Below are 54554 nucleotides of genomic sequence, written 5' to 3'. Positions count from 1 at the left end.
AAAACAGCGAATATAGCTCTTCGACAGAGACGCGGCTGTCGTCGTAGAGAATCCGCACTGCCTCATAATGGCCGGTGCCGCCCGCGCTGACCTGCTTGTAACTGGGGTTGGCGGTGCGCCCGCCGGTGTAGCCGGAGATCGCCTCGCGCACGCCCCTGACCTTCTCGAAATCGGCCTCCACGCACCAGAAGCAGCCGCCGGCGACGATGATCTCGCCCGCCTTTGCATCCCGCGCCTGCAGCCCGAGCACCGGAAGCGCCAGCGCAAGGCTCAGCAGGTATGTCATCAGCAGCCGTGTCATGATCTTTCCTCCGCTTTGCCTCAGGCTGCGGTGACGTGCGGGTCCGAGCAATGAAAATCGGCGATGTTCACCGCTTGGTGAAACGCGCGGCGCGCGGTGTGGCCCCGCATAAGGGCTTTCGCTTCGCGCGCGGCGGCCCTAGCGTGCCGCCATGGATAAGATCACCACGCATCAGGCGGAGGAGGACCTCCGCAACGAGACGATCCAGATCTGGGTCAATGGCACGCTCAAACCCAAGGCAGAGGCGCTGGTCTCGGTCTACGATTCGGGGTTCATGCTGGGCGATGGCATCTGGGAGGGGCTGCGGCTCTACAACGGGCGCTGGTGCTTCTTGGATGAGCATCTCGACCGGCTTTTCGAGGCGGCGCTGGCCATCGACCTCGACATCGGCATGAGCCGCGAGGACCTGATCGCCGCGCTGCACGAGACGCAGGCGGCGAACGGCATGACCACGGATGCGCATTGCCGTCTGATGATCACCCGCGGCCTCAAGACCCGCCCGTTCCAGCACCCGGCGCTGTCGCGGCAGGGGCCGACCGTGGTGATCCTGATGGAGCATTCCAAGCCCTCGATCCCGCGCCCGATCCGGCTCGCCACCGTGCCGCACCAGCGCGGCCTGCCGATGACGCAGGACCCCAAGCTCAACTCGCATTCCAAGCTCAACTGCATCCTCGCTTGTATTGCCGCCGAGAAGGCCGGGGCGGATGAGGCGCTGATGCTCGACGTGCATGGCTTCGTGAATACCACCAACGCCTGCAACTTCTTCATCGTCCGCAAGGGCGAAGTTTGGACCTCGACGGGCGATTACTGCATGAACGGCATCACCCGGCAGAAGGTGATCGACCTGTGCCGCACCAATGGCATTCCCGTGCATGAGCGCAACTACTCGCTGGTCGACACCTATGGTGCCGATGAGGCCTTTCTGACCGGCACCTTCGGCGCCCAGACCCCGGTGTCGGAGATCGACGGGCGGCGGATCGGCAGCGGCGAGATGGGCCCTCTCACCCAGCGCATCCGCGCGCTCTACATGGATCTGGTGAAAGCATGAGGCCGTCCCAATGAGACTTGCGATGTGGTCCGGCCCGCGAAACCTCTCGACGGCGCTGATGTATTCCTTCGGCAATCGCGCTGATTTCCACGTGGTGGACGAGCCGTTCTATGGCCCTTACCTGCGGCTCACCGGCCTCGCGCACCCGATGGGCGAAGAGATCAAGGCCAGCCGCTCTGAAAGCGCCGAGACGGTGGCGCAGAGCCTGCTGGGACCGATCCCCGGGGGCAGGCCGCACGCCTATCACAAGCACATGGTGCAGCATATGATCGCGGGCATCCCCCGCGATTTCATGGCGGAGTGCGTGAACGTCTTCCTGATCCGGCACCCGGCGCGGGTCGTTGCCAGTTTCACCAAGGGCTGGGAGGCGGCGACCGCCGAGGACATGGGCTTTCGGCAGCAGGCCGAGCTTTACGACGAGATGCGCGCCGCGGGGCAAAGCCCGGTGGTGATCGACAGCGCCGACATCCGGCGCGATCCCGAAACCATGCTGCGCCGCCTCTGCGCCGCCATCGGGCTTGAGTTCGATCCGGCGATGCTGTCTTGGCCCAAGGGCGGCCATGCGCAGGATGGGGTCTGGGCGCCGCATTGGTATGCATCGGTGCATCGCTCGACGGGGTTTGCCGGCGCCGAAGGCCCGCTTCCGGAATTGAATGGTGCCCCGGCGCAGGTCGCCGAAGAGGCGCTGCCGCTTTACGAACGTTTCCGCGCGGCGGCGCTCTGAGACAATGCAGCAGGGGCTGTTTTTTTGCGTGCCCCTGCTGACTTTCAGGGACCGGAAAAACTGGTCCGCCAAAAATCTCAAAAAAATCGAAAAAAATCGTCGGTCATCCGAAACTCGGTCGCGCGCGCCTGCGTGTATAGGGAAGCGTCGCTCGAAGCAGCCTGCTTTGCTCCTGTGGGTTGCCGTGCGGCGTAAGGGTAACGGTACGAGTTGAGCCGCCCGAGGCCTGCCGCATCATGGGTTTTGTTAAGAAGCGTGGTGCAAGTTTACGCGGTGGGCCGCGGAACAAGACGGTAAAGATAGACGGTTAAAAATTCGGGATCGGACACGGACGTTTGTCGTCTCATTGCGGCGCGTCCAATGTCCCCTTGCAAGGGCGTGCTTGCGTATCCCCACCTTTGCACGTCCTTGGCCGCTTCCGGTGTCGTGACCGGGAGCGGCCATTTTTGTTCGGCCCGCCGGAAGATGCACGTGCCTCGTCAGCTTGCCTGTGCGGCGCGGGTGACCGGGCAGCGGCTGCCATCATAAAGCGTGTCCAGCACCTCCGCGAACACGCCGGGCGCATCGGGCAGCGCCTCGAAGAGTGTCATGCAGGAGCGCACTTTCAGTGCATCGACAGGACCAAGGATTGCCTCGGGGGGCTCGTCAGGGTGCAGCAGTAGAAGCCCGGCAGTTTCCACGAGCCGCGGACCGAGAAGCGGATGCGCAAGATAGCTCTGCGCCTCGGCTGCGTCGCGCAGACCGAAGTGACGCGCGCGGGAGGAGCGGCCCAGCTCGGCCAACTGCGGAAACACCCACCATATCCAATGCGTGACTTTCCGCCCTTGTCGCAGCTCGCGCGTCACCTGCGGCCAGACCTGCGCCTGCGCGTCGACGAATTCCTGAAGTTCAGCCATTAGAGTCCTCCGCATCGCCGTTGATCTTAGCGCAAGGCGGGGTGGAGAGGGAGCCGGGGCGCTGCCCCGTCCGCGCTTTCCGCGGACTCCCCGGGATATTTGGGTCTAAGCGAAGCCAGGATCGGGGGCGCTGCTTCGCTTAGATAAAAATATCCCCGCCGGAGGCAGGTCCGGCGGGGATCACAAAAGTCGGCGCTGGGTAAAGGCTCAGCCTTTCAGGCGGCGGTTGCGCGCGGCCAGCAGCTTCAGGCGCAGAGCGTTGAGCTGGATGAAGCCCGCCGCGTCCTGCTGGTCGTAAGCGCCAGCGTCATCCTCGAAGGTGACATGTGCCTCGGAGTAGAGCGAGTGCTCGGACCAACGTGCGACGGTGCGCGCCGAGCCCTTGTAGAGCTTCAGACGGACGGTGCCGTTCACGTGCTCTTGGCTGCGGTCGATCAGCGCCTGCAGCATCTCGCGCTCGGGCGAGAACCAGAAGCCGTTGTAGATCAGCTCGGCGTAGCGCGGCATGATCGAGTCCTTGAGGTGACCGGCGCCGCTGTCCAGCGTGATCTGCTCGATGCCGCGGTGCGCTTCCAGCAGCACGGTGCCGCCCGGGGTCTCGTAGATGCCGCGCGACTTCATGCCGACGAAGCGGTTTTCCACGAGGTCGAGAACGCCGATGCCGTGCTTGCCGCCCAGTTCGTTGAGCTTGGTGAGGATCGTTGCGGGCGACATCGCCTCGCCGTTGATCGCCACGGCATCACCCTTCTCGAAGGTGACCTCGATGTATTCGGGCTCGTTCGGCGCCTGCTCGACCGGCACGGTGCGCTGCAGCACGTAGTCGGGGGCCTGCTCGGCGGGGTTTTCCAGAACCTTGCCCTCGGAGGAGGTGTGCAGCAGGTTCGCATCGACCGAGAAGGGCGCTTCGCCGCGTTTGTCCTTGGCGATCGGAATCTGGTTCTTCTCGGCGAAGTCAATGAGCTTCGTGCGCGAGGTGAGATCCCAAAGGCGCCAGGGTGCGATCACCTTGATGTCGGGGTTCAGCGCGTAGGCGGCAAGCTCGAAGCGCACCTGATCGTTGCCCTTGCCGGTGGCGCCATGGGCCACGGCGTCGGCGCCGGTGGCGGCGGCGATCTCGACAAGCCGTTTGGAGATCAGCGGGCGGGCGATCGAGGTGCCCAGAAGATAAAGACCTTCGTAAAGCGCATTGGCGCGGAACATCGGGAAGACGAAGTCGCGGACGAATTCCTCGCGCAGGTCTTCGATGTAAATTTCACTCACGCCCAGCATCTCTGCCTTGGCGCGGGCGGGTTCCAGCTCTTCCCCTTGGCCGAGATCGGCGGTGAAGGTGACAACCTCGCAGCCGTATTCGGCTTGCAGCCACTTCAGGATGATCGAGGTGTCGAGGCCCCCGGAATAGGCCAGGACGACTTTCTTGGGCGCGGACATGGACTTTCCCTCACGTATGAACTGGCTTCGCGCATTACTGCCTTTTATCATCGGGGGCAAGGATCGCCCGTTGACCTGCGGGGTGCATATGCTAGCGATCGCCGGGTGGATTTCAAAAAGGTGGGGTATTTGATGAAGGGCTGGCGGATTTTCCTGCATTCCCTGCGCATGGTGATCGACAATCTGGGCACTGCGCTGCGGGTGTCCTTGGTGCTGTATCTCGTGCAGGTGGCCAGCCAGATCGCCACCTATCTGCATCCGGCACAGACTGCGGCCCAAGGCGCCGGGCAGACCGGCGAGGACATCGGCCCGGTTGGCCCGGTCAGCATGATCGGGGCCCCGGCGCTGCTGCTGGTTGTTCTGGCGGTTCTGGCCAGCCTGTGGATCGCCGTGGCGTGGCACCGCTTTGTCCTGACCGGAGAGACGCCGCGCGGCTGGCTGCCGCGCTGGCATGGGGGTGAAATCCTCGGCTACTTTGGACGCTCGATCATGATCGGTCTGGTGATCTTCCTCGGCCTGATGGTGTCGGCGATCCCTGTGGCGCTGGTCGGCGCGGCCGTGCCGGGGCTGGCGCCGATCCTTGTCTTCGGTCTCGTGGGGCTGGGCGGCTACCTGTTCTTCCGGCTTGGTCTGATCCTGCCCGCCGCCGCGGTCGGCGAGCGGCTGACGCTCAAACAGGCATGGGCGGCCACCAAGGACGACGACGGCGCGGTGATCACGCTGGCGCTGGTGGTCATCGGCGGCTCGCTGCTGGTCGAGCTTCCGGCGCTGATCGACGATACGGCGGGGTCGATCATCAACCTCGTCTACGGTCTGGTAATCAACTGGTTCGCCACGATGATCGGCATTTCGATCCTGACCTCGCTCTATGGCCATTTCATCGAAGGTCGGCCGATCGACTGAGCCGCGGCGTGGCCGAGCTCCGCGAGGAGGCTTGCCTAACGCCCCCCGATGCGCCAAGTCGGTGGGCATGGATGAGTTTCTCGATCACGCCCGCGTCGCCACGGAAGAAATGCGCTCGGTCTTTCCCGAGACGCCGCTTCTGCGCAACGATCACCTGTCGCAGCTTTACGGCGCCGACATCTGGCTGAAGCGAGAGGACCTGAGCCCTGTGCGCAGCTACAAGCTGCGCGGGGCGTTCAATGCCATGCGCAAGCGTCCGGAGGTGCAGACCTTCGTTGCCGCCAGCGCGGGCAACCACGCGCAGGGCGTGGCGTATATGTGCCGCCAGTTCGACAAGACCGGCGTGATCTTCATGCCGGTGACCACGCCGCAGCAGAAAATCCAAAAGACCCTGATGTTCGGCGGCGACAATGTCGAGATCCGCATGATCGGCGACTATTTCGACGAGTGCCTGAAGGCCGCGCAGGCCTATTGCGCCGAGATCGGCGGGCATTTCCTGTCGCCCTTCGACGATCAGGATGTGATCGAAGGGCAGGCGACCGTGGCTGTGGAGATCGAGCGCCAGCTCGGCCGCGTGCCCGATCATCTGGTTATCCCGGTCGGCGGCGGCGGGCTCGGCTCGGGGCTGTTGAGTTATTTCGGCACCGGCACGCAGTACACGTTTGTCGAACCGCAGGGCGGCGCCTGTCTGCGTGCCGCGCTGGAGGCGGGCAAGCCGGTGCCGCTGCCAGCGGTCGACAATTTCGCCGATGGCGCGGCGGTGGCGCAGATCGGCACGCAAACCTTCGATGTGCTGAAGGGCGTTGGGCTGGCGAACACGCTGACCATCAACGAAGACCGGCTGTGCACCTCCATGCTCGAGATGCTCAACGTCGAAGGTGTGGTGCTGGAGCCTGCGGGGGCGCTCTCCGTCGATGCGCTGAAGGATTTGGGGCAGGCGATCCGTGGTAAGACCGTGGTCTGCATCACCTCGGGCGGGAACTTCGATTTCGAGCGCCTTCCTGAAGTGAAGGAGCGGGCGCAACGGTACTCTGGCGTGAAGAAATACTTCATTCTGCGACTGCCGCAACGGCCGGGCGCGCTGAAAGATTTCCTGAACTTCCTGGGTCCCGAAGACGATATCGCGCGGTTTGAGTACCTCAAGAAATCGGCGCGCAACTTCGGATCCGTGCTGATCGGCATCGAGACCGCGAACCCGAAGAACTTCGATGCGCTGTTCGGGGCGCTCGACGCGCATGGCTACGCCTTTCGCGACATCACCGACGACGAGGTTCTTGCGCAATTCGTTATCTGACGCGGTGCGCTGGTCTCTTCAGGCTGGTCTTTTCAGGCTGAGCGTCTCAGGCTGCGCGTCTCAGGCGGCCAGCCGCTCGGCACGCTGCTCGAGAAACTCGGCGCGGGAACGGGCAAAGCAGGCGTGCAGCGGCTGCAGATCGAGACCGGCACAATGACCGGTGCTTGCCGCCCGCTCTCCGGCGTCGCACAGCGCTGACAGTTGCGTGAAGCCGAGGTTCAAGGCGCTGCCCTTGAGGAAATGCAGTGTTTCTGCAAGATCGGCGACATCGCCGGCCTGCGCGGGCAACGCATCCAGCGTGCGCTGCACCTCGGCAAGAAAGAGTGCGACGATCTCGTCGAAACTCTCTGCCCCGACCTCAGACCGAAGCTCGGCGGCGCGGGCCCAGTCAATCAGTCGCCCGCCCCCCGCCGACCCACAAGGCGGCGCGGCACCCTCTGAACGTTCCGTCATCATGGCACCTCCTTGGGGCGACCTTCGCAGCTATGTCTGAACGAAGCGTTTCGTCCGAGGCGCGTCACGTGAAACAGCGCGTTAACGCCGGTGCCTTAGGGTCTGTCCGACGGGCGGAGTAGCAAAGGAAGCGCGGTGTCTCCCTATCTGGCGGAAAACCTCGAGGGGCGAAGCGGTGAGGCTCCGATTCGGCGGGTGCTCGTGGTCGACGACAGCCTGCTGCAGCTGAAGATCCTCTCGGCGATGCTGGAACGCTGGGGGCTTGAGGTCTGGCAGGCGCAGAGCGGGGCCGAGGCGCTGCGCGTCTGCGCCGAGATACGGCCCGATGCGGTGCTTTCGGACTGGATGATGCCGGGGATGGACGGGCTCGACCTGTGCCGCCGGTTCCGCGCACATTGCGGGGACCGATATGGCTATTTCATCCTTCTGACCTCGAAGAGCGACAAGGCCGAGATCGCGAAGGGTCTGGATGCTGGGGCAGATGATTTTCTGACCAAGCCGGTGAATGCCGCCGAACTGCGGGCGCGGATCAACGCCGGAGCGCGCATCCTGCAGATGCAGCGCCAGTTGTCGGCCACGCTGGGGCGGCTGCAGGCGGCCTATGATGCGGTGGACCGGGATTTGCAGCAGGCGCGGCTGATCCAAGAGGCGCTGGTGCCGCGCCGCAGTTGCCGGATCGGCGCCTCGCAGATCAGCCTGCTGCTCAAGCCCTGCGGCCATGTCGGCGGCGATCTGGTCGGCAGTTTTTCCCATTGTGAGCGTGGCGTCGGGCTCTACAGCCTCGACGTGTCAGGCCATGGCATCACCTCGGCGCTGATGACCGCGCGGATCGCGGGGCTGCTGGGCGGCGACTTCCCCGAACAGAATATCGCGCTCGAACGGATCGTGCATGGCACGTTGTTTCGTCCGCCCGAAGAGGTGGCGCAGCGGTTGAACGAACGGCTGGCCGCCGATCCGGGGGGCGCGGAATATCTTACGATGGCCTACGCGGTTGCCGATCTCGACTCGGGGCGGGTCGACTTGGTGCAGGCGGGGCATCCGCCGCCGCTGCTGCTGCGGGCGGATGGCAGCGCCGGGTTCATCGGTCATGGAGGGCTGCCGGTCGGGCTGATCCCCGGCGCGGGCTATGAGCGTCTGCAGGTGCAATTGACACCCGGCGACCGCCTGCTGCTCTACTCCGACGGTTTCACCGAGGCGCTGCTGCCGGGCGGCGGGATGGTCGATCAAGACGGGCTGCTGGCACTGGCGCGCGCGGGCCATGGGTGCGGCACAGAGTTTCTCGATGACCTCTTCTGGCGTCTGACCCAGCGGCTGGCCACCGGCGCGCGGCTCGACGATGATGTCTCTGCCGCGCTGCTGGAGTTCGATATGCCCGGGCGCAGTCTCTAAAGCGCGTGTTCAGACCGGAACCCGCCTCAGGAAGTCGCGGTCGCCGGGATTGCCAAGGATCTCGGCCGCCAGTTCGGGGTTCATCCAGACCGCTTCGTGGCCCGGCTCGCTGGGCGCGCCAAGCGGGCGCACCGGAAAGGCGGCGTAGATGATGCACAGCTTTTCGGCCCAGAGGTCGTATTCCGGCATAAAGGTGAAGCGCCGAAAGGCCCCGAGACGGCGCGGGCGGGCGATGCGCCAGCCGGTTTCCTCGAACACCTCGCGGTGCAGCGCGGCGATGGGCGACTCGCCCGCATCAATGCCGCCGCCGGGAAGCTGATACTCGGGCCACGGCTCTGCCTGATGGGTGACCAGCACCGCGCCATTGCGCGGCAGGATCGCATAGGCACCGGGGCGCAGCGTGTACCGGCGTCCGGATTCGGGCGGCTCGCCATATCTTGCAGTCATCGGTCCCCCTTGGTTCCCGTGTTTTTGCTGCTTATATGGGGCCGATATGCCAAGATCCGGCACATAAGGAAACCCCATGACCATCGGCAGCAAACTCGCCTGGGACGATACCGTCCTGCCTTTCCAATTGGATCACGCCGACATCCGGGGCCGCGTGGCGCGGCTCGACGGGGTGCTGAGCGGGATTCTGAGCCAACATGACTACCCCGAAGCCATCGAGGGGCTCATCGCCGAGATGACGCTTTTGACCGCGCTGCTCGGGCAAACGATGAAATTGCGCTGGAAGCTGTCGCTTCAGGTGCAGACCCGTGGCGCGGTGCGGATGATCGCGACCGACTATTTCGCCCCCGAGAAAGAGGGCGAACCGGCGCGTCTGCGCGCTTATGCCAGTTTCGACCGCGAGCAGGTCACCAATGCGCCGGCTTTCGATCAACTCGAAGAGGGCTATTTCGCCGTGCTCATCGACCAGGGCAAGGGCACCACGCCCTATCAGGGTATCACCCCACTGGCGGGCGGTGCGCTGGCGCGCTGCGCCGAGAGCTACTTTGCCCAATCCGAGCAAATCCCGACGCGCTTTGAGTTGAACTTCGGCAATGTGCCGCAGGCCGACGGAACGTCGAACTGGCGCGCGGGTGGCGTGATGCTGCAGCACATGCCGAAAGCGTCGCCCTTCGCCAAGCCCAGCAGCGTCGACGGCGAGGGTGGCACCGGCGAAAACGGTGTGCTGCGCCCCGAAGACCTGCTTGGCGATGATGACGACGGTGAGAACTGGCGCCGTGTGAACTTCCACCTCGACACGGTCGATGAACTGGAACTGATCGGCCCCGATCTGCCGCCGACCGACCTGCTGGTGCGGCTCTATCACGAGGAAAGCCCGCGGGTGTTCGACGCGCAGACCGTGCGTTTCGGCTGCACCTGTTCCGAGGATCGCGTGCGCCAGTCGCTGTCGATCTATTCGGCGCGCGACATCGAGAAGATGACCACCGAGGATGGCAAGGTCACCGCTGACTGCCAGTTCTGCGGCGCGCACTACGAGCTCGATCCGGAGTCGGTCGGCTTCGAGGCCAAGAAGTGAGCCGCGTCCGGGAGCAGATCGAGGCTCTGCGGCGGGCACTGGAGGCAAGCTCCGGCGCCTCGTCCGACTTCGATCTGAACCCGGGCTCGGTCTTGCCGGAGGGGCGCAAACTGCGTCCCGCCGGCGTTCTCGCAGGCTTTGTCGCCTGCGAGCAGGGGCTGGAACTGGTGCTGACGAAGCGCAGTTCGCGGCTCAAGCATCATCCCGGCCAGATCGCCTTTCCCGGAGGCAAGGTCGATCCCGGCGACGAGGATGCGGTGGCCGCCGCCCTGCGCGAAGCGCGTGAGGAGGTCGGCCTCGCCGAAGGCCGGGTCGATGTGCTGGGCACGCTGCCCGCGCATGAAACCGTGACGGGCTTTGAGGTGACGCCAGTCTTGGGTCTGATCATGCGCGATTTCGACCCTGTGCCGGAGCCCGGAGAGGTGGCCGAAGTGTTCCGCGTGCCGTTCGAGCATATCGCCGACCTGAGCAATTACGCGGTGCAGGGACGCCGCTGGCGCGGCGCCACGCGGCACTATTGGACGGTGCCTTTCGGGCCCTATTACATCTGGGGGGCCACCGCGCGGATGCTGCGCGGGCTGGCGGAGCGCATGGCATGAGCGGGGTGACCGGCGACTGGCTGACACGGCCCGAGACGCAGCAGGTTCTGACCATGCTCGAAGACGGCGGCCATCAGGGTTATGTGGTCGGCGGCTGCGTGCGCAACGCGCTGATGGGCGTGCCGGTGAGCGATGTCGATATCGCCAGCGACGCGCGGCCGGAGCGCGTGGTCGAACTGGCAAACGCGGCGGGGCTGAAACCCGTGCCCACGGGCATCGAGCATGGCACCGTGACCGTGGTCGCGGGCGGCATCGGGCACGAGATCACCACCTTCCGCGCCGATACAGAGACGGATGGCCGCCGCGCGGTGGTGCGGTTCTCGGACGATATTGCCGAGGATGCGGCGCGGCGCGATTTCACCATGAACGCGCTCTATGCCGATGCGCGGGGTCTGCTGATCGACCCTCTGCAGGGGCTTCCCGATCTGCGGGCCCGCAAGGTCCGGTTCATCGGAGATGCCGCGGACCGCATCCGCGAGGATTACCTGCGCACGCTGCGCTATTTCCGTTTCACGGCGTGGTATGGCGACCCCGAACAAGGCTTTGATCCCGAGGCGCTGGCGGGCATCGCAGGCAATCTCGACGGGCTGGATAGTCTTTCGCGCGAGCGTGTGGGGCAGGAAATGCTGCGTCTTCTGGCGGCGCCAGACCCCGTGCCTGCGGTCTCGGTGATGGCGCAGGTGGGCGTGCTGGCGCATGTGCTGCCGGGCGCAAGCGTCACGGCCCTTGGCCCGCTGGTGGCCGAGGAAGAGCGCCTGCTTGTCGCTCCCGACGCGCTTCGCCGGTTGGCCTGTCTTGGCGCGCAAGAGCCTGAGCTGCGTCTGTCGAAAGCGCAGCAAAAGCAGCTTCACACGCTGCAGAGCCTGATTGGCGAGATGCAAAGCCCCGCCGAACTGGCCTATCGGCACGGCACAGAGACGGCGCAAGATATCTTGTTACTGCGCGCGGCAAGTTTCGAACAGCCTGTATCAGACACGGATCTGGCCGCGCTGGCCACTGGTGCGCAGGCGAAATTTCCGCTCACCGCCCGCGACCTGATGCCGGCGCTGAAAGGCCCGGCGCTGGGCGAGGCGCTGCGTGCCGCCGAGAAACGCTGGATCGCTTCGGGTTTCACGCTTACCAAGGCGGAACTTCTGTCTGACGAGTAAGCGCCCCGCATGATCCTCGACCCGCTTTACGCCTTTGTCTTTTTCGGGCTGTTCTCGCCCGGGCCGAATGTCATCCTGCTCACCGCCTCGGGCGCGCGGTTCGGCGTGAAACGCACCTTGCCGCATCTCTTCGGCGTGGTTCTGGGCGTCGGCATCACCGCCGGGCTCACCGGGCTGGGCATCGCCGCGCTGCTGCAGCAAATGCCTAGGCTGGAGTTTGCCCTGCGCATCGCGGCGAGCGCATGGATGCTCTACATGGCGTGGGGCCTGTGGACCGCCGAACGCCGCAAGAAGGCCGAGGCGGCGCGTCCGATGACGCTGATCGAGGGCGCGCTGTTCCAATGGGTGAACCCCAAGGTCTGGGCGGTGGCACTCGCGGCGGCTTCGGCCTATCCCTCGGCACTGGGTCCATGGGGTGAGGCGCTGCGACTGGGCAGTGCGTTTTCCGGCCTGAACCTCTTTTGCTGCCTGTTCTGGACCTTTGCGGGCGCGCTGCTGACCTATCTGCTGGCCACCCCGGCGGCGTGGCGCTGGTTCACGCGGGGCATGGCGGTCGCACTGGCAAGTTTTTCCGTCATGGTGTTCCTGTAAGGCGTGACTTAGACCTAGCGTCACACAATCAGGACCAGAGCCATGTTTCGCCGTTTCGAGAACATGGTCGATCCCTATGTGGACCATCCGCAGACGGACCGGCCGCCGACCAAACTGCTGCCCTTCATGCTGGACTATGCGCGGCCATTCCGCCGTGTCTTTGTCTGGACGGCGCTGCTGTCGGTGGTGGTGGCAGCGGTCGAGATCGGGCTGATCTGGGCGATGGGCTGGGTCGTCGATATCCTTGGCGGAGAGCCTGATCAGGTCTGGGAGGCGCATGGCGGGCAATTGATCGCGCTGGCGCTGTTCATCCTGTTCCTGCGTCCGCTGGTTCAGGCGCTCGATGTGCTGCTTCTGAACAACGCGATCATGCCCAATTTCGGCACGCTGGTGCGCTGGCGTGCGCACAAGCAGGTGCTGCGCCAGTCGATCGGATGGTTCGAGAATGATTTCGCCGGGCGCATCGCCAACCGCATCATGCAGACCCCGCCCGCCGCCGGCGAGGCGGTGTTTCAGGTCTTCGATGCGATCACTTTTTCTGTGTCTTACGTCGTCGGGGCGGTGATCCTGCTGGGCGATGCCGACTGGCGGCTGGTGATCCCGATGCTGATCTGGCTGGGACTTTACGCGCTGCTGATGCGCTGGACGATCACCCGCGTCGGCCCCGCGTCGAAGGCGGCGTCGGACGCGCGCAGCTTCGTCACCGGGCGGGTGGTGGATGCCTATACCAACATCCACGCGGTGAAGATGTTCGCCCACGACCGGCAGGAACTGGACTACGCCAAAGAGGCGATCGAAGAGGCGCGGCAGACCTTCCAGACCGAAATGCGGCTCTATACCGTGATGGATCTGGGTCTGATGATCCTCAACGGGCTGCTGATCGTCGGCGTCGTCGGCTGGGCCGTGGCGCTGTGGATGCAGGGGCAGGCGAGTACCGGCGCGGTGGCCGCGGCAACGGCGCTGACGCTGCGGCTCAACGCGATGACCGGCTGGATCATGTGGGCCCTGACCACCTTCTTCCGCCAGCTTGGCGTGGTGGCAGAGGGCATGGAGACCATTGCCCAGCCCATCACGCTGGTCGATGATGCGGATGCCAAGCCGCTGGTGCTGGATCAAGGCGAGATCGCCGTGCGCGAACTGTCGCATCACTACGGCCGCGGGCAGGGCGGGCTCGACCGCATCAGCCTGACCATCCGCCCGGGCGAGAAAATCGGTCTGGTGGGGCGTTCGGGCACCGGCAAGTCGACGCTCGTGAAGCTGCTGCTGCGGTTCTACGACCCTGAATCGGGGAAAATCGAGATCGACGGGCAAAATGTTACACGTGTGACACAAGACAGCCTGCGGCGGCAGATCGGCATGGTGCAGCAGGACAGCGCGCTGATGCACCGTTCGGTGCGCGAGAATCTGCTCTATGGTCGCCCCGAGGCCAGCGAGGCCGAGATGATCGCCGCGGCGAAACAGGCGCAAGCGCATGAGTTCATCCTCGATCTGGAAGACGGACAGGGCCGGCGCGGCTATGACGCGCATGTGGGTGAGCGCGGCGTGAAACTTTCCGGTGGCCAGCGGCAGCGTATCGCGCTGGCGCGGGTGATCTTGAAGGACGCGCCGATCCTGATCCTCGACGAGGCGACCTCGGCGCTGGACTCAGAGGTCGAGGCGGCGATTCAGGATACGCTCTACGGCATGATGGAGGGCAAGACGGTGATCGCCATCGCGCACCGGCTGTCGACCATCGCCGCGATGGATCGCATTCTGGTGATGGACGGCGGGAAGATCGTCGAAGACGGTGCACATGACGCGCTTTTGGCCCAAGGTGGCCTATATGCAGGATTCTGGGCACGCCAATCCGGCGGATTTCTCGATCCCGACAAGCAAGGTGCCGCCTGATCCGTCCAAGACCGAAGCAAGCGAGAGGGCCCGCATGAGCCTTTCCGACATCATAGACCCGTTTTCCCGCGCCCATACGCCACCGCCGCAGACGCTGGGGCGCTTCGTTCTGTGGGCGCTGAGGGGCGCGTGGAAGGTGCTGATCCCGGCGGCGTTGCTGTCGGCGCTTGGCGGCGCCTTCGAGGTGATCACCGCCAAGCTTCTGGGCGACGTGATCGACCGCGCGCTTGCGGGCAGCGCAGAGACGGTGTTTGCCGAACACTGGCCGTTCCTGCTGTTCTGTGCGGTGTTCTTCATCGCGGTGCGGCCCGGCATCGCGGGGCTGTCGGCCTATGTGCAGTCGGTGCTGATGCAGCCCAATGTGTTCAACCTGATCCTCAGTCGCGTGCACCGCTACACGCTGGGCCATTCCGTTACCTTCTTCGATAATGATTTCGCCGGACGTATCTCGCAAAAAGAGATGCAGACCGCGCGGGCGCTGAACGACGTGATTTCCGAGGTGGTGCAGGCGGTGCTGTTTGCGCTGGCCTCGGTGGTCGGCTCGATCTGGCTGGTTGGGTCGATCGACTGGCGCATCGCCATCGGGCTGGTGGCCTGGGTGATCGCCTATGGTTTCCTGCTGCGCTTCTTCATGCCGCGCATCCGGGTGCGATCCAAGGCGCGGGCGGCGGCGCGGGCGATGGTCACCGGGCAGCTTGTCGATACGGTGACCAACATCAAGACGGTCAAACTCTTTGCCCATGATGATTTCGAGGATCAGGCGGCGCTTGATGCCATGTCGACCTATCGCGAGCGGTTCATCTCCTTCGGCACCGTCGCCTCGGCCTTTCGCTTCTGTCTGATGGCGCTGGCGGGCGTGCTGCCGGTGGTGCTGATCGGCGGCGCGCTGGTGTTCTGGTCTCGCGGGTTTGTCAGCGCGGGCGACATCGCGGCCACGGGCGCGGTGGCGATCCGGCTCAGCCAGATGACCGGTTGGGTCAGTTTCACGCTGATGGGCATCTACGCCAACATCGGCGAGATCGAGGACGGTATCCGCACCATCACCCCCGATCACACGCTGCTGGATGCGCCGGATGCGCAGCCGCTGGAGGTGCCGCAGGGGCGGATCGAATTCCGCGACGCGGGGTTTGCCTATGGCCGCGAGGAGGGCGGCGTTGAGCATATCGCGCTGAACATCGCGCCGGGCGAGAAGATCGGCATCGTCGGTGCCTCGGGGGCCGGGAAATCGACCCTCGTGGCGCTGCTTCTGCGGCTCTACGACACGGAAAAGGGCGGTATCTTCATCGACGGGCAGAACATCTCGCACGTCACGCAAGAGAGCCTGCGGCGGCAGATCGGCATGGTCACGCAGGAGACCGCCATGTTCAACCGCTCGGCGCTGGACAACATCCGCTATGGCCGGCCGGGTGCCACGATGGACGAGGTGATCGCCGCTGCCGAGAAGGCCGAGGCGCATGGCTTCATCCAGAACCTGCGAGATCACATGGGGCGCACCGGCTATGACGCGCATTTGGGTGAGCGCGGCGTGAAACTCTCGGGCGGGCAGCGGCAGCGCATCGCGCTGGCCCGCGCGATCCTCAAGGACGCGCCGATCCTGGTGATGGACGAGGCCACCTCGGCGCTCGACAGCGAGGTCGAAGCCTCGATCCAGCGCGCGCTGGAACGGGTGATGGAGGGCAAGACAGTGCTGGCCATTGCGCACCGCCTGTCGACCATCGCCAGCATGGACCGCATCGTGGTGCTGGACGAGGGCCGCATCGCCGAGCAGGGCACGCATGACGCGTTGTTGGCGATGGAGGGTCTCTATGCGCGCTATTGGAACCGCCAGAGCGGCGGGCTGATCGACCCGCAGGAGGCCGCCGAATAGCGTGCTTGCGCGGCGGGGCCGTTTGAGGGCATGACGCGCGGTATGGAACAGGTCACCATCGAACGGCTCGGGCATCAGGGGGACGGCATCGCGACCGGCCCCGTTTTCGTGCCCGGCACTCTGCCCGGCGAAACCGTCGAGGGCGAGATCACCGGCGGCGTCATGGACGCGCCGCGCATCGTCACGCCGTCGGAGATGCGGGTCAGCCCGCCGTGCCGCCACGCCAAAAGCTGTGGCGGTTGCCAGCTGCAGCACGCGCGGCCCGATTTCGTCGCCGAGTGGAAACAGGGCGTGGTGCGCCATGCGCTGGCGGCGCACGGCATCGAGACCGAGTTTCTGGAGATCGCCACCTCGCCCGAGGCGAGCCGCCGCCGCGCCGGGTTTTCGGCCCGCCGCACCAAGAAGGGCGCGCAGGTGGGCTTTCACCGCAAACGCTCGGATGTCATCGTCGAAGTGCCCGATTGCCGTGTAATAGACCCGAAATTGGCCAAGGCGCTGCCGATGGTCGAGGCGCTGGCGATCCTCGGCGCCAGTCGAAAGAGCGAGCTGAGCGTTCTGGTGACCCACAGCCTCGGCGGGCTCGACGTGGTGGTGAAGGGCGGCAAGGATGCCGACGCGCAGATGCAGCAGGCGCTCTCGGAGCTGGCCCGCGCCTATGATTGCGCGCGCATCGCGTGGGGCGAGGACGTGGTGCTGACCCGCCGTCCGCCAAACCAGAAGATGGGCCGGGCCGAGGTGGCGCCGCCGCCCGGGGCCTTTCTGCAGGCGACACCGCAGGGCGAGGCGGCGCTGCTGGACGATGTTCGGCACTATGTCGACGGGGCGAGCCACGTCGTCGATCTGTTTGCCGGGTGCGGCACCTTTGCGCTGCCGCTGGCCGAGGCTGCACGGGTGCATGCGGTGGAAGGTGACAAGGCGATGACCCAGTCGCTGGATCACGGCTGGCGCCATGCGCAGGGCCTGCGTCACGTGACCACCGAGGCGCGCGATCTTTTCCGCAATCCGCTGTTGCCGCAGGAACTGGCGCGATTCGACGCCGCCGTCATCGATCCGCCACGTGCCGGTGCCGAGGCGCAGGTGGCGCAGCTTTGCGAGGCGGCGATTCCGCGCATCGCCTTCGTCTCGTGCAATCCGGTGACCTTTGCCCGCGATGCCGCTGCGCTGTTGCGCGCGGGCTATACGCTGGATGGCTTGCGGGTGGTCGATCAGTTCCGCTGGTCGACCCATGTGGAACTCGTGGCCGGGTTCAGCCGGAGATAGGCATTTGGGCTATGCTGCCGAAAGCCCGATCAATTTTCGCTATCTCTCTCTATCGCGATGCCGCCGCGTGAGCTATAACTGTGGCATAAAAAGATTAAGCTGACAGGCAAAGCTGACTGGCGAAAGCTGAGAGGCAAAACGAGCGGACAGGCAAAATGGGTATTGGCAGGCACTTGATCGTGCTGGCGGCGGTGTTGCTGCTTGCTGCATGTGGCGGCGGGCAGCCGGAGTCCCGGTTCAAGACATACCGGGGCCCGGCAGTGACGCATGTGGTCGTGCACAAGAGCGCACGGAAGATGTATCTTCTGCACCACGATCAGATCATGAAGACGTATCGTATCGGCCTCGGATTCAATCCACTTGGCGACAAGAAGATCGAAGGCGACGGCAAGACGCCCGAAGGTCTCTACATGATCGACAGGCGGAACCCGAATTCACGTTTCCACCTCAGCCTCGGGATCGACTATCCCAATGCCGCAGACCGCGCCGAGGCGCGCTTCATGGGCAAAAGCCCGGGCGGGGACATCTTCATCCACGGCCGACCAAAACCTTACCAGAACGGTGTCTGGGACTGGACGTGGGGCTGCATCGCGGTGACCGACCGCGAAATGGAAGACATCTATGCGATGATCCGCACCGACAACCCTACACCGATCCTCATCATGCCCTGATCGGGGACACCCTGCAGAGAATCGCGAGAGCCGCCCAGTGGGGCGGCTTTTTTCATTGCCGGTTTGGTGTCGGGCCGCGGTTTGATGTCCGCGCATGAAAAAGGCCGCCCACCGGGCGGCCCGTCGTTGCATATCGTTCGGCCCAAAGGGACCTGTCGTCAGAGACCGGCGCTCATCGTGCCCGGCGTCGGCGACAGGTCGGGCGCGCCCATAACCATGGTCCACCAGATCTTGCCGCCCGGCTCTTGGAACCACGAAAACCCCATCTCGCGCGCGGCAGGGTCGAGGATCACGTCGCGTGTCGGAGCCTCTTCCATCCAGGCCGCAAGCGTCTCGAGCTCGGACTCGTAAGTCTCCGAGATGTTCTCGCCCAGCAGGCGCCCGGTGTAGCCGACGCGCTGCACCCGGTCGATCGGCGAGGAGCCGTCGGAGCCAAAGTGCCACGGACGGTTCTGCACCGACATATCGCGCGAATGGGTCGCGGCGGCGGCGTTCAGCTGCGCGTTCAGCTGCACCGCGGGCACGCCGCGGGCCTGCCGCAGGGCGTTGACCGAATCGAGCATGTTGTACTCGATCTTGCCGGCATCATTGTCCGAGATGCGGTAGACGCGCGGCAGCGGCTTGCCGTCCGGGCCAAGCTGCGGCGCGACCGCAGGCGCGCAGGCCGCCGCGAGGAGTCCGGAGGAAAGCAGTAGAAACGTGCGTCTGTTCATGATGGCTGGCCTTCGCGTCCCGCTTGTTTTGCTATTGCGTTCCTCACATAGCCCGGCGGCGGCACTGGATCAAACCCACATGCATGTGATTGCCCGTGCACACCGCCGTTTGATTTGCGACTGCGACCGTGCCGCCATATTATCGCGGAACCTGTACCGGCTTTCGCGCGTACGTTTGCGGGGCTGTAAAAGCACATTTCACATTCGTGGCTCGAGAGGACAATCACGCCATGGCAAAGAATCCATATTCGCGTCGCGCCTTCCTTGCGGGATCGGCCGCGCTCGCGGGGGCGGCGGCGAGCCCGGCCCTTGCGCAGAGCTACAACGGTGCCGGGACCGTCGAGATGGAAGGCGACATCTCGAAAATCATCCGGCACAACACCTCGAGCTTCCGCACGCTCGACTGGCAGCCTTACTTCAGCAACCTGAACAATGGCGCGATCCTCGTCGACATTTCGTCGCGGGCGCTGCACTTCTGGGAAGAGAACGGCACCTACCACCTGTATCCGTCCTCGGTGCCGCTGACCGACGACCTGACGCGCAAGGGCCGCACGCGGGTCACCCTGAAGGACCCCAGCCCCGACTGGCGCCCGACGCCGTCGATGAAAGAGCGCAACCCCGAGTGGCCGGACTACGTTCCGCCGGGGCCCGACAACCCCCTTGGCACCCGTGCGCTGCACCTGAGCTGGACCTACTACCGCATCCACGGCACGCATGACACGCGCAAGATCGGACGCCGCTCGTCGAACGGCTGCATCGGCCTTTACAACGAGCACATCGAGGCGCTTTACGGGATGGCCAAGGTCGGAACGCAAGTGTTGCTGATTTGACCACAGGTAAAGAAGCCCAAAAAATCGATCATTAACTTGGGTTTGCAATATCAGCGGATAACTGCTTAGACATTAGGCACGAGGTAAGTCTTGGAGCTTGCCGTGGACAATTTTCAGACGGCCGCGGCAGGCGTTTATCTGGAGGATAATATGAAAAAACTCGCACTCGCCGCCGCGCTCGCAGCTTCCGCAACTTCGGCAATGGCCGGGTCCTACGCCGAGGACGACGTGGTCATGGAACCCGTCGTCGTGGTTGAAGAAACCCAGGCATCGTCCTCGTCGGCTGGCATCGTGATCCCGCTGATCCTGATCGCCGTCGTGGCCGCCGCCGCGTCGACCGACTGATCCTAAGTCTCGGCACTTAATGGAAAAGGCGGCGCATCTGCGCCGCCTTTTTCTTTGTCCGGCTGCCGGTGTGGCCGTGCGGCTGGCAGTGCTTTCGTCCGGCGCCTTCGTCCAGCCGCGCCGACCGCCTTACTTCAGCCAGCCCTGCAGGTTTTCGTCGATCACCGCGCTCAGCGCCTCGATATGCGCCGGGTCATCGTTCAGGCAGGGAATATAGGTGAACTCTTCGCCGCCCGCGTGCTCGAAGCTTTCGCGAATCTCTTCGTTGATCTCTTCGAGCGTTTCGATGCAATCGGCGGAGAATGCCGGGGCGATCACCGCGATCCGCTTCTTGCCCTCGTCCTTGGCGATGCGTGCAACCTCTTCCACGGTGTAGGGTTTGAGCCATTCCTCTGGGCCGAACACCGACTGGAAGGTGGTGCGGATCTCGGTCTTGTCCCAGCCAAGACGCTCGCGCAGCAGCCGCGTCGATTTCTGGCACTGGCAGTGGTACGGATCGCCATGCATCAGATAGCGCTTCGGCATGCCGTGGTAGGACACCACCAGCATTTCGGGCTTTTCGGCCTTCTCGGCGTAGGCTTTCTCGACCGATTGCGCCAGCGCCTCGATGTAGAGCGGGTGCTCGAAGTAGGGATCGACAACGCGGGCGGTGGGCTGCCACGGCTCGTCCATCAATGCCTTGAAGAAGGCGTCGTTGGCGGTGGCCGAGGTTGCGCCGGCGTATTGCGGGTAGAGTGGGAAGAACAGGATCTTGCGGCAGCCCGCTTCGGTCATCGCCTTGACCTTGGATTTGGTCGAGGGGTTGCCGTAGCGCATGCAGAAATCGACCATGACCTGATCGCCATAGCGCGCCTTCATCTCATCGGCGATGGCGGCGGTCTGCGCCTTGGTGATGGTCATCAGGGGGCTCTCGTTGAGCTCTTCGTTCCAGATCGACTTGTAGTTTGCGCCCGACGAGAAGGGCCGCTTGCTGAGGATGATCAGCTGCAGCAGCGGCTGCCATTTCCATTTCGGGTAGTCGATGACGCGCTGGTCCGAGAGAAATTCGGAGAGATAGCGGCGCATCGGCCAATAGCTGTAGTGATCGGGCGTGCCGAGATTGGCGAGCAGGATTCCGACTTTTTCGCGTGGGAGCGCCGGGTGATCGGCGGGGGCCTGGGCGGGACGGATCGGGCCTGGGGTCATGTCGTTCATGCGTTCTGTTCCCTCAAAGTCACGCGCTAGGTAACGCGAATTTAGAATGATTCAATCCTTAAGCGGGGTTTCCCGCGCGCCGAGCGCGTCGGCGAGACGATGCGCCGCACTTCCCGGTCTCAGCGGCTTTTGCTGGCTCTCGTCCGGGGCCCAGCCGGTCAGCGTGACCAACTCGAAGGTGGCACGCAGGCGGCCGTCTTCGCGGGCATAGCTTTGGGCGTAGATCTCGGCGGCGCGCAGCAGAACGGCGCGGCGGGTCGGATGACGCAGGCGCGCGCCAAGCGCATTGGCTTCGCCCATCGCCCGCAGGTCGCGCATCAGGTGCAGGGCGGACTCATAGCTGACATCCAGTGGCAGCGAGTCGGCCACAGGCAGCGCCAGTCCCGCACGCTGCAGCAGCGCGCCCAGATCGCGGATCTCGCCCATCGGCAGGATGCGCGGCGACAGCCCGCCGCTGACCTCGATCTCGGCCTGCCCGAGCGCCGCCCGAAGCTCGCTCAGCGTCTCGCCGCCAAAGGCGATGGTGATGGCCAGACCGTCGGCTTTCAGCGCGCGGCGGCATTGGATCAATTGCCCCACCGGGTCATTGGCCCAGTGCAGCGCCAGCGCGTGGATGACCAGATCATGCGCACCGACCTCAAGGTCGAGCACCTCGTCGTCGGGGATGATCTTGGCACCGGGCAGCAGCCCTTCCCAGACCTCGGGGTAGGGGGTGACGATGGCCGGGGTCTTGAACTCTCTATTAACCATCATGAGCCGATCCTGCGCCTCGTCGCGCGCGGCATCATGCAGGAACAGGGCCTTGGTCAGATCGTCGGCCCGGCGCGCGCGCGCGCGGTGCTGCGCAAGGGCGGCACGGTCAATCAGTTGCGGCGGCTGGCTGTCGGTCGGGCGAGCGGTCTGGCTGGACATGGAAGGTTGATAGGATGCGGCGCGAGCACTTGCAAACCTTGATGCGTGGGGCGCTGCGGCTGATCTACCCGCCGCGCTGCCTGCTCTGCGGCGGACTGGTCGAAAGCGATCACGGCCTGTGCGGTTCCTGCTGGCGCGACACGCCTTTTCTCGGCGGGCTGTGCTGCGACCTTTGCGCCGCGCCGCTGCCGGGCGAGTCGGCACAGGCGGAACTGTGCGACACGTGCCGAGGGCAGGGCCGCCCTTGGGCCCACGGCACGGCGGCGCTGCTGTATCGCGACAATGGGCGCAAGCTGGTGCTGATGCTGAAGCATGGCGATCGCTACGATATCGCGCGCCCGGCGGCGGGCTGGATGGCGCAGCGCCTCCGTGATCGGCTGCCCTCCGATGCGCTGGTGGTGCCAGTGCCGTTGCATCTGCGCCGCCATCTGCACCGGCGCTACAATCAGTCGGCGCTGCTTGGTGCCGCGCTCTCGGCGGTGCTGGGTCTGGAGCATTGCCCGGACGCGCTGCGCCGGCGCCGCGCCACGCCCTCGCTTGATGGCAAGGGGCGCGATGAACGCTTTGCCGCGCTGAAGGGGGCGATCTCGGTCAACCCCCGGCGCCGGTCCGCCCTGTCCGGTCGCAGCGTGCTTCTGGTCGATGATGTGATGACATCCGGAGCGACGCTTTCCGCAGCGTCATCGGCCTGCAAAGAGGCAGGCGCGGCACAGGTCGTGGTCTCGGTACTGGCGCGCGTTGCAAAGGATACCTAAATCCCTGAAAGATGGGCTGCCAGTCAGCCGGAAAGGGAAACGCGTATGAAACCGATCGAGATCTACACCACCCCGACCTGCGGCTTTTGCGTCGCGGCGAAGCGGCTGCTGAACCAGAAAGGGGCGGAGTTCACCGAGATCAACGTGGCCGCCGAACCCGAGCGCCGTGCCGAGATGACCCAGCGGGCCAACGGTGGCCGCACGGTGCCGCAAATCTTCGTTGGTGAGACGCATGTGGGCGGCTGCGACGAACTTTATGCCATGGAACGCGCGGGCAAGCTCGATCCGCTGCTGGCCGGCTGATAGAGACACGGCATGACGCACGCTCTGTTGCAGATCAGACGGCCGGCTGCGCCGGCGCGGCGCCTCCTCGGAGGGCGTGCTTTGCCGTGGTCCTTTGATGCGGAGCGGGCGGTATGAACTCGCCCGCGGATGCCCTCGCGATCTCGCTGTTCAGCGAACTCTTGACCGCCGACCAGTTACTGCGCAACCGGCTGACCCGCGTGTTGCCGGACCGCATGGAGATCTCGCATTTCTCGGTGCTCAACCACCTTGCACGGGTGCAGGGCGAGCGGAGCCCGGCGCAGCTGGCGCGCAGCTTCCACGTCACCCGCGGCGCGATGACCAACACGCTGACCAAGCTCGAGATCGCCGGTTACGTGCACATCCGCCCCGATTGGGACGACGCGCGGCGCAAGATGGTTTCGATCAGCCCCGCCGGTAACCGCGCCCGCGAGGCGGCGCTGGCGGCGATGGCGCCGGTGATCTCGGACATGGTGCGCGATCTGGGGGCCGACAAAGTGCGCGCCGCGCTGCCCGTTCTGCGCGAGTTGCGCCTGAAGCTGGAAGCCGACTGACATCTATTGATGTCGTTACGTCAGGGTTTCAGTGGAAATTCGCCGAAAATATATGCAATCTGAGGGTGACCCGGCTGTGCCAGTTCGCCTTTTCTTAACCTAGCGTCAGATTTTTCGCCTCCGGGTCTGCCTATCCGAAAGAATAGGTCAGCGACATATGGAGGGCGGAATGAGCACTGCCAGCAAGAAACTCTCTTTGACGACCAAGGTGATGATCGGCATGGGTGCCGGCTTTGCGCTTGGCGTGATCCTCAATCTTCTGCAAATCGGCTGGATCAACGAGCACGTTGTGGGCGGCTTCTTCGGCATGGTGGGGCGGATGTTCGTCAACGCCCTGCAAATGCTGGTGGTTCCGCTGGTGTTCTTTTCGCTGATTTGCGGCGTCGCCGGGATAGGCGACATACGCATTCTCGGGCGCGTCGGCGGAAAGTCCTTCGGGCTTTACCTGCTGACCACCGCCACCGCCATCGTGCTGGCGATCATCATCGCGCTGCTGGTGGCCCCGGGCAGCGGGTTCATCATCGAGGGTGTCGACACCTCGGGCGTGGAGGGGCGCGAAGCACCAACAGTCTGGGAGACCTTCGCCGCCATCGTGCCGCGCAACCCGGTCGCCGCCTTCGCCGGGGGCGAGATGCTGCAGATCATCTTCTACACCATCGTGCTGGGCATGGCGGCGCTGATGCTGGGCGAGCGCTCCACCACCTTCGTCGACGCTTGCGAGTACATGAACGAGCTGATGATGAAGGTCGTCGAGATCGTCATGGCCTTTGCGCCTTACGGTGTGTTCTGCCTGATCGCCAAGACCTTCACCGAACAGGGCATCGGACTCTTCGTCCCGGTCATCACCTATGTGCTGGTGCTGGTCGGCGCGTTGCTGCTGCACCTGCTGGTGACGCTGATGCTGTACCTGAAGCTCTTTTCCGGTCTCGATCCCATCATGTTCATGAAGAAGATCCGCCCGGCGCAGATCTTCGCCTTCTCCACCGCCTCGTCCAACGCCACCATACCGGTCACCCTGCGCGCCGTGACCGAGCGCATGGGGGTGAACAACTCGGTCGCTTCTTTCACCGTGCCCTTCGGCGCGACGATCAACATGGACGGCACGGCGATCATGCAGGGCGTGGCGACGGTGTTTCTTGCCAATGTCTATGGCATCGATCTGGGCGTCGGCGGCTATTTAACGGTGATCGGCATGGCGGTGCTGGCCTCCATCGGCACCGCGGGTGTGCCCGGCGTGGGCATGGTGATGCTGACCATGGTGCTGGGGCAGGTCGGTCTGCCGATCGAAGGGATCGCGCTGATCCTTGGCGTCGACCGGCTGATGGACATGATCCGCACCGCGGTGAACATCACCGGCGACGCGGTGGTCACCGCCATCGTTGCCAAGACCGAGGGGCAGGTGGATATGGATGTCTATCGCGATCCGATGGCGGGCGTGATCGTCGACGATCTGCACATCGATCCCGAGGCCGAGGCCGAGCTTGCGGCCCACGCAAGGCGCCCGGCGGAATAAGGAAGCGTACAACACGAGCCGTGCAGCGCCTGCCCGCGGGGAGGCGCTGCGCGGCGGCTTCGCCTTGATTCCGCGCCGGGCTTTGCCTTAGCTCTCGGGCTTCAGCGCCGCCGTGACGTAGTTCACCGACAGATCCCGGTCAGAGATCGACCAGCGCCAGCTCACCGGGTTGAACACATAGCCCTTGCGGTCCACCGGGGTCATCCCGGCCTTGCGCATGAACTCGTAAAGCTCGTCGGGGGTGATGAACTTGTTCCACTCGTGCGTGCCCTTGGGCAGCCAGCGCATCACCCATTCGGCGCCGACGATGGCCATGGCAAAGCTCTTGGCATTGCGGTTGATCGTCGAGCACAGGTGCAGCCCTCCGGGCTTTAGCAGCGCGCAGCAGGCATCGAGATAGGCCTGCGGGTCGGCGACGTGCTCGACCACCTCCATGTTCAGCACCACATCGAACTGCTCGCCCGCTTCGGCCAGCGCCTCGGCGGTGGAGAAACGGTAGTCGATCTCCAGCCCCGACTGCTCGGCATGGGTCTGCGCCACGGGAATGTTGCGCTCGGCGGCGTCCACGCCAACCACCTCGGCACCAAGCCGGGCCATCGGCTCGCACAGCAGACCGCCGCCGCAGCCGATGTCGAGGATGCGCAGTCCCTCAAGCGGGCGGGGTGCGGAAAGGTCGCGATCGAACTCGCCGGCGATCTGCGTCGTGATATAATCGAGACGCACCGGGTTCATCATGTGCAACGGCTTGAACTTTCCGTTCGGGTCCCACCATTCTGCCGCCATGGCTTCGAACTTGGCGACTTCGGACGGATCGACGGTCAGGGTCATATTTTCGGTATCCCGTTTCCTTTTGGGCTCAACAGCCAATATAGAGGTTCTATGGACAAATACCCGGGCCAAAAGAGCGCAGTGCAACATCTCTATCCCGCGATCGACCCGTTCGACCAGCGCATGCTCGACGTGGGCGACGGGCACAAGCTCTATGTAGAGCAATGCGGAAATCCGTCAGGCATTCCGGTGATCGTGCTGCATGGCGGCCCCGGCGGCGGCTGCAGCCCCGCCATGCGCCGCTATTTCGATCCTGATGTCTACCGCGTGGTGCTTTTCGATCAGCGCGGCTGCGGTCGCTCCACGCCGCATGCCAGCGTCGAGAACAACACCACATGGCATCTTGTGGCGGATATCGAACGCATCCGGCAGCTACTGGAGATCGACAAATTCATCGTCTTCGGCGGCAGCTGGGGCGCGACGCTGTCGCTGGTCTACGCCATCAGCCACCCCGATCGGGTGCGCAACCTCGTGCTGCGCGGCGTCTTCATGATGACCCAGTCCGAGCTCGACTGGTTCTACGGCGGCGGCGCCGGGCATTTCTGGCCCGAGACATGGGCGCGCTTCGAGGGGCTGATCCCCGAAGAGGAACGCGGCGATCTGATCGGCGCCTACCACCGGCGTCTCTTCTCGGGCAACCTGCGCGACGAAGTGCGTTTTGCCCGTGCTTGGTCGAGCTGGGAGAACGCGCTGGCCTCGGTGTACTCCAACGGCCATGGCGGCGAGGCTCCGGCAGAATACGCCCGTGCCTTCGCGCGGCTGGAGAACCATTATTTCGTCAACGCGGGCTTCCTCGAAGAAGACGGCTGGATCCTCAACAACGCCGAGCGCCTGCGCGGCATTCCCGGTGTCATCGTGCAGGGCCGCTACGACATGATCTGCCCGCCGCGCCGCGCGTGGGAACTGTCGCAGGCTTGGGCGGGCGGTGAACTGCGGATGATCCGCAACGCCGGCCACGCGCTCTCCGAGCCCGGCATCAGCGCCGAACTGGTGCGGGTGATGGACCAGATCGCTTCGCTCGACAGTCTCGCAAACGGCTTCGACGCCTGAACCGGCCTGCCTGAAAACCGCGCGCCGCGCTTGCCGCTGTCGCAGGTTTGACCGCGCCGCTGTTGCACCGCGCCGGGCAGAGGTGCAGAGTGTTGGGCGCAAGTTTTGCCCGCCTCAGGAGCGCCAAGGACATGACCGCCATCCGCCGCCGCCGCGTGCTGCAATCGGCTCTCGCCGCCGCCGTTCTTGGTGCGTCGGGTCTGGCCGGGGGTGGCGCCGTGGCGGGCGCCACGCGCGGCGGCTATTTCCGCGCGGCACTGGGCGGGGCGCGCGGGACCGACAGCTGGGATGCCCGCACCCACGCCGGCAGCTTCATGAGCGCCGCCGCGCAGGGCGCGGTGTTCGACACGCTCACCGAGGTCGGCGCCGATGGCGCGCTGCGCGGCGAACTGGCCACCGCTTGGCGCGCCTCCTCCGACGCACGGGTCTGGACCTTTGATCTGCGCCCCGGCGTGCGGTTTCACAACGGCAAGGCGTTTGATGCCGAGGATGTGCTGGCCTCGCTGGCGCTGCATCGCGATACCGCCTCTCCGGCCCGGCCTATCGTCTCCGAGATCGAAGAGATGCGCGCCACGGCGCCGCATCAGGTCGAGTTCACCCTCGCCACTGGGAACGCCGATTTCCCCTATCTGCTGGCGGATTATCACCTGCTGATCTACCCCGCCGGGCAGATCGAGGAAGCTATGGCGCGCGGCATCGGCACCGGCCTCTACCGGGTCGAGCGTTTCGAGCCGGGCCGCCGCTTCATCGGCCGACGCGTCGCCGAGCACTACAAGGACGGGCGCGCGGGCTGGTTCGACGGTGTGGACTTCCTCGCGCTGAACGATCCGCAGGAACGTCTGGACGCTCTGCGCGCCGGCCGGGTCGATGCCATCGACCGCCTTCCCGCCGCCGAGGCTGGCGCGCTGCAGGCCGAGACGCGCTTCACCGTGCAGAGCCTCGCGGGCAACCAGCACTACGGCTTTGCTTTGCGCACCGATCTGGCGCCTTTCGCCGAGCCGCACCTGCGGCAGGCGCTGAAGGCCGCGGTCGACCGCGAGGCGATGGTGGCGCAGATCCTGCACGGCCATGGCAGCATCGGGCAAGACAGCCCGATCGGCCCCGCCAACCCCTATTTCGCCGCGCTTGAGCCGCAGGCGTTCGACCCTGACCGTGCCCGCTGGCACCTCGCGCAAGCGGGGCACGACGGGATCGCCTTGCCGATGCTGGTTTCCGAAGCGGCCTTTGACGGCGCAGGCCACGCCGCCGCGCTTTATCGCGAGAGCGCCGCGCAGGCGGGCATCACGCTGGACCTGCGCACGCTCCCGGCCGAGACGACCTGGCCACGCGACACCGCGGGCTTCCGTGCCGGCGGCTGGTCCGGCCGCGCCACCGAGGATTGGGCGTTTTCAACCGTGCTTACCGAAGCCGCCCCTTGGAACGCCACCCGTGGCGGCACCGGTCGCTTCGGCCAGCTGCTGCGCGAGGCGCGGGCCGAATTCGACAGCGCCCGCCGCGCCGAGCTTTATGCCGAGATGCAGCGGATCAGCCGCGATGAAGGCGGGCTGATCCTGCCGATGTACGCCAACCATCTACAGGCGCATTCGCAGCGCATCGCGACGCCCGCGCGGGTCGGCGCCATGCGCGCGATGGACGATTCGCGCATGGCAGAGCGGTGGTGGATGGCCTGACCACAGGCCCGCGCCGCGAGATCAGAGCTTGTCGTCGTAATCCGACACCAGCAGGTGCAGCGGCGCCTCATCTTCCTCGATCTGCGAAAAGCGGCCCAGCGGTTCGGCAAAGATATTGTCGGTCAGATCGTCATTCACCGTCGAGACCTCACCGATCAGCACGTCGCTGCCCTCGCCCCAGAACGCATGCCAGGTGGTCGGAAAGAGCGTCACCGACTCGCCCGGCGCCAGCTTCAGGTGCCCGCCCGCGGGCAGTGTTCGCTCCATGCCGTCACACAGCACGGTGACCTGCGCGTCGCGGTCGATCTCGCCGGTCGGCGTTGCGCTGAAGAGCTCCAGCACCAGCGTACCGCCGCCGCGGTTGATGATGTCTTCGACCTTGAGATCGTGGCGGTGCATCGGGCTCAGCTGGTTTTTCCGCGAGATCATGATCTTTTCGGCGTAGAGCATGGCGCTGCGCTTGCCGAGATCGCCGCTCAGACCATTGCGTGTGGTGAAGAGAAACAGACCAAGCTCGTCGAACTTGCCGCCGCCGTAGTCGGTCACGTCCCAGCCCATGCGGCGGCGCTTGATCTCGCCGTGCTCGGCCTTCTTCAGCCCTTCGGGCGTCAGATAGGCAAAGGGCGGCAGGCTGTAGCCGTGGCTGCGGATGAACGCCTCGCTGGCGCGCAGGATCTCGTTGGCATGGGAGCGTTTCATCTCGGGTCTCCTCCGTGGGGTGTTGGCGCGAACATACCCGGCGGCGGAGCAATGCGGTAGAGGCGGGACGCCTCCGGCGGGCGTATTTGAAAAAGAGAAGAAGACCGGCTGTCCCGGATCTTCTTCTCTTTGGAAATACGCAGGGGGGGGTGTGGGGGGCTGGCCCTCCACTGGAAAGCGCGGCGGGAAAGGCCCCCGCCGCACTTCGCGTTTTTACAGCACGTAGCGGCTGAGGTCGGTCGAGCGGGTCAGCTCGCCGAGATATTGCTCGACGAAGTTTTCGTCGACGGTGATCTCGGTGCCCGCCTGATCGGGCGCGGTGAAGCTCAGTTCTTCGAACACCCGCTCCATCACGGTGTAGAGACGCCGCGCGCCGATGTTCTCGACGCTCTCGTTGACCTCTGCGGCGATCTTCGCCAATGCGCTGATGCCGCCTTCGGTGAAGGTGACGGTGACCTCTTCTGTGGCCATCAGGGCGGTGTACTGGCGCGTCAGCGCGTTGTCGGTCTCGGTGAGGATGCGCACGAAGTCTTCCTCGGTCAGCGCCCGCAGGTTCACCCGGATCGGCAGGCGGCCCTGCAGTTCGGGCAGCAGGTCAGACGGCTTGGCGATGTGAAAGGCGCCCGAGGCGATGAAGAGAATGTGGTCGGTCTTCACCGGGCCGTGCTTGGTGCTGACGGTGGTCCCTTCGATCAGCGGCAGCAGGTCGCGCTGCACGCCCTCGCGGCTGACGTCGCCGCCGCGGGCTTCCTGCCGCGCGGTGACCTTGTCGATCTCGTCGAGAAACACGATGCCGTTTTGCTCCACCGCTTCCAGCGCGGCGAGCTTCACTTGCTCGTCGTCGAGCAGCTTGTCGGCCTCTTCGCCGAGAAGCACCTCGTAGCTTTCGGCCACGGTCATCTTCTTGCGCGTGGTGCGCCCGCCGAAGGCTTTGCCGAAGATATCGCCGAGGTTCATCATCCCCATGTTCTGGCCCGGCTGGCCGGGGATCTCCATCTGCGGGAAGGGCGACGCGGTCTCGGCCACGTCGAGTTCGATTTCTGTGTCGTCGAGCTCGCCGTTCTTCAGCTTCTTGCGGAACATCTCGCGGGTGCCTTCGCGAGCGTCCTCGCCGGCGATGGCGGAAAGCACGCGCTCTTCGGCGTTCTTATGCGCCGTGGCCTTGACGTCTTCGCGCATCCATTCGCGGGTCTGGGCGATCGAGGCGTCCATCAGATCGCGGATGATCTGTTCGACGTCGCGGCCGACGTAGCCCACTTCGGTGAACTTGGTGGCTTCGACCTTGATGAAGGGCGCGCGCGCCAGCTTGGCGAGACGGCGCGAGATCTCGGTCTTGCCGACGCCGGTCGGGCCGATCATCAGGATGTTCTTGGGATACACCTCGTCGCGCAGGTCGGCGCTCAGCTGCTTGCGGCGCCAGCGGTTGCGCAGCGCCACGGCGACGGCGCGCTTGGCGTCCTTCTGGCCGATGATGAAGCGGTCGAGTTCCGAGACGATCTCGCGGGGGGTCAGGTCTGTCATGGTCGTCCTTTCAGGCTCTGTATCAGGCCGAAATGCTCTCAACGGTCAGCTTGCCGTTGGTGTAGACGCAGATGTCGGAGGCGATGGCCATGGCCGTGCGGGCGATTTTCTCGGCATCTTCTTCGTAGTCGTAGAGACCGCGCGCGGCGGCGAGGGCGAAGTTGCCGCCCGAGCCGATGGCGGCGATGTCATGCTCGGGTTCGAGCACGTCGCCGGCGCCGGTGATGACGTAGAGATCCTTGCCGTCGGTGACGATCAGCATCGCTTCGAGCTTTTGCAGGTATTTGTCGGTGCGCCAGTCCTTGGCGAGATCGACGCAGGCGCGCTGCAACTGGCCCGGGGATTTCTCGAGCTTGCCTTCCAGCCGCTCGAGCAGGGTGAAGGCGTCGGCGGTGGAGCCTGCAAAACCGCAAACCACGTCATGGCCGCCGGGCGAGAGCCGGCGCACCTTGCGCGCGGTGCCCTTGATGACGGTCTGGCCGAGGCTCACCTGCCCGTCACCCGCAACGACCACCTTGCCGCCCTTGCGGACGCCGATGATCGTGGTGCCGTGCCAGCCCGGAAATTCCTGATCGGACATTGTCTTTCCTTTCATGCTGGGCGCCATATGGGGGTTGGGAATGCCCCCCGCAAGGCGCTGCCGTTGCGGGGGCAGATAGCGCAGGGGACGCGGAATGGGAATGATCGCGGAGGATTTGGCGCGCGCCGCGCTGGCGCATTGGCCGTCTCTCGCCGAGCAGGCCGGGGTTTCCCCGGATGGCTGGCGCGCGGCCCCGCTGGCCCGGCGCGAGGATGCGCGCGTCGCGCGGGTGCTGCTGCGGATGGACGGGCCGGGCGGGCGGCGGCTGGTGCTGAAGCATCAGGCGCGTCCGGTCGATGTGGCGAAGTTCGAGAGGCAGATCGCCGCGCATCTGGCAGCGCAGGACGCTCTGCCAGAGGGGGTGCCGACGCTTCTGGCCGCCGATCTGGAGGCGCAGGCCTGCGTGATGCAGCATGTCGCGGCGCGGCCTCTGTCGGTGCTGTTGGAGGGCGCGCCGCTCGCCGCGCAGGCGGCGGTGCTGCGCCGGGCCGGGGCGTGGTTGGGGGCCTATCACCGGGCGCTGCCGGGGGAGCCGCGCGTGTTTCAGCCCAAGCATACGATCGGGTTTCTGCGCTCGGTGATGGAGGAAGTGGCGGCCGGCGCGCGCGCGGTGGCTGAGAGCACTCATTTCCTTGCCTGCGCCGAGGCGCTTTGCGCGCAACAGCCGCGGTTCGAGGGGCAACAGACGCGTGCCGCGCAGACCCATGGCGATCTGCACATGCGCAACCTGGTGCTGGACGAGACGCGCTGCTGGGGGATCGATTTCGCCGGGGGGCGCGTTGTGCCTGTGGGCCACGACATCGCCCGGCTGCTGGTCGATTACGCCATTCTGCATGCGCCGAAAGAGGCCATTGAAAAGGGGAACGTGCTGCCCGACGCGGCTCTGGCAGCGTTCTTCGACGGGTATGGGCTGGTCCCGCCCGATGATCCGTCGGTCGGCTTGCTGCTGCGCAACCGGGTGCTGGCGGAATGGTGGGGGCTGCCAGCGCGGGCCGAGGATCGCGGGCTGGCGCAGGCCCGGCGATGGGCCGGGGTCGTGGCGTTGGCGGAGCGGGTGTTTGCCGACTGACTAGAATGGAGAGCGAGATGGATGACGCACTGCTCACCCGATTGCGCCGTGATGCGCGCGGCTTGCCGCAGGGAGAGTTCCACTTTCCGGATCTCTACGGCGCAGGTTGGACCCGGCTTTGGATCGGGGACAAGGTGAAGATCGGGCGCGCGTTCCTGAAGGCAGTGCGGGCCGGTGAGATTCCCGAGGTCGAGGATAGCGGCCGCAAGGAGAGCGGCGGCCGCGTCTACCGAAAGCTCTGAGCAGGCCCTTTGCAAAAAGAAGGCGATGCCAAAAGAAAATGCGCCCCCGCTTGGGAGGCGCATTCGAAATCTCTCGTTGCCGCCGGGCTTAGATCGACTCGTTGATCCAGCTCTGCAGCGAAGCCTTGGGGGCCGCGCCGGCGCGGTTCGAAATCACCTGACCGTCTTTGAAGATGAACAGCGCGGGGATGCCGCGCACGCCCATGGCAGCGGCGGTGTTGGGGTTCTGGTCGACGTCGACCTTGGCAACCTTGATCTTGCCTTCATACTCGGCGGCCAGCTCTTCGAGCGCCGGGCCGATCTGCTTGCAGGGGCCGCACCACTCGGCCCAGAAATCCACCACAACGGGGATGTCGGAGTTCTTCACTTCTTCGTCGAAGGTCGCGTCGGTGACGGGGACGGTGGCCATTGGGGTCTCCTTGCGGGTTTGGCAGCTGTGTCGCTCGGAGCGCGAAGGTAGGCACGCCCCGGGCAATCGTCAAGTTGGGGTGGTTCTGGCAAGGGCGGCAGACACAAGATCGTGTGGCAGGACCATCAGCTCTTGCGTCGCGGTCCAGATCAGCCCGGTTTCGATGCTGCGCCCCGGAAAGACCTGCGTCAGGGCGGCGGCATAGGCGCCCATCTGGCGCAGCAGCCCGTCGGGCACCTCGGCGGGCGTACCTGGCACGGTGCGGTTCGATTTGAAGTCGAGCGCGATCACCTTCTCGGGCGTGACCAGCAGCCGGTCAATGATGCCATGAATGCGCCCGACAGGCTCTATTTCAGCGGATATCGCCACTTCGGCCAGCGCCTCGCCCTCGAACACCTGCGCCAGCGCAGGGGCGGCGAGCACGGCAAGGGCCTCGGCCTCGACGCTTTCGGTGTCCTCGGGCAGATCTTCGGCGAGCGTCAGCACATGCGGCACGGCCTCGGCGCGGGCGGCTTCGGGCAGCGGTGCGAGGTGTTCCAGCAACAGGTGCAGCACGGTCCCGCGCAGCTTGGCTTCCTCCTCGTCGAGCCCGTCTGCGCCGGAAAGCGCCTTGGCGCCGCCAAGGTCGGAAGGAGAGCGGCTATCGGGCAGCGCGGCGGGCGTCTGCGCCGGGGTGAGCAAATGCGGTGGCAGTTCGGGCAGCACCGGCACCTGCGCCTCGACCGTCTCGAAGGGCAGGTGCGACCAGTCGGCCTGCCCCAGCCGCAGACCCTCGCCAGAGCCCCATTTGCCGAAATCATACCCGGTGGTGTCTGCCCCGGCGCGCTCCATCCCCTTGTGCACCTGATCGAACCACGCGCTGCCGTCTTTGCCAAGGTTGCCGGCGGCGGCGACCACAAGCCATTTCTCGGCGCGGGTGAGGGCGACGTAGAGCAGCCGGTCACGCTCGCGCTCGGCGGCGGCCTTGGCGCGGTCGAGCGCCTCGGACTGCACCTGCGGCTGCGATGCGGCGCTGGATTGCCAGACCATGCCCGCCGCATCGCCCTCGCCCGAGGGCAGCAGCCGCTCGCGGATGGTCTTGGTGGGCTGGGCGCAGTCGGGCAGGATGACGATCGGCGCTTCCAGACCCTTGGAGCCATGCACCGTCATCACCCGGATGCGGGCTCCGGCGCTGTCGGGCGCGCGTTTGATCTCCAGATCGTCGGACTGCATCCATTCCAGAAACCCGGTGAGCGAGGGCACGGTGCTCTGCTCGAAGGCCAGCGCCTGTTGCAGCAGGGCGTTGATCCCGTCCTCGGCCTCTTCGCCCAAACGCCCGAGCAGCCTCTGCCGCCCGCGGTGACGGGTGAGGATACGTTCGATCAGATCGTAGGGACGCAGGAAGTCGGTCTTGCCGAGCAGGTCGTCCATCACCTGCAGAACGGCAGGGAACTCCTCGCGACGCTCGCGCAGCGCGACCCAGAGGTAGCTGCCCGGCTTGCGAGTGTGCGCCAGATCGAAGAGCGCCTTTTCGGTCAGGCCAAAGAGCGGCGAGCGCAGCGCGGTGGCCAGCGAAAGATCATCCTCGGGCGTGGCGAGGAAGGCGAGCAGCGCGCCGATGTCCTTCACCGCCAGTTCCGACATCACCTTCAGCCGGTCGGCCCCGGCGATGGGCAGGCCGCGCGCCTTGATGGCGCGGATGATCTCGGTGAACAGCGTGCCGCGGCGGCGCACGAGGATCAGGAAATCCCCGGCATGGGCGGGGCGGGCCTTATACTCCCCGGAAAAGCCGATCTCCACGGGCAGCGGTGTGCCGATGGTGTCGGCGATGAAACCGGCAATACGGTTGGCCAGCACCACCGTGTGATGCTGCGCGCCGATGCGGTCGACCGGCTCGAACCACTCGGTGTCGTCCTCTTCGTCCTTCACCGGCGCGATATGCGGCCAGAGATCGACCCGGCCCGGCATCTCGGATTTGAATGCCTTGTGTCTCTGTTCCGGGGAAAACCCCGACTCTTCGCGCCCTTCGAAGGTGGCATCCACCAGCTTCAGCACCGGGTCTGCAGAGCGGAAGGAATATTCCAGCATCATGCGCGAGAGCGGCGCATCGGTGTTTTTCAGCCGTTCGGCGAAATCGTCGCACATGCGGTCGAACTCGCGCGGGTCGGCACCCTGAAACGAGTAGATCGACTGCTTCTTGTCGCCGACGACAAAGATCGTCCGCCGCACGTCGCCGCGCGCGCCCTCGCCGGCGGTGAACTCACGCGCCAGCCGCTCGATCACCTGCCATTGCACCGGGCTGGTGTCCTGCGCCTCGTCGACAAGAATGTGGTCGATGCCGCCGTCGAGCCGGTAGAGCACCCAGTCGGCCACCCGGTCATCAGCCAGCAGATCGCGGGCGCGGGTCACCAGATCATCGAAATCGAGCCAGCCGCGCAGCATCTTTTCCTGCTCGTAGTCTGGCAGGAAGACCTGCGCGAAGCGGTGCAGGGTGATCTCGCGTTTCACCGCGTCAAAGGCGAGGCGGCTCTCTCGTGCGCTTTCGACCCGCTCTGCAAGCTGTTCCAGCTTTGGCCAGTCGGGGCCCATCGCCTCCTTGCTGGCCTTGGTGGCCATGCGGCTGCTGACCGTGCCCTTCTGGGTCAGAAGCGCGTCTTCCAGCGCGAGCATCCCCGGCACGTCCGGCCCGGTGAAACGCTCCAGCTTTTTCGCGGCGGTCTGGTCGGTGCTTTTCCCGGTCTTGAGGATCGGCAGCACGCGGGCGATCAGATCGCTTTCGCTGCCCAGAAAGACCTGCGAAAGCACGTCGTCTTCGTCCATGTCTTCGGGCAGGCCGTAGAGCGCACGGATGTCCTCGGGGCTGCGCGGCGGCAGGAAGGCGGATTTGCGCGAGCACAGTTCGGCGAGCAGAGATTCAGGCTCTTCGCCAAGGAAAGGCGCCATCGCCTCGACCAGCGGCGCGTGCCGCTCGGCCATGCGTTCCAGCACCTCGGCGCGCAGCATCTCGGCGGAGCGGTCCTCCATCTCGGTAAACTGCGGCGAGACCCCGGCTTCGAGCGGAAAGCGCCGCAATAGGCTCGCACAGAACGAGTGGATGGTCTGGATGCGCAAGCCGCCGGGCGTCTCGATGGCGCGGGCAAACAGCGTGCGCGCCTGCCGCAGCCGCTCTGGTGGCAGATCGCCGGTCAGCCCAAGCTGGCGCAGTTCGGCGATCAGCGCGTCATCGTCCAGCATCGCCCACGCGCCAAGGCGGCGGAACAGGCGGTTCTGCATCTCGGTTGCGGCGGCCTTGGTGTAGGTCAGGCACAGGATGTGCTCGGGCAGCACCTCGTCAAGCAGCAGCCGCGCCACCCGGTCGGTGAGCACCCGGGTCTTGCCCGAGCCGGCGTTGGCCGCCAGCCATGTGGAGGCATCCGGGCGGGCCGCCTGCACCTGCTTTTCGCTGGCCTCGTTGCGACTCATTCCAGCATCTCCCGTTCGGCGGCGTCGATCACGTCCCATTCGCCGAAGCGCGAGAGGTGGTCGTAGTTGGAAAAATCATTCTCGCTGAGCATGGCGGCGCGGGCGGTATAGCCGCGATCAGGCTCGAACCAACGGGTCATCAGGGTCTCGAACTGCGCCCAGACCTTTTGCGGTGGCACCTCGTCCAGTGGCGCCTCCACCTCGTTCGGATTGGCCGAAACAGAGACGAACACGGCGCGATCGGCGTGGCGCGGATGCAGGTTCTCGAAGGCGCCGCGCTCGACCATGGCAGCCTCGAGCAGCAACTGCTTGTCGAAGTTCTTCTGCTGCGCGGCGGTGGGGGCAGCGCCGGTCTTGTAGTCGTAAAGATGCGCGTTGCCGCGTTCGTCGATGTCGATCCGGTCGGCGGTGCCCTTGAGCGTGAAGCCAAGCGCCGGGATGTCGCTGCTGCCGCGCACCTCGAAATGCACCGGGCGGGCGAGCGCCTGCCGGGCCTTTTCGGTGCGCACGAACCATTCGGCGATGCGCCCGATGCGCGCCTGCCAGACGTGACGGGTGACCGGGAAAGGCAGAACCTGCGGATCGCCAATCACCTGCGCAGCTTTCGTCCGCAGCGCGTCCTGCGTCAGAAGCCCCGGGTCAGAGACGCTTTCGCGCACGTATTCCTCGAACACTTGGTGAATGAGGATGCCGCGCAACAGCGCATCGGGCGCGCGCTGCAACGGGTTGAGCGGACGCAGCCGCAGCACGCGCTTGGCGTAGATCGAATAGGGGTCGCGGATCAGCGTCTTGATCTCGGTGACCGACAGCTGGCGCGGTCGCGCCGCGACCGGCGGCACCGGCGAGGGGCGGGCGGCGGAGGGCGTTCTGATCGGCGCTTCGACCTGCCGCGCCAGCGCCAGCCAGTGGCGACCGCGCTTTTGCATGTCTTTCAGCGCCTCGGGGCCGTGACGGGCGGGCAGGCCGTTCATCAGGTTCATCATGCGGTTGACCCAGCGCGCGGGCACCGTCTCGGCGTCGTCGGATTTCAGCGCGCGGGTCAGCCAGACCTCTTTCGCCGCCACCGCCTGCTGGAAGTCATGCGCGGCCAGCCCGATGCGCCGCTCGGGCAGCAAAAGCCCCGCTTTGTGTCGCATCCGGCGGTTCAGCCAAGGGTCTGCGCCGGGGATTTCCGGCCAGCTTCCCTCGTTCAGCCCGCCGAGGATCAGCAGGTCGGCGCCCATCACGCGCGCCTCCAGCGTGCCCCAGATCAGGATGTGCGGGTGCGGCGCGTCGCGGTCGCGCAACTCGCCCTGTCCCAGCACGGCGCCGAACAGGTCGGCATAGTCGCGCGCAGACAGGTCGGTGCCATGCGCGGCCTCGCCCTCGAGCGTTTCGACCACCTGCCGCGCCTTACGTCCAGCGCCCTCTTTCCACAGCTCGGATTCGCCCATCTCGGGGCCCGCCGCGATTGCCTCGGCCCGTTCGCGGTGATGCGCCAGCCAATCAGCCAGCGCGCGCTTGCCGCTGACCGGGGGATGGCAGAAGGTTTCGGCCACCCAATTGGCCCAGTCGGGAAAGCCTGCGGCCTCGCCCCATGCGGTGATCAGATGCGGCTGCGGGAAGGGCCAGCTTTTGTCGCGGATATGCAGTTCCAGCTCGCGCGTGGCGCGCAGGTGGTTGTTGCGCTCCGAGCCGCTGTGGGTCAGCGGGTGCTTGAGCAGCGACAGTAGGCTCTCGGCGGTCAGGTCGCGCTGGAACAGCGCCGCCACCTGCCGCAGAAAGCGGCCCGGCGGGGTCAGCTGCAGCGGGATGCCGGCGCTGTCGTCGGGCAGGATGTCCCAACGGTCGAGCGCGGCGGTCACCTGCCGCGTCAGCATCCGGTCGGGGGTGATCAGGGCGGCGGTCACCCCGTCCTCGGCGGCTTGGCGCAGGCGCAGGGCGATGGCCATCGCTTCCTCGCGCTTGGAATTGGCCTCGAGCAGCGTCAGATCCTGCGTCGCCTCGGGCAGATCGGGCAGGTGCACGCCCTCCGAGCGCCACTGGTCGGTCACCGGCGCGGGGCGCAGGGCCAGCGACACCAGTTTGTTGCGCGCGGGGCTGGGGGGCTTTGTGCCCTCCCAATGCGGCAGCGTGGTGGCATCGAGCGCCAGCTCGTGCAGCAGCCGGGCAAAGCGGAACTGCGGATGATCCTCGCCCGAGAGCGCATCGGTCAGCCCGCCCCAAACGGGGCCCGGCATGTCGAAGTCATAGCCCGGCAGCACCAGAGCGCCCTGCGGCAGTTTCGAGACCGCGCACATCAGCCGGTGCGTCCCCCCGCGCGAGCCGGTGGAGCCGGCAAGGATGATCGGATGCTCGGGCGGGCGCTCGTCCCAGCTTTTCAGTCTCTGTTCCAGCGCGTAGCGGCGAAACGCAATGGTGTCCGGCGCTTCCTCACCCTGCTCGAAATAGCGCTGCACGATGCTCAGGAAGCTGAGTGCGCGCTGCCAGTGGCCGGATTCGTCGCTGACGTCCAGCGCGGCGATCTCGTCGGGCGAGACGCCCTCGTCCTGCATCTCGTCCATCAGCGTGGCAAGGCTGTCGGCCAGATCGAACAGCGCGGCGCGCGGGGCGAGATCGGGCTGGGCGTCGAGCAGTTTCGACACCAATCCCGTCAGTTCGAGCCTGCGGCGCAGCGGTGGCACCGGCGCGGGCAGATCGCGCAGCGCGGCGGGGTCGGCCATGTCGGTCAGCAGGCGGATCCGCGGCAGCAGCGTTGCCGGGCCCTGATCGAAGATCGCCTTCACCCGCCGCGCCATGCGCGAAGTGTTGAGGATCAGTTCGACCTTGGCCATTTCCTCGGACGGGCGGCCTTCCATGCGTTGGCGTAGACCGGCAACCAGCGCGGCAGGGAAGTCGACGCCGCAGGCAAGGCCATAGACGCGGGGGCCGTCGATAGGCTCAAACATGGCGAGTCAGCATCTCTTCGGCGAGGGTGATGCCCTCGGGGTGGCCGACGTCGGCCCAATGTCCGGGATAGGCGCACCCGTGCAGGCGCCCGGCTGCGTTCATCCGGTTCCACAGCAGGTTCAGCGAGAAGGCCTCGTCGGCGATCTCGGCCAGCATCTCGGTCTTGAGGATCTGCGCGCCGGTGTAGACGTGATCGCCCGTACGGGCGAGCTGGCCATCGTCGCAAAGGGTGAAATCACCGCCGCCCTTGCGGCCCACGGCCTGCGCCAGCGGCACGCAGAGCAGCAGCGCATCCATGCGCGCCGGATCCCACGCTTCGGCCAACAGGCGCAGCGGGTTCGGCCCAGCCCAGACGGCATCGGTGTTGAGCGTGAAGACAGGGCCGCTGCCAAGCAGCGGCAGCGCATGCCGCAGGCCGCCGCCTGTATCGAGGATGTCGGGGCGTTCGACCGAGACGGCGACGCCGGTCCTTGCAAGATGCGCCTCTATCTGGTCGGCGCGGTAGTGCGCATTCACCACCCGCGTCGGCAGATGCGCCGAGAGGTCAAGCGCATGGTCGAGCAGGGGTCTGCCGGCGACGTCGAGCAACGGTTTCGGACGGTCCGCGGTGAGCGCACCCATGCGGGTGCCGAAGCCCGCGGCAAAGAGCATGACGGCGTCAGGCATCAGGATTTCAGCCTTTCGAGGATCGCGGGGGTCGGCGCGGGCAGCGCTGCCAGATGCGCGCGCAGATCGGCCAGCGCGGGATGCGCAAGATCGGCTTGCAGATGTGCCCAGACCCGCGGGATCAGGTCGATGTAATGGGGTTTGCGGCGTACCTGCGCCAGCCGAGCGAAAACGCCCAGGATGCGCAGATTGCGCTGCGCGCCAAGCAGCGCGAGCGCGGTGCGGAAGGCGGTCTCGGGTGTGCCGGTTTCCCCGATATAGTGACGGATGCAGGCCTCGGCGGTGTCTTCCGACACGTCGCGCCGCGCGTCTTCGATCAGCGACACCAGATCGTAGGCGCGGTGGCCCTGCAGCGCGTCCTGAAAGTCCAGCAGCCCGGCGCGGGCCGCGCCTTCACGGTCGGGCAGCCAGAGGATGTTCTCGGCGTGATAGTCGCGCAGGATCATCACGTCGGTCTCGGGGGCATGGGCCTCGATCAGCCCGCGCAGGCAGACGATGGTGGCGTCGCGGTCGGCCGGGTCGACAGGCGTTCCGGCGCGGGCGGCGTAGACGTCGAAGGCAAGGTCGGTGATCCCCGCCAGATGCGCCGCGTCCGCCACTGGCAGATCGGCAGGCGGGGCATGCCGGTGCAGGGTGATCAGCGCGTCGGTTGCACAGAGATAGAGCCGCTTTTCGCTCTCTGCATCCACCGCCAGACGGGCCACGAGTCCGTCGCCGAGGTCTTCGAGCAGCAAAAGACCGGGCGCCTCGGCCAGCACGTGCGGGGCGCTGAGGCCGAGTGACGACAGATGCCGCGCGAGACATGCGAAAAGCGCCACGTCGCCGTCGGGGTCTTCCATCAAGATGGCGGTGCGCTCGCCAAGGGACAGCCGCGTGTAGCGGCGGGTCGAGGCATCACCGGCCAGCGGCTGCGCCTTGGCGTCCTGCCAGCCGGCGGCGCGCAGAAAGTCACGCATGAACGGCCTCCAGACGCGCGTCCCAGCGGGTGTCATGCCAGTTCAGAGTGACCTGCCGACTGTCGTCGCCGGTGACCTCAAATTTCAGGGTCAGCGCCGCCGCCGGGGTCAGGTCTTCCAGCCGGTCGGGCCATTCTACGAGGCATATCGCCTCTTCGAAGGCTTCGGTGAGCCCCAGTTCGACCACCTGATCGGGATCCGAAAGCCGGTAAAGATCGGTGTGCCACAGCTCGCCGCTGGGCACGTCATAGACCTGCACCAGCGTAAAGGTGGGCGAGGGCACGTCTTCGGGCGTGTCCTGCAGCGACTGGATCAGGCACCGGGCGAAATGGGTTTTGCCGGCGCCGATGCCGCCTTCGAGAAGCAGCACGTCGCCGGGCATCAGGCGCGGCGCCAGCGTGGCGGCCAGCGCGCAGGTGGCATCTGGACAGGGCAGGGACAGGGCGCGGGTCGTCATGGCGCGAAGATACCTTCGCCAGCCGCACGCGCAAGCGGCATCGCAGGGCATTGTGCAGGCAGAGGCGGGGCCTAGCTGGCGGTGACCTCGGCGGAATGCACCGGCGCGAAGCGCACCAGCGTGGCGCCGCCGGGCATCGGCGCGACGCGGCAGAGCAGCGCCTCCCCGGCGAGGGTGTGCACCACGGCCTCCCATGCCGCGCGCTCCCGCAGGCTCAGCACGAAATCGCGGATATCGCCCCAGACCGGGCTGGGGGCGCAGGCAGTCTGCCAACGGGCGGTTGCGTCGGTGACCGAAAGCTCGGCAATGCGGCTGTCGGGATCGTCGTCCCAAAGCTGGCGATAGGCGGCGTTGCACAGGCTGAGCGTGCCGTGGTCGGAAAACACCGCCACCGCGTCCTCAAGCACATCGAGCACGCCATGGGCCTGTTCGATCTGCTGCCGGTAGCGCCGGGTGAGCGAGATCTCGGAACTGATGTCCTCAATCAGAAAGGCAATCCCAGCGTCGGGATGCGGGCGGCCGGTGATCCGGTAGGTCAGGCCCGACGGCAGATCCCACGTCTCGATATAAAGGTCCGAGGATGCGGCGGCGATGACCTCGGACAGATGCTCGCGCCAGCATTGGTAGTTCTTCGGCTCGGGCATCATCCGCCCCTCGCGCAGCGCGTCGAAGAAGCTCATCAGGTTGGGCCGCGTGCTGAGGAATTCCGCCGGCAGATGGACCAGATCAATCAGCGCGGGATTGAACAGCGCAAGGCGGTGGTCCCGGTCGAACACCGCAAGCCCGATCGGCAGATGCGCGAAGATACGGGTCAGCGTCTGCAAGAAGTTGCGCTGCGTGACTTCGGAATGGATGACCGTGTCGATATTGGTGGCCACATGCAGCCAGCCCTCGCCGGTGCGATGCGACTGCACCTCGTACCAAAGTTGTGCGCGATCGCCGCGCGGGCCCAGAGCGGTGCGGCTTCGGCGCGTGTCGCTGCCGTTTGGCGGGGCGAGTTCGAACGGGGTGGTCGGGGTTGGGGGGGTGCCGACCTGGCCGCAGACATCCTCGTAGGAGGGGTTGAACCAGACGACCTGCCCCTGCGCATCTTCTTGCCAGATCGGGCATGGCACCAGCGCCATGGCGCGGCGCAGGCGCTGCAGTTCGGTCTGATCGAGTAGCAGGCGGATCTGCTGACCGGCGGCAAGGCAGTCGGCGTGAACCGACAGTCGCAGCGCCTCGTGTCCGGGGTGCAGGTGGAGCCGGGCTGCGCCGTGCAGGTTCGCCTCGAAACTCGCGGGAGTCAGAGGAGGTTGCGCGGGCAGCGCGTCGAAGATCGGGGCAAGCCGCCGCGCGACGTCGGGCCACGTCAGGTTCTCGGCGGGATCGCAATCGAGCATCTGCTGCGCCGCGCCGGTCATATCCGTCACTTTGCCGTCGACGAGCAGGATCTCTGTATCGGCGGTGCCAGATGGGGAGACATCGCGCGCGCGCCGTTCCCGCAGCAATAGGGACCCAAGGAAGGCCGCGCTTCCTGCGCCGAGTCCGATGGCAAGTGCGACGGACGGGAACATGATGATCTCCTCAAGTCAGACGTCCCGTAACGCTATGTGATTATTGGTTAATGCGGTGTTAATGCGCGGCGGATGTGCGGCGCGCGGTGGATTGGTTGCGCCAAGCTACAGGCCCGCACCTCAGGTCTCGAAGGTTGGGTTCTCGCCCAGCACGGCTCCCGGCGCCAGTTCGGGGCTGACGATGGTCTCGCGCGGCCAGACCAGTTCCACCACGGCGCCGCGGCGGGTGCCGGGCGGCTCAGGGGCATTAGGATCGGAGGCATTGGCAAAGCTCAGATCGGCGCCGGAGCGTTCGAGCAGTGTCTTTGCGATGAACAGGCCCAGTCCCATGCCCTCGTATTCGGGGCGCGCCTTGCGATCGGCCTCGGTGCGGCGGCGGCGGAGCATCGGCTCGCCGATGCGCCCCAGCAGATGCGGCGGGTAACCGGGGCCATCGTCGATGATCCGCACGGTGATGTTGCGCGCGTCCCAGCCGGTCTCGATCCAGACCCGGCTGCGGGCGAAATCCACGGCGTTCTGCACGAGGTTGCGCAGCCCGTGGATCACCTCTGGGCGGCGCAGGACCTGCGGCATTGGCCCTTCGGTGCCTTCGATCTGCGTCAGATCGATGCTCTTGCCGCGGTTCTCGTGCGGCTCGGCGGCTTCGCGCAGCACCTCGCTCAGAGGCGCGCTGCGCAGGTGCAAATCGTCCTTCCCGGCGCGCCCCATGGAGCGCAGGATGTCGCGGCAGCGGTCGGCCTGCTCGCGGATCAGCCGGGCGTCCTCCTGCAACTCCGGTCGGTCGTCGAGGTCGTCGATCAACTCGGCCGAGGTTAGCTTTATGGTGGCCAGGGGCGTGCCCAGCTCATGCGCGGCCGCGGCCACGACACCGCCGAGATCGTTGAGTTTCTGCTGCCGCGACAGCGCCATCTGCGTGGCGTTGAGCGCGTCGGACATGGCGTTCATCTCGGTGGTGACCCGGCGCGCGTAGACCGACAGGAAGACCAGCGCGATGGCGATGGCGGCCCATTGTCCAAAGACGAAGAGGTCGGGGATCTGCAGCACCTGACCGTCGACCGTGTGCAGTGGCACATTGGCAAAGACCATGCCCGAGATCAGCACGAAGGCGGTGACATTGAGCACGATGGTCGAGCGCAGCGACAACATGACCGCAGAGACCGTCACCGGGCCCAGCACCATCACCGAGAACGGATTGTTCAGCCCGCCGGTGAGATAGAGCAAGAAGCACAGTTGCAGCAGGTCGAACATCACCATCAGGAAGTTCTCGGCTTCCGACAGGCGCTTGGTTTCCGGGAAGATCAGGCTGGCGACGAGGTTGCCGATCACCGAGATGCCGACCGCGAGGTAACACAGGCCCAGCGGCAGCTGCAGGTCGTAGATCGACTGTGCCGCCACCAGCGCGGCGATCTGGCCGCAGATCGCCACCCAGCGCAGCAGGATCATCGTGCGCAGACGGATGAAGGTGCTGCGCTCTTCGGTCCAGAGCAGGGCCTGCCCGGGGTCGTTCAGGTCGGTCTGGCTCATGCCCTTGCTTTCGTGTCTTGATCCTTCGGGGGCAATTGTTAGGTCTGGAACGGGGATTTGCAATGCGATCCAGCGCGCCGGGGTTCGGCGGGTAAACGGGATCGCCGAGGGAGGCCGCATGAAAACCGCCACAATCGTTGCCATCGTCGCTGCCGGGGGCCTTGCGGCGCTTAGCGCGGGCATGTGGGTCGCCACGCAATGGGGGGCGGGCGATGACCGTTTTGCCCAATGCCGCGCCGGGGCCGTGGCCGGTGAGATCGGCGGGCCGTTCGAACTGCTGAACGCCTCCGGTGAGACGGTCACCGACGCCGATGTGATCACCGAGCCGACGCTGCTTTATTTCGGCTACAGCTTCTGCCCCGATGTCTGCCCCATGGACAATGTGCGCAACGCCGAGGCGACCGATCTTCTGGCCGAGCAGGGTCATTCGGTGACCCCGGCGATGATCACCCTCGACCCGGCGCGCGACACGCCCGAGGTGATGGGCGACTACGTCACCAATTTCCACGATAAGATGATCGGTCTCAGCGGCTCTCCCGAGCAGATCGACGCCGCGGCCAAGGCCTATCGGGTGTACTACAGGATCAACGATCCGGACGAGGAGTTCTATCTCGTAGATCACTCGGCCTTTACCTACCTCGTGCTGCCGGAGGTCGGATTTGTTGATTATTTCCGCCGTGATGTGACGCCGGAGCAACTGGCAGAGCGCACCGCCTGCTTCATCGACCGCATGTGATCCGCCTTGGTTTGACCGCATCCCCCGGGCGGGATAAGAGAAATTCTCATACGGCGATGTTTGCCGAAGGACATGACGGGGGCCGCCGTGGCGGAACTGACACAAGACGACCTGGGCGAAGATCGCTCGCTGCTGCTTGTCGATGACGACGAGCCCTTTCTGAAACGTCTGGCCAAGGCCATGGAAAAGCGTGGGTTCGATGTCGAAACCGCCGAGACCGTGGCTGCCGGCAAAGTCATCGCCACCGCGCGTCCGCCAGCCTACGCGGTGGTCGATCTGCGGCTCGAGGACGGCAATGGTCTCGACGTGGTCGAAGTTCTGCGCGAACGCCGCCCCGACAGCCGCATCGTTGTGCTGACCGGCTACGGCAATATCGCCACCGCCGTCGCGGCGGTGAAGATCGGCGCCACCGACTACCTGTCGAAGCCCGCCGACGCGACCGACATCACCAATGCGCTGCTGTCGAAGGGCGACGACCTGCCACCGCCGCCCGAGAACCCGATGAGCGCCGACCGCGTGCGCTGGGAGCATATCCAGCGCGTCTACGAACTGTGCGACCGCAATGTCTCGGAAACCGCGCGGCGGCTGAACATGCACCGCCGGACGCTGCAGCGCATCCTCGCGAAACGCTCGCCCAAGTGAACGAAGCGCCCTATCGGGCGCTGCCTCCGGCGGGGATATTTTCGTCTAAGCGAAGCGGCATCCGCGCACCACGCGGCCGGACACGCAGACGTGTCGTGGCGCGATCCGCCGAGGGGCGATTTTTTGCCCGATCTGTGGTAAGTTAGAGGACAACCCAAATGTGAAAGCCGGTCGGACACCGGCAGTGACGGCGCTCTTTCCGGCGGAAAGGAGCATGTCATGTTCAAACGTCTGTTCACCGCAAGTCTGATCTTTGGCACGGCGGCGCTTGGCCCGCCGGCGCTGCAGGCACAGACGCCAAGTTGCCTGCCACGCGCGGCGCTGGTCGAACGGCTGAGCGGCGAGTTCGGCGAGCGGCAGATCGCGCTTGGTCTGCAGTCTTCCGAAACCCTGTTCGAGCTTTGGGGCTCGGAGGACAGCGGCAGCTACACGGTGTTGTTGACTCGCAGTGACGAGATCAGCTGCGTCATCTCCGCAGGCGCGGCGCTGGTGCTGGTGCCGCGAAAGCCACCGGGCGTGCGCGCGGGTCTGCGCCGCGAGTGAGCGCCGGCAGGCTCAGAGGTCGAACCGCTTGAGCACCTTGTCGACGGCGCTGCCGTCGCCGAGGCGACAATTGCGGATTCGACCATAGGTCTCGAAGCCGCGGCTCTGGTAGTAGATCAGCGCACCCTCGTTGTCGGCGCGGATCTCGGCGTTGATCCAGACATAGCCAGCGGCACGGCAGGCCGCTTGTGTCGCCTCGAACAGCGCCGAGCCGATGCCCAGACGGGTGCGCCCGGGGCGGGCGAAACTGGCAATCTGCGCGACGGCCTCGCCATGCTGTGGATGCGGCTCGACCCACTGAAAGCCCAGAAGCGTGCCCTCGGTATCCTCGGCAAGGTGCCAGATGCCCTGCGGGGTCTGCATCCAGCCGCGCAGTTCTGCACCGGTGACGGGGCGCGTCATGGCGGTCGTGCCGCCCTGCGCGATCACCGCGTTCAGCAGTTCGGCCATGGGCCGCGCATCCAGCGTGCCAGCGCGGCGGATGGAGATCGATGCGCTCACAGCTCGGCCAGAAGCTCGGCGTGGCGCGCGCTATAGGCGCGGCGCACCTCCACCGGCGGGCGCAGATGGATGTCGAGCCCTTCGATCAGCGCCGCATCCGGGCGTTTGAAAAAGCGCGAGGCTTCGGCTTCGGAAAACCCGGCGATCTGCACCGCCTCCATCCACGCCGAGACGTTGTCGGCCTTCTTGATCTGCTTCTTGAGGCGCTGGCTGGGGGCAGCGGGCAGGCCGAAGCGCAGATGGATGGCGGCTTCGAGCCGTTTGTCCAGATCCTTGTAGCCCGGCCCGACCGCCGCCTTCACCGGCGAGATCATGTCGCCGATGACGTACTCGGGGGCGTCGTGCAGCAGGGCAAACAGCTTTTCGGCGGGATTGGCGCTGGGGCACAAGCGGCAAAACAGCGTTTCGACCAACAGCGAGTGTTCGGCCACCGAATAGGGGTAATCGCCCTGGGTCTGGCCGTTCCAGCGGGCGACGAAAGCAAGGCCATGGGCAATGTCCTCGATCTCGATGTCCACCGGGGTGGGATCGAGCAGGTCGAGGCGGCGGCCGGAGAGCATGCGCTGCCAAGCGCGGGGTTGCTTTGCCATGGGATCAGCGGGCCGCACGGAGGCGAGGAGGGGGCTGGGTCATCTGGGTGGTGCCTGCTTTGCGGACTATTATTCCGTTTGCCCCAAATAGTGATCCACGTTGCGGGGTATCGCAAGGGATGCTACCTCGCTGAGCAATCCCGAGATTGGAATTGGAGCGCCGGATCATGGCTGAAGACTATATCGTCAAGGACATCGCGCTGGCCGAGTTTGGCCGCAAGGAACTTGATATCGCCGAGACCGAGATGCCGGGCCTGATGGCCTGCCGCGCCGAGTTCGGCGAAGAGCAGCCGCTGAAGGGTGCGCGCATCGTCGGCTCGCTGCATATGACCATCCAGACCGCCGTGCTGATCGAGACGCTGAAGGCGCTGGGCGCCGATGTGCGCTGGGCGTCGTGCAACATCTTCTCGACGCAGGACCACGCCGCCTCGGCGATCGCCGCGGGTGGCACGCCGGTGTTTGCCGTGAAGGGCCAGACGCTTGAGGAGCATTGGGACTATCTGGACCGCTCGTTCCAGTTCCCCGAGGGCGCCAACATGATCCTCGACGATGGCGGCGACGCGACGCTTTACATCCTGCTCGGCGCCCGTGCCGAGGCGGGCGAGGATCTGGGCGTGCCGACCTCGGAGGAGGAAGAGGTGATCCACGCGCAGATCAAGAAGCGCATGGAGCAGAGCCCCGGCTGGTTCGCCAAGACACGCGATGCGATCATGGGCGTGTCGGAAGAGACCACCACCGGCGTGCACCGCCTGTATGATCTGCAGAAGAAGGGCCTGCTGCCCTTCCCGGCGATCAACGTCAACGATTCGGTCACCAAGTCGAAGTTCGACAACAAGTATGGCTGCCGCGAGAGCCTCGTGGACGGCATCCGCCGCGCCACCGACGTGATGCTGGCGGGCAAGGTCGCCGTGGTCTGCGGCTATGGCGACGTGGGCAAGGGCTCGGCGGCATCGCTGGCCGGTGCTGGCGCGCGTGTGAAGGTCACCGAGGCCGATCCGATCTGCGCCCTGCAGGCCGCTATGGACGGATTTGAGGTGGTGCTGCTGGAGGACGTCGTCGCCGACGCCGACATCTTCATCACCACCACCGGCAACAAGGACGTGATCCGCATCGAGCATATGCGCGCGATGAAGAACATGGCCATCGTCGGCAACATCGGCCACTTCGACAACGAGATCCAAGTGGCCTCGCTGAAGAACCACAAGTGGACCAACATCAAGGATCAGGTGGACATGATCGAGATGCCCTCGGGCAACAAGATCATCCTGCTGTCGGAAGGCCGTCTGCTGAACCTCGGCAACGCCACCGGCCACCCGAGCTTCGTGATGTCGGCGTCGTTCACCAATCAGGTACTGGCGCAGATCGAGCTTTATAAGAACGGCTCGGCCTATGAGAACAAGGTCTACATCCTGCCCAAGCACCTCGACGAGAAGGTGGCGCGCCTGCACCTCGACCGCGTTGGCGCAAAGCTGACCACGCTGTCGGTCGAGCAGGCCTCCTACATCGGCGTGACGCCCGAGGGCCCGTTCAAGCCCGAGCATTACCGCTACTGATTTCGAGCCTGTTTCAGGGTCTTTTGCAGACGCCCCGCCATCCGGTGGGGCGTTTCGCATTTGGCGGGGACTGTGCCTCCGGCGGGAGTATTTGCAGAAAGATGAAAGGGCGCGCGGTTTCACCGCCGCGTCACATCACGGCCACGTGAGCTTTACGCAAAGGCGGTAGCAGCGGCGCATCGCAGCATCCTTGAGGAGATTCACGATGCGCCTTTCGCTTTCCGTTCTCGCTCTTGCCACCGCGCTTGCCGCGCCCGCCACCGCTCAGGACGTCTTTCCGGCCAAGCTGGCCGGTCACGCCTACCTGCCCGGCCTGTCGCTGGTCGAGCCGCCGGCGGATGCGCCGCGCGATGCATGGCTGTCGGGCAAGTTCACCGGCGGCGCCCGCAACGCGCAGGCGATGAGCGTCGAGGGAAACACCGGCAAAAACTACGGCAACCACGGCACCGGCATCGCGCTGCCGTTCATCGGCCAGCCGGTGCAGGGCATGTCTGGCTTTGCCATGACCCGCGCGGAGGATGGCAGCTTCTATACGCTCACCGACAACGGCTTTGGCTCGAAGCGCAACTCGCCCGACGCCATGCTGTTCTTTCACCGCATGGCCCCGGATTTCGAGACCGGCAGTGTCGAGCGCCGCGAGACCATCTTCCTGTCGGACCCCGACCACAAGGTGCCTTTCCGCATTGCCTACGAGGGCACTGAGAGCCGCTATCTGACAGGCGCAGACTTCGATACAGAGTCGATTCAGGTGCTCGACGGCGAGGTTTGGATCGGTGACGAGTTCGGCCCCTACATCATCCGCGCCGGTCTGGATGGCGTGGTGAAAGAGGTCTTCGCCACCAAGCTGGACGGCAAGGAACTGCACGGGCCGGACACCTACAGCGTCTACGTCCCTGCCGAGGCGGGCAGCGACTATCAGGTGCAGCGTTCGGGCGGTTACGAGGGCATGGCGCTGCAGCCGGGTACGGATTTGCTCTGGGCGATGCTGGAAAAACCCCTCTTGATCGAAGGCGGCGAGATCGAGGGGCCGTTCCTGCGCGTCCTCGCGTTCGACCCTAAAGCAGGGGAATGGACGGGTGAGAGTGTGAAGTTCAAGCTTGCAGAAGGGGCCACGGCGATCGGTGATTTCAACTTCATCGACGAGACACGCGCGCTGATCATCGAGCGTGACAACGGCGAAGGCGACATGGCGCAGGCCTGTGCCGAGGGCGCGGCCGACACCTCGGACTGCTACCCCAACCCCGCCAAGGTGAAGAACATCGTGCTGGTTGACATGAGCCAGACTGACGCCGAGGGCTTTATCCGCCGCATCGGCCAGATCGACCTGCTGAACATTGCCGATCCGGGCGCCAAGGCGCTGGACGGCTTGGGCGCGGGCGGCGAGACCTTCAGCTTTCCGTTCTTCACCATTGAGGACGTGATTGCCGTGGATGAGAGCCACATCATGGTCGCCAACGACAACAACCTGCCGTTCTCGGGCGGGCGCGTGCCGGGCGAGGCGGCGCACAACGAGTTCATCCTGCTCGAAGTGCCGGAACTGCTCGCCGCCAAGTGAGCCGAGTAAGGCGAAAAAGAAGGGGCGCCTTGCAGCGCCCCCTCTTGTGTCGTGGGTCTAAAGCTCAGCCCTTGAAGCGTTTGATCTCTCCGGACTTCAACCGCCCGACGTAGCTCGCCAGTTCGCGCTTCACGATCGGCATCAGCAGATACAGCGCGATCACGTTCACCACGGCCATCGAGAACAACATCGCGTCGGAGAAATCGATCACCGGGCCAAGGTTGGCCGAGGCGCCGACGATGATGAACAGGCAGAAGATGACCTTGAACACAGTCTCTTTCGCGGCGCCTTCGCCGAACAGATAGGTCCACGCCTTGAGCCCGTAGTAGCTCCACGAGATCATCGTCGAGAAGGCGAAGAGCACCACCGCGATGGCCAGTAGCGCCGGGAACCACGAGAACGCCCGCGCATAGGCGGCCGAGGTCAGTTCGACGCCAGCGACCTCGCCAGTGGTCGAGATGCGGCCCGCTTCGGCGTTCCAGATGTAGAGACCCGTCTCGGGATCGACGTTCAGCACCCCGGTGATCACGATTACCAGCGCGGTCATCGTGCAGATCACCACCGTGTCGATGAACGGCTCGAGCAGGGCGACATAGCCCTCGGTAACCGGCTCCTTGGTGCGCACCGCCGAGTGGGCGATGGCCGCCGAACCGATGCCCGCCTCGTTGGAGAAGGCGGCGCGGCGGAACCCTTGGATCAGCGCGCCGGTGAAACCGCCCAGCACGCCAAGGCCGGTAAAGGCACCTTGGAAGATCTGGCCGAAAGCCCAGCCGATCTGGTCAAAGTTCATCAGCAAGATGATCACCGAGACGACCACGTAGAAGATGCCCATGAACGGCACCACCTTCTCGGTCACCTGTGCGATCGACTTGATGCCGCCGACGATGACCATGAAGGTCACGGCCGCGAGCAGCAGCCCGGTGATCCAGCCGGGGTAGTCGCCGAGCACACCCGAAAGTTGCGCATGCGCTTGGTTGGCTTGGAACATGTTGCCGCCGCCGAGCGCGCCTAGAATGGTGAAGATGCAGAAAAGAATGGCGAAAATCTTGCCGCCCGGCAGGCCGCGTTCTGAAAAGCCCTTGGTCATGTAATACATCGGACCGCCCGAAACGCGCCCGTCGGGATACTCGTTGCGGTATTTCACACCGAGCGTGCATTCGGTGAACTTGGTGGCCATGCCGAAAAGGCCGGCCATGATCATCCAGAAGGTGGCGCCGGGCCCGCCGATGCCCACGGCCACCGCAACACCGGCGATATTGCCAAGGCCCACGGTGCCCGAGAGCGCTGTTGCCAGCGCTTGGAAGTGGCTGACTTCGCCAGCGTCATTGGGGTCGGAATAATCCCCTTTTACCAGCGAGATGGAATGCGCGAAGCCGCGCAGCTGGATGGCGCCGAAATAGACGGTAAAGATCAGCGCCGCGACCACCAGCCACAGGGCGATCCATGAAAAGTTAGTGCCCGGCAGATCGGCGAAGATCAGCGCCACATACCAGCCGGTGTAATCAGCAAAAAGCGTATTGATGGTCTCGTCGATGCCTTGCGCGGCGGCCTGCAGGGGCAGCAGCGCGGTGACGAGCGCAAAGAGGGAAGCGATACGGTAGGACAAGAAAGGGTCTCCTCGGCTCAGGGCACGATGACGGTGGGGACGGGGGCGATCTGTGCAAGCCCAAGCGGCACCGATCCAAAGATCCGCGCGGCCATCGAGTCGGTGCCGGAGCGTCCGACGAAGATCATGCTCGCCTTGGCTTCGCTGGCGATCTCGGCCACCAGCTCGACCACCGAGCCATAGCGGATGCGGCAATCGCCCTCGAGCCCCGCCGCGCTGACCTTGGCCAGCGCCGGATCAAGGATCACCTCCTTGGCGCGTGCCAGTTCCGCTTTGCGGCGGCCATGGCGTTCTTCCACTTCCTGCGGCGTGAGGAACGTGTAGGGCGACCATTCCAGAATATGGACAAGCAGCAGGGCTGCGTTGTCCTTCTTGGCCCGCGCGATCGCATAGTCGAGCAGGCCGTCATCACCCTCCTTGTTCTCGTAGGCGACGACAAACGTTTCTGTTGCCATTTGATTTCCCCGGTATGATTTTTCTAGGAGCGCGCCTGCGGTCCCCTGTTTTGGTGGGGTTATCTGGCGGACGCTTTCCCTAGCGTCCATGCTGCGGGTGACGTTACGCATTTGTCACGAAAAAAAGCGGACTGCCGGAGGTTCCGGCTGAAAGCGGCTGGAGATAGGGGAAAATTTTCTCCTTTTTATCAACAATACGGCCTGACTATAGTCGGGCTGCCAGGGAACGGCTGCGGTCGCCCGGCGCAACATGTCCTTTGGGAGAGACATCATGGGCAAGAGAGACGAGCTGATTGAGAAATACGCCGAGGATCTGCGCAGCAAATGCGGTGTCGAGCCGGACATGGACCTGCTGACCAAGGTGACCATCGGCTGCGGCCCGTCGATCTACGACGCTGATGCCTCGACCGTCGCCGCCAGTCAGCCGCACGAACTGGAAACGGTGAAGGACAACTTCCTGATCAAGAAGCTGGGGCTCGACGATGGTCCGGAACTGATGGATGCGATCCATTCGGTGGTCGAGACTTACGGCCACTCCGAGCGGAACAAGTACCGCGCGGTCGTCTACTACCTGCTGACCAAGCATTTCGGCAAGGACGCCATCTACGACTGAGCCGCAGAGGTCGGGCGGATTTTAGACAGTCCGGCTTTGCCAAGGCTGCTTTGCCGTGTCATCTTCGGGGTCCGGCCAGAAGGTCGGATCCGGTTTCACCGCAGCGCCCGTGGGAGTGCGCGTGGGGTGGCAAGGGGTCCGACGGTGTGTCGGACCCCTTCTCGATTTCCGGCTTTTCCTAACTCCGGCTTGTCTTAACTCAGGCTTTTCCTAACTCTGGCTTGCCCTAACGGAGCGTGGCCTGTCCTGCGCCTGCGCTGCAGAAGCCTGCGCATGGAGACAGGGCTGCACGCCGTGCGGACTGAGCATCGGGGCTCAGCCCTTCAGGCCGCCCTTGGCGCAGATGTGCTGGAACTCCGCCTCGGTCACCGGCTGCACCGACAGGCGCGCCTGCTTGATGAGGGCCATGTCCGAAAGGGCCGGATCGCCCTTGATCTCGTCCAGAGTCACCGGCGTCGGCAGCTTCTCGATGGCCTTGATGTCCACGCATTCCCAGCGCGGATCATCGGCTTTGCTGTCGGGATGCACCTCGGCGCAGACCTCGACGATGCCGACAACGGCCTTTTCCTTCTGCGAATGATAGAAGAAGCCGCGGTCGCCCAGCTTCATCTCGCGCATGAAGTTGCGGGCCTGATAGTTGCGCACGCCGTCCCATTCTTCGCCCGCCTCCCCCTTGGCGACCTGATCATCCCATGACCAGGTCGAGGGTTCGGACTTGAAAAGCCAGTACCTCATCGCACCGTCCTTATCCGATGACCTTCTTCCACGCGGTCAGGCTGACGCTTTCGAAAAGACCGGCCAGCGCATAGGGGTCGTTGTCCGCCCAGTGCTGCGCTGCGGCCATGTCCTCGACGTCGAGGATGACAAGGCTGCCTGCCATTTCGCCCGCGTCGTCCAGCAGCGGGCCGGCCTGCGCGACCACGCCGGTGCTCTCGATATAGGCGAGATGTTCGGTGCGCGTGTCCTTGCGGATCTGCAGGGCACCGGGTTTGTCCTTGGCGATAAGCGCGACGAGCATGGTCATTCCTCCTTGAGGGGTCTGGAAAGAAGCTCATCCAGAGCTT

The 54554-nt window shown here is 65.4% G+C and carries 56 protein-coding genes (2 of these 56 cut by a window edge); 29 read left to right on the top strand and 27 right to left on the bottom strand.

Annotated features, from left to right (window positions below):
- On the bottom strand, positions 1-301 hold the 5' end (the start) of the coding sequence (gene msrA / locus ACXAJT_RS06640) for a peptide-methionine (S)-S-oxide reductase MsrA (protein ID WP_475234030.1). The gene continues 350 nt to the left of window position 1, outside the view; the window shows 301 of its 651 coding nt (coding positions 1-301); its start codon is at positions 299-301; its stop codon lies beyond the left edge, outside the window.
- Between the two features lie 151 nt (positions 302-452).
- Here msrA and ACXAJT_RS06635 point away from each other — a divergent pair, with 151 nt between their 5' ends.
- Both ACXAJT_RS06635 and ACXAJT_RS06630 read left to right on the top strand, forming a co-directional pair.
- Positions 453-1349, top strand: coding sequence for a D-amino acid aminotransferase (locus ACXAJT_RS06635; protein WP_475234027.1), 897 nt, complete (start codon positions 453-455; stop codon positions 1347-1349).
- A 10-nt stretch (positions 1350-1359) separates the two neighbouring features.
- Positions 1360-2073, top strand: a complete 714-nt coding sequence (locus tag ACXAJT_RS06630) for a sulfotransferase-like domain-containing protein (protein WP_475234025.1) — start codon at positions 1360-1362, stop codon at positions 2071-2073.
- Between the two features lie 479 nt (positions 2074-2552).
- Here ACXAJT_RS06630 and ACXAJT_RS06625 read toward each other — a convergent pair whose 3' ends face one another.
- Positions 2553-2969, bottom strand: a complete 417-nt coding sequence (locus ACXAJT_RS06625) for a DUF1810 domain-containing protein (protein WP_475234023.1) — start codon at positions 2967-2969, stop codon at positions 2553-2555.
- 207 nt (positions 2970-3176) lie between these two features.
- The gene (locus ACXAJT_RS06620) at positions 3177-4397 is read right to left on the bottom strand and encodes an argininosuccinate synthase (protein WP_475234021.1); all 1221 of its coding nucleotides are present in this window, start codon (positions 4395-4397) and stop codon (positions 3177-3179) included.
- Positions 4398-4529: 132 nt separating this feature from the next.
- Here ACXAJT_RS06620 and ACXAJT_RS06615 point away from each other — a divergent pair, with 132 nt between their 5' ends.
- The gene (locus ACXAJT_RS06615) at positions 4530-5300 is read left to right on the top strand and encodes a hypothetical protein (protein ID WP_475234018.1); all 771 of its coding nucleotides are present in this window, start codon (positions 4530-4532) and stop codon (positions 5298-5300) included.
- Between the two features lie 67 nt (positions 5301-5367).
- Positions 5368-6594 carry a threonine ammonia-lyase IlvA gene (gene ilvA, locus ACXAJT_RS06610; RefSeq protein ID WP_475234016.1) on the top strand — a complete coding sequence of 409 codons (1227 nt, stop codon included), beginning with the start codon at positions 5368-5370 and terminating at the stop codon, positions 6592-6594.
- 60 nt (positions 6595-6654) lie between these two features.
- Here ilvA and ACXAJT_RS06605 read toward each other — a convergent pair whose 3' ends face one another.
- On the bottom strand, positions 6655-7047 hold the full coding sequence (locus tag ACXAJT_RS06605) for an Hpt domain-containing protein (protein ID WP_475234014.1): 393 nt from the start codon (positions 7045-7047) through the stop codon (positions 6655-6657).
- A gap of 135 nt (positions 7048-7182) precedes the next feature.
- On the opposite strand from ACXAJT_RS06605, the gene ACXAJT_RS06600 reads away from it, so the two are divergent.
- Positions 7183-8436, top strand: coding sequence for a PP2C family protein-serine/threonine phosphatase (locus ACXAJT_RS06600; RefSeq protein WP_475234012.1), 1254 nt, complete (start codon positions 7183-7185; stop codon positions 8434-8436).
- A gap of 9 nt (positions 8437-8445) precedes the next feature.
- Here ACXAJT_RS06600 and ACXAJT_RS06595 read toward each other — a convergent pair whose 3' ends face one another.
- Positions 8446-8883 carry an NUDIX hydrolase gene (locus ACXAJT_RS06595; RefSeq protein WP_475234010.1) on the bottom strand — a complete coding sequence of 146 codons (438 nt, stop codon included), beginning with the start codon at positions 8881-8883 and terminating at the stop codon, positions 8446-8448.
- A gap of 76 nt (positions 8884-8959) precedes the next feature.
- On the opposite strand from ACXAJT_RS06595, the gene hslO reads away from it, so the two are divergent.
- The 8 genes from hslO to ACXAJT_RS06555 all read left to right on the top strand — a co-directional run bounded on the left by hslO (position 8960) and on the right by ACXAJT_RS06555 (position 17981).
- Complete coding sequence (gene hslO / locus ACXAJT_RS06590) at positions 8960-9958, top strand: Hsp33 family molecular chaperone HslO (RefSeq protein ID WP_475234008.1); 999 nt, start codon at positions 8960-8962, stop codon at positions 9956-9958.
- A complete protein-coding gene (locus ACXAJT_RS06585) occupies positions 9955-10557 on the top strand; it encodes a CoA pyrophosphatase (protein ID WP_475234006.1) in 603 nt (200 codons plus the stop codon). The genes hslO and ACXAJT_RS06585 overlap by 4 nt, the downstream gene beginning before the upstream one ends.
- Positions 10554-11705, top strand: coding sequence for a CCA tRNA nucleotidyltransferase (locus tag ACXAJT_RS06580; protein WP_475234004.1), 1152 nt, complete (start codon positions 10554-10556; stop codon positions 11703-11705). Before ACXAJT_RS06585 ends, ACXAJT_RS06580 begins: the two co-directional genes overlap by 4 nt.
- 9 nt (positions 11706-11714) lie before the next feature.
- Positions 11715-12296 (top strand): LysE family translocator, encoded by a 582-nt coding sequence (locus ACXAJT_RS06575; RefSeq protein WP_475234002.1) that lies wholly within the window; start codon positions 11715-11717, stop codon positions 12294-12296.
- A gap of 42 nt (positions 12297-12338) precedes the next feature.
- The gene (locus ACXAJT_RS06570) at positions 12339-14183 is read left to right on the top strand and encodes an ABC transporter ATP-binding protein (RefSeq protein ID WP_475234000.1); all 1845 of its coding nucleotides are present in this window, start codon (positions 12339-12341) and stop codon (positions 14181-14183) included.
- A 34-nt stretch (positions 14184-14217) separates the two neighbouring features.
- Positions 14218-16050: an ABC transporter ATP-binding protein gene (locus tag ACXAJT_RS06565; RefSeq protein WP_475233998.1), complete on the top strand. Its 1833-nt coding sequence runs from the start codon at positions 14218-14220 to the stop codon at positions 16048-16050.
- A 42-nt stretch (positions 16051-16092) separates the two neighbouring features.
- Positions 16093-17310, top strand: coding sequence for a class I SAM-dependent RNA methyltransferase (locus ACXAJT_RS06560; protein ID WP_475233996.1), 1218 nt, complete (start codon positions 16093-16095; stop codon positions 17308-17310).
- 155 nt (positions 17311-17465) lie between these two features.
- Positions 17466-17981, top strand: a complete 516-nt coding sequence (locus ACXAJT_RS06555; RefSeq protein ID WP_475233994.1) for a L,D-transpeptidase family protein — start codon at positions 17466-17468, stop codon at positions 17979-17981.
- A gap of 158 nt (positions 17982-18139) precedes the next feature.
- On the opposite strand, the gene dalA is transcribed toward ACXAJT_RS06555, so the two are convergent.
- Positions 18140-18694: a divisome-associated lipoprotein DalA gene (gene dalA, locus ACXAJT_RS06550; RefSeq protein ID WP_475233992.1), complete on the bottom strand. Its 555-nt coding sequence runs from the start codon at positions 18692-18694 to the stop codon at positions 18140-18142.
- Positions 18695-18924: 230 nt separating this feature from the next.
- Here dalA and ACXAJT_RS06545 point away from each other — a divergent pair, with 230 nt between their 5' ends.
- A complete protein-coding gene (locus tag ACXAJT_RS06545) occupies positions 18925-19524 on the top strand; it encodes a L,D-transpeptidase (protein ID WP_475233990.1) in 600 nt (199 codons plus the stop codon).
- 150 nt (positions 19525-19674) lie between these two features.
- Complete coding sequence (locus tag ACXAJT_RS06540) at positions 19675-19869, top strand: ferrochelatase (protein ID WP_475234177.1); 195 nt, start codon at positions 19675-19677, stop codon at positions 19867-19869.
- 129 nt (positions 19870-19998) lie between these two features.
- Here ACXAJT_RS06540 and hemH read toward each other — a convergent pair whose 3' ends face one another.
- Together hemH and ACXAJT_RS06530 are read right to left on the bottom strand one after the other, a co-directional pair.
- Entirely contained in the window at positions 19999-21063 is a 1065-nt protein-coding gene (gene hemH / locus ACXAJT_RS06535; RefSeq protein WP_475233988.1) for a ferrochelatase, read from the bottom strand.
- A gap of 51 nt (positions 21064-21114) precedes the next feature.
- On the bottom strand, positions 21115-21975 hold the full coding sequence (locus ACXAJT_RS06530) for a methyltransferase domain-containing protein (RefSeq protein ID WP_475233986.1): 861 nt from the start codon (positions 21973-21975) through the stop codon (positions 21115-21117).
- Positions 21976-22016: 41 nt separating this feature from the next.
- Here ACXAJT_RS06530 and ACXAJT_RS06525 point away from each other — a divergent pair, with 41 nt between their 5' ends.
- The 4 genes from ACXAJT_RS06525 to ACXAJT_RS06510 all read left to right on the top strand — a co-directional run bounded on the left by ACXAJT_RS06525 (position 22017) and on the right by ACXAJT_RS06510 (position 25100).
- Positions 22017-22730: a ComF family protein gene (locus tag ACXAJT_RS06525; protein ID WP_475233984.1), complete on the top strand. Its 714-nt coding sequence runs from the start codon at positions 22017-22019 to the stop codon at positions 22728-22730.
- A 45-nt stretch (positions 22731-22775) separates the two neighbouring features.
- Positions 22776-23033, top strand: a complete 258-nt coding sequence (gene grxC / locus ACXAJT_RS06520) for a glutaredoxin 3 (RefSeq protein ID WP_164178510.1) — start codon at positions 22776-22778, stop codon at positions 23031-23033.
- Positions 23034-23146: 113 nt separating this feature from the next.
- Complete coding sequence (locus ACXAJT_RS06515) at positions 23147-23587, top strand: MarR family winged helix-turn-helix transcriptional regulator (protein WP_475233981.1); 441 nt, start codon at positions 23147-23149, stop codon at positions 23585-23587.
- 169 nt (positions 23588-23756) lie between these two features.
- Positions 23757-25100 (top strand): dicarboxylate/amino acid:cation symporter, encoded by a 1344-nt coding sequence (locus ACXAJT_RS06510; RefSeq protein ID WP_475233979.1) that lies wholly within the window; start codon positions 23757-23759, stop codon positions 25098-25100.
- Between the two features lie 87 nt (positions 25101-25187).
- Here the strand turns inward: ACXAJT_RS06510 and ubiG are convergent, their stop codons facing one another.
- Positions 25188-25928 carry a bifunctional 2-polyprenyl-6-hydroxyphenol methylase/3-demethylubiquinol 3-O-methyltransferase UbiG gene (ubiG, locus tag ACXAJT_RS06505; protein ID WP_475233977.1) on the bottom strand — a complete coding sequence of 247 codons (741 nt, stop codon included), beginning with the start codon at positions 25926-25928 and terminating at the stop codon, positions 25188-25190.
- Between the two features lie 51 nt (positions 25929-25979).
- Here ubiG and pip point away from each other — a divergent pair, with 51 nt between their 5' ends.
- Both pip and ACXAJT_RS06495 read left to right on the top strand, forming a co-directional pair.
- The gene (gene pip / locus ACXAJT_RS06500; protein ID WP_475233975.1) at positions 25980-26978 is read left to right on the top strand and encodes a prolyl aminopeptidase; all 999 of its coding nucleotides are present in this window, start codon (positions 25980-25982) and stop codon (positions 26976-26978) included.
- A gap of 131 nt (positions 26979-27109) precedes the next feature.
- Complete coding sequence (locus ACXAJT_RS06495; protein ID WP_475233973.1) at positions 27110-28648, top strand: ABC transporter substrate-binding protein; 1539 nt, start codon at positions 27110-27112, stop codon at positions 28646-28648.
- 21 nt (positions 28649-28669) lie between these two features.
- Here ACXAJT_RS06495 and ACXAJT_RS06490 read toward each other — a convergent pair whose 3' ends face one another.
- From ACXAJT_RS06490 to hslV, 3 genes are all read right to left on the bottom strand, one after another.
- Entirely contained in the window at positions 28670-29347 is a 678-nt protein-coding gene (locus ACXAJT_RS06490) for a D-lyxose/D-mannose family sugar isomerase (protein ID WP_475233971.1), read from the bottom strand.
- A gap of 213 nt (positions 29348-29560) precedes the next feature.
- On the bottom strand, positions 29561-30868 hold the full coding sequence (hslU, locus tag ACXAJT_RS06485; protein ID WP_475233969.1) for an ATP-dependent protease ATPase subunit HslU: 1308 nt from the start codon (positions 30866-30868) through the stop codon (positions 29561-29563).
- 22 nt (positions 30869-30890) lie between these two features.
- A complete protein-coding gene (gene hslV / locus ACXAJT_RS06480; RefSeq protein WP_475233967.1) occupies positions 30891-31448 on the bottom strand; it encodes an ATP-dependent protease subunit HslV in 558 nt (185 codons plus the stop codon).
- A 94-nt stretch (positions 31449-31542) separates the two neighbouring features.
- Between hslV and ACXAJT_RS06475 the strand changes: the two genes are divergently transcribed.
- Both ACXAJT_RS06475 and ACXAJT_RS06470 read left to right on the top strand, forming a co-directional pair.
- Complete coding sequence (locus tag ACXAJT_RS06475) at positions 31543-32517, top strand: phosphotransferase (RefSeq protein WP_475233965.1); 975 nt, start codon at positions 31543-31545, stop codon at positions 32515-32517.
- Between the two features lie 17 nt (positions 32518-32534).
- Positions 32535-32759 carry a DUF1413 domain-containing protein gene (locus tag ACXAJT_RS06470; RefSeq protein ID WP_475233964.1) on the top strand — a complete coding sequence of 75 codons (225 nt, stop codon included), beginning with the start codon at positions 32535-32537 and terminating at the stop codon, positions 32757-32759.
- Positions 32760-32847: 88 nt separating this feature from the next.
- On the opposite strand, the gene trxA is transcribed toward ACXAJT_RS06470, so the two are convergent.
- From trxA to regB, 8 genes are all read right to left on the bottom strand, one after another.
- Positions 32848-33168 carry a thioredoxin gene (gene trxA / locus ACXAJT_RS06465; protein WP_226623942.1) on the bottom strand — a complete coding sequence of 107 codons (321 nt, stop codon included), beginning with the start codon at positions 33166-33168 and terminating at the stop codon, positions 32848-32850.
- 69 nt (positions 33169-33237) lie between these two features.
- Entirely contained in the window at positions 33238-36609 is a 3372-nt protein-coding gene (gene addA / locus ACXAJT_RS06460; protein ID WP_475233963.1) for a double-strand break repair helicase AddA, read from the bottom strand.
- A complete protein-coding gene (gene addB / locus ACXAJT_RS06455) occupies positions 36606-39536 on the bottom strand; it encodes a double-strand break repair protein AddB (protein ID WP_475233962.1) in 2931 nt (976 codons plus the stop codon). Before addB ends, addA begins: the two co-directional genes overlap by 4 nt.
- Positions 39529-40203, bottom strand: coding sequence for a nucleotidyltransferase family protein (locus ACXAJT_RS06450; RefSeq protein WP_475233961.1), 675 nt, complete (start codon positions 40201-40203; stop codon positions 39529-39531). The genes addB and ACXAJT_RS06450 overlap by 8 nt, the downstream gene beginning before the upstream one ends.
- Positions 40203-41159: an aminoglycoside phosphotransferase family protein gene (locus ACXAJT_RS06445; protein WP_475233959.1), complete on the bottom strand. Its 957-nt coding sequence runs from the start codon at positions 41157-41159 to the stop codon at positions 40203-40205. The genes ACXAJT_RS06450 and ACXAJT_RS06445 overlap by 1 nt, the downstream gene beginning before the upstream one ends.
- Entirely contained in the window at positions 41152-41616 is a 465-nt protein-coding gene (gene tsaE / locus ACXAJT_RS06440; RefSeq protein WP_475233957.1) for a tRNA (adenosine(37)-N6)-threonylcarbamoyltransferase complex ATPase subunit type 1 TsaE, read from the bottom strand. The genes ACXAJT_RS06445 and tsaE overlap by 8 nt, the downstream gene beginning before the upstream one ends.
- A 71-nt stretch (positions 41617-41687) precedes the next feature.
- On the bottom strand, positions 41688-43172 hold the full coding sequence (locus ACXAJT_RS06435; RefSeq protein ID WP_475233956.1) for a PAS-domain containing protein: 1485 nt from the start codon (positions 43170-43172) through the stop codon (positions 41688-41690).
- 120 nt (positions 43173-43292) lie between these two features.
- Positions 43293-44696, bottom strand: coding sequence for a sensor histidine kinase RegB (gene regB / locus ACXAJT_RS06430; protein WP_475233955.1), 1404 nt, complete (start codon positions 44694-44696; stop codon positions 43293-43295).
- Between the two features lie 118 nt (positions 44697-44814).
- Between regB and ACXAJT_RS06425 the strand changes: the two genes are divergently transcribed.
- The 3 genes from ACXAJT_RS06425 (at position 44815) to ACXAJT_RS06415 (ending at position 46617) form a co-directional block, all read left to right on the top strand.
- Entirely contained in the window at positions 44815-45432 is a 618-nt protein-coding gene (locus tag ACXAJT_RS06425) for an SCO family protein (RefSeq protein ID WP_475233953.1), read from the top strand.
- A gap of 87 nt (positions 45433-45519) precedes the next feature.
- A complete protein-coding gene (locus ACXAJT_RS06420; RefSeq protein ID WP_475233951.1) occupies positions 45520-46074 on the top strand; it encodes an ActR/PrrA/RegA family redox response regulator transcription factor in 555 nt (184 codons plus the stop codon).
- A 219-nt stretch (positions 46075-46293) separates the two neighbouring features.
- A complete protein-coding gene (locus tag ACXAJT_RS06415; protein WP_475233949.1) occupies positions 46294-46617 on the top strand; it encodes a hypothetical protein in 324 nt (107 codons plus the stop codon).
- Between the two features lie 12 nt (positions 46618-46629).
- Here ACXAJT_RS06415 and ACXAJT_RS06410 read toward each other — a convergent pair whose 3' ends face one another.
- Complete coding sequence (locus ACXAJT_RS06410; protein ID WP_475234174.1) at positions 46630-47067, bottom strand: N-acetyltransferase family protein; 438 nt, start codon at positions 47065-47067, stop codon at positions 46630-46632.
- A gap of 47 nt (positions 47068-47114) precedes the next feature.
- The gene (locus tag ACXAJT_RS06405) at positions 47115-47708 is read right to left on the bottom strand and encodes a hypothetical protein (protein WP_475233947.1); all 594 of its coding nucleotides are present in this window, start codon (positions 47706-47708) and stop codon (positions 47115-47117) included.
- A gap of 167 nt (positions 47709-47875) precedes the next feature.
- Here ACXAJT_RS06405 and ahcY point away from each other — a divergent pair, with 167 nt between their 5' ends.
- Positions 47876-49261, top strand: coding sequence for an adenosylhomocysteinase (ahcY, locus tag ACXAJT_RS06400; RefSeq protein WP_475233945.1), 1386 nt, complete (start codon positions 47876-47878; stop codon positions 49259-49261).
- A gap of 205 nt (positions 49262-49466) precedes the next feature.
- Positions 49467-50816: an esterase-like activity of phytase family protein gene (locus tag ACXAJT_RS06395; RefSeq protein WP_475233944.1), complete on the top strand. Its 1350-nt coding sequence runs from the start codon at positions 49467-49469 to the stop codon at positions 50814-50816.
- A gap of 64 nt (positions 50817-50880) precedes the next feature.
- Here the strand turns inward: ACXAJT_RS06395 and ACXAJT_RS06390 are convergent, their stop codons facing one another.
- Entirely contained in the window at positions 50881-52422 is a 1542-nt protein-coding gene (locus tag ACXAJT_RS06390) for an alanine/glycine:cation symporter family protein (RefSeq protein WP_475233942.1), read from the bottom strand.
- 17 nt (positions 52423-52439) lie between these two features.
- A complete protein-coding gene (locus tag ACXAJT_RS06385; RefSeq protein ID WP_475233940.1) occupies positions 52440-52877 on the bottom strand; it encodes a universal stress protein in 438 nt (145 codons plus the stop codon).
- A 271-nt stretch (positions 52878-53148) separates the two neighbouring features.
- Here ACXAJT_RS06385 and ACXAJT_RS06380 point away from each other — a divergent pair, with 271 nt between their 5' ends.
- Entirely contained in the window at positions 53149-53490 is a 342-nt protein-coding gene (locus ACXAJT_RS06380; RefSeq protein WP_475233938.1) for a DUF2853 family protein, read from the top strand.
- A gap of 315 nt (positions 53491-53805) precedes the next feature.
- Here the strand turns inward: ACXAJT_RS06380 and ACXAJT_RS06375 are convergent, their stop codons facing one another.
- The 3 genes in view from ACXAJT_RS06375 to ACXAJT_RS06365 are tightly spaced (at most 10 nt apart) and all read right to left on the bottom strand, a layout consistent with a single transcriptional unit that may run on beyond the window.
- Positions 53806-54225: an EVE domain-containing protein gene (locus ACXAJT_RS06375; RefSeq protein ID WP_475233936.1), complete on the bottom strand. Its 420-nt coding sequence runs from the start codon at positions 54223-54225 to the stop codon at positions 53806-53808.
- Between the two features lie 10 nt (positions 54226-54235).
- Positions 54236-54508, bottom strand: coding sequence for a YciI family protein (locus ACXAJT_RS06370; protein WP_475233934.1), 273 nt, complete (start codon positions 54506-54508; stop codon positions 54236-54238).
- A 2-nt stretch (positions 54509-54510) separates the two neighbouring features.
- Positions 54511-54554: the end of an NAD(P)H-dependent glycerol-3-phosphate dehydrogenase gene (locus ACXAJT_RS06365; RefSeq protein ID WP_475233933.1), read on the bottom strand. It continues 916 nt past the right edge of the window; 44 of the gene's 960 nt are visible here — the last part of the coding sequence; its start codon lies beyond the right edge, outside the window; the stop codon is at positions 54511-54513.

The organism is Salipiger sp. ABF4_146 (assembly GCF_056161345.1).
The sequence above is the reverse complement of the archived record's forward strand: the minus strand, read 5'-3'. Positions and strand labels throughout refer to the sequence as shown.

Bases quoted from the DNA above. Each gene is read 5' to 3' on its own strand.
- ACXAJT_RS06635 (WP_475234027.1), top strand. From the start codon at position 453: ATGGATAAGATCACCACGCATCAGGCGGAGGAGGACCTCCGCAACGAG.
- ACXAJT_RS06630 (WP_475234025.1), top strand. From the start codon at position 1,360: ATGAGACTTGCGATGTGGTCCGGCCCGCGAAACCTCTCGACGGCGCTG.
- ACXAJT_RS06625 (WP_475234023.1), bottom strand. From the start codon at position 2,969: ATGGCTGAACTTCAGGAATTCGTCGACGCGCAGGCGCAGGTCTGGCCG.
- ACXAJT_RS06620 (WP_475234021.1), bottom strand. From the start codon at position 4,397: ATGTCCGCGCCCAAGAAAGTCGTCCTGGCCTATTCCGGGGGCCTCGAC.
- ACXAJT_RS06615 (WP_475234018.1), top strand. From the start codon at position 4,530: ATGAAGGGCTGGCGGATTTTCCTGCATTCCCTGCGCATGGTGATCGAC.
- ilvA (WP_475234016.1), top strand. From the start codon at position 5,368: ATGGATGAGTTTCTCGATCACGCCCGCGTCGCCACGGAAGAAATGCGC.
- ACXAJT_RS06605 (WP_475234014.1), bottom strand. From the start codon at position 7,047: ATGACGGAACGTTCAGAGGGTGCCGCGCCGCCTTGTGGGTCGGCGGGG.
- ACXAJT_RS06595 (WP_475234010.1), bottom strand. From the start codon at position 8,883: ATGACTGCAAGATATGGCGAGCCGCCCGAATCCGGACGCCGGTACACG.
- hslO (WP_475234008.1), top strand. From the start codon at position 8,960: ATGACCATCGGCAGCAAACTCGCCTGGGACGATACCGTCCTGCCTTTC.
- ACXAJT_RS06580 (WP_475234004.1), top strand. From the start codon at position 10,554: ATGAGCGGGGTGACCGGCGACTGGCTGACACGGCCCGAGACGCAGCAG.
- ACXAJT_RS06575 (WP_475234002.1), top strand. From the start codon at position 11,715: ATGATCCTCGACCCGCTTTACGCCTTTGTCTTTTTCGGGCTGTTCTCG.
- ACXAJT_RS06570 (WP_475234000.1), top strand. From the start codon at position 12,339: ATGTTTCGCCGTTTCGAGAACATGGTCGATCCCTATGTGGACCATCCG.
- ACXAJT_RS06565 (WP_475233998.1), top strand. From the start codon at position 14,218: ATGAGCCTTTCCGACATCATAGACCCGTTTTCCCGCGCCCATACGCCA.
- ACXAJT_RS06560 (WP_475233996.1), top strand. From the start codon at position 16,093: ATGGAACAGGTCACCATCGAACGGCTCGGGCATCAGGGGGACGGCATC.
- ACXAJT_RS06555 (WP_475233994.1), top strand. From the start codon at position 17,466: ATGGGTATTGGCAGGCACTTGATCGTGCTGGCGGCGGTGTTGCTGCTT.
- dalA (WP_475233992.1), bottom strand. From the start codon at position 18,694: ATGAACAGACGCACGTTTCTACTGCTTTCCTCCGGACTCCTCGCGGCG.
- ACXAJT_RS06545 (WP_475233990.1), top strand. From the start codon at position 18,925: ATGGCAAAGAATCCATATTCGCGTCGCGCCTTCCTTGCGGGATCGGCC.
- ACXAJT_RS06540 (WP_475234177.1), top strand. From the start codon at position 19,675: ATGAAAAAACTCGCACTCGCCGCCGCGCTCGCAGCTTCCGCAACTTCG.
- hemH (WP_475233988.1), bottom strand. From the start codon at position 21,063: ATGAACGACATGACCCCAGGCCCGATCCGTCCCGCCCAGGCCCCCGCC.
- ACXAJT_RS06530 (WP_475233986.1), bottom strand. From the start codon at position 21,975: ATGTCCAGCCAGACCGCTCGCCCGACCGACAGCCAGCCGCCGCAACTG.
- ACXAJT_RS06525 (WP_475233984.1), top strand. From the start codon at position 22,017: ATGCGTGGGGCGCTGCGGCTGATCTACCCGCCGCGCTGCCTGCTCTGC.
- grxC (WP_164178510.1), top strand. From the start codon at position 22,776: ATGAAACCGATCGAGATCTACACCACCCCGACCTGCGGCTTTTGCGTC.
- ACXAJT_RS06515 (WP_475233981.1), top strand. From the start codon at position 23,147: ATGAACTCGCCCGCGGATGCCCTCGCGATCTCGCTGTTCAGCGAACTC.
- ACXAJT_RS06510 (WP_475233979.1), top strand. From the start codon at position 23,757: ATGAGCACTGCCAGCAAGAAACTCTCTTTGACGACCAAGGTGATGATC.
- ubiG (WP_475233977.1), bottom strand. From the start codon at position 25,928: ATGACCCTGACCGTCGATCCGTCCGAAGTCGCCAAGTTCGAAGCCATG.
- pip (WP_475233975.1), top strand. From the start codon at position 25,980: ATGGACAAATACCCGGGCCAAAAGAGCGCAGTGCAACATCTCTATCCC.
- ACXAJT_RS06495 (WP_475233973.1), top strand. From the start codon at position 27,110: ATGACCGCCATCCGCCGCCGCCGCGTGCTGCAATCGGCTCTCGCCGCC.
- ACXAJT_RS06490 (WP_475233971.1), bottom strand. From the start codon at position 29,347: ATGAAACGCTCCCATGCCAACGAGATCCTGCGCGCCAGCGAGGCGTTC.
- hslU (WP_475233969.1), bottom strand. From the start codon at position 30,868: ATGACAGACCTGACCCCCCGCGAGATCGTCTCGGAACTCGACCGCTTC.
- hslV (WP_475233967.1), bottom strand. From the start codon at position 31,448: ATGTCCGATCAGGAATTTCCGGGCTGGCACGGCACCACGATCATCGGC.
- ACXAJT_RS06475 (WP_475233965.1), top strand. From the start codon at position 31,543: ATGGGAATGATCGCGGAGGATTTGGCGCGCGCCGCGCTGGCGCATTGG.
- ACXAJT_RS06470 (WP_475233964.1), top strand. From the start codon at position 32,535: ATGGATGACGCACTGCTCACCCGATTGCGCCGTGATGCGCGCGGCTTG.
- trxA (WP_226623942.1), bottom strand. From the start codon at position 33,168: ATGGCCACCGTCCCCGTCACCGACGCGACCTTCGACGAAGAAGTGAAG.
- addA (WP_475233963.1), bottom strand. From the start codon at position 36,609: ATGAGTCGCAACGAGGCCAGCGAAAAGCAGGTGCAGGCGGCCCGCCCG.
- addB (WP_475233962.1), bottom strand. From the start codon at position 39,536: ATGTTTGAGCCTATCGACGGCCCCCGCGTCTATGGCCTTGCCTGCGGC.
- ACXAJT_RS06450 (WP_475233961.1), bottom strand. From the start codon at position 40,203: ATGCCTGACGCCGTCATGCTCTTTGCCGCGGGCTTCGGCACCCGCATG.
- ACXAJT_RS06445 (WP_475233959.1), bottom strand. From the start codon at position 41,159: ATGCGTGACTTTCTGCGCGCCGCCGGCTGGCAGGACGCCAAGGCGCAG.
- tsaE (WP_475233957.1), bottom strand. From the start codon at position 41,616: ATGACGACCCGCGCCCTGTCCCTGCCCTGTCCAGATGCCACCTGCGCG.
- ACXAJT_RS06435 (WP_475233956.1), bottom strand. From the start codon at position 43,172: ATGTTCCCGTCCGTCGCACTTGCCATCGGACTCGGCGCAGGAAGCGCG.
- regB (WP_475233955.1), bottom strand. From the start codon at position 44,696: ATGAGCCAGACCGACCTGAACGACCCCGGGCAGGCCCTGCTCTGGACC.
- ACXAJT_RS06425 (WP_475233953.1), top strand. From the start codon at position 44,815: ATGAAAACCGCCACAATCGTTGCCATCGTCGCTGCCGGGGGCCTTGCG.
- ACXAJT_RS06415 (WP_475233949.1), top strand. From the start codon at position 46,294: ATGTTCAAACGTCTGTTCACCGCAAGTCTGATCTTTGGCACGGCGGCG.
- ACXAJT_RS06410 (WP_475234174.1), bottom strand. From the start codon at position 47,067: ATGGCCGAACTGCTGAACGCGGTGATCGCGCAGGGCGGCACGACCGCC.
- ACXAJT_RS06405 (WP_475233947.1), bottom strand. From the start codon at position 47,708: ATGGCAAAGCAACCCCGCGCTTGGCAGCGCATGCTCTCCGGCCGCCGC.
- ahcY (WP_475233945.1), top strand. From the start codon at position 47,876: ATGGCTGAAGACTATATCGTCAAGGACATCGCGCTGGCCGAGTTTGGC.
- ACXAJT_RS06395 (WP_475233944.1), top strand. From the start codon at position 49,467: ATGCGCCTTTCGCTTTCCGTTCTCGCTCTTGCCACCGCGCTTGCCGCG.
- ACXAJT_RS06385 (WP_475233940.1), bottom strand. From the start codon at position 52,877: ATGGCAACAGAAACGTTTGTCGTCGCCTACGAGAACAAGGAGGGTGAT.
- ACXAJT_RS06380 (WP_475233938.1), top strand. From the start codon at position 53,149: ATGGGCAAGAGAGACGAGCTGATTGAGAAATACGCCGAGGATCTGCGC.
- ACXAJT_RS06375 (WP_475233936.1), bottom strand. From the start codon at position 54,225: ATGAGGTACTGGCTTTTCAAGTCCGAACCCTCGACCTGGTCATGGGAT.
- ACXAJT_RS06370 (WP_475233934.1), bottom strand. From the start codon at position 54,508: ATGCTCGTCGCGCTTATCGCCAAGGACAAACCCGGTGCCCTGCAGATC.